The sequence below is a fragment of the Myxococcota bacterium genome, from assembly GCA_041389495.1.
GTDB lineage: Bacteria > Myxococcota_A > UBA9160 > UBA9160 > UBA4427 > JAWKRT01.
The window spans coordinates 1-57,671 of sequence record JAWKRT010000006.1 but is presented as its reverse complement, the minus strand read 5'-3'; the positions used below and the strand labels follow the sequence as shown (position 1 = coordinate 57,671).

General features: G+C 70.3%; 41 protein-coding genes and 1 tRNA gene (1 of these 42 running past the window's edge). 20 read left to right on the top strand and 22 right to left on the bottom strand.

Annotated elements, in window-relative coordinates:
• The 8 genes from hisF to R3E88_21315 form a co-directional block, all read left to right on the top strand.
• Positions 1–211 carry the 3' end of an imidazole glycerol phosphate synthase subunit HisF gene (gene hisF / locus R3E88_21350; GenBank protein ID MEZ4219025.1) on the top strand. It extends 668 nt beyond the left edge of the window, so the window shows 211 of its 879 coding nt (coding positions 669–879); the start codon falls outside the window, past its left edge; it ends in the stop codon at positions 209–211.
• 233 nt (positions 212–444) lie between these two features.
• On the top strand, positions 445–642 hold the full coding sequence (rpsU, locus tag R3E88_21345) for a 30S ribosomal protein S21 (protein MEZ4219024.1): 198 nt from the start codon (positions 445–447) through the stop codon (positions 640–642).
• Between the two features lie 67 nt (positions 643–709).
• Positions 710–2,524, top strand: a complete 1,815-nt coding sequence (gene dnaG / locus R3E88_21340; protein ID MEZ4219023.1) for a DNA primase — start codon at positions 710–712, stop codon at positions 2,522–2,524.
• Positions 2,525–2,773: 249 nt separating this feature from the next.
• Entirely contained in the window at positions 2,774–4,486 is a 1,713-nt protein-coding gene (rpoD, locus tag R3E88_21335) for an RNA polymerase sigma factor RpoD (protein ID MEZ4219022.1), read from the top strand.
• A gap of 15 nt (positions 4,487–4,501) precedes the next feature.
• On the top strand, positions 4,502–5,071 hold the full coding sequence (locus R3E88_21330; protein ID MEZ4219021.1) for a hypothetical protein: 570 nt from the start codon (positions 4,502–4,504) through the stop codon (positions 5,069–5,071).
• Positions 5,072–5,112: 41 nt separating this feature from the next.
• The gene (locus tag R3E88_21325) at positions 5,113–7,122 is read left to right on the top strand and encodes a DUF3604 domain-containing protein (GenBank protein MEZ4219020.1); all 2,010 of its coding nucleotides are present in this window, start codon (positions 5,113–5,115) and stop codon (positions 7,120–7,122) included.
• A gap of 118 nt (positions 7,123–7,240) precedes the next feature.
• Positions 7,241–8,137 (top strand): zf-TFIIB domain-containing protein, encoded by an 897-nt coding sequence (locus tag R3E88_21320; protein ID MEZ4219019.1) that lies wholly within the window; start codon positions 7,241–7,243, stop codon positions 8,135–8,137.
• Positions 8,138–8,180: 43 nt separating this feature from the next.
• Positions 8,181–9,311, top strand: coding sequence for an SPFH domain-containing protein (locus tag R3E88_21315; protein MEZ4219018.1), 1,131 nt, complete (start codon positions 8,181–8,183; stop codon positions 9,309–9,311).
• Positions 9,312–9,372: 61 nt separating this feature from the next.
• On the opposite strand, the gene R3E88_21310 is transcribed toward R3E88_21315, so the two are convergent.
• The 5 genes from R3E88_21310 to R3E88_21290 form a co-directional block, all read right to left on the bottom strand.
• Positions 9,373–11,517, bottom strand: coding sequence for a copper-translocating P-type ATPase (locus R3E88_21310; GenBank protein ID MEZ4219017.1), 2,145 nt, complete (start codon positions 11,515–11,517; stop codon positions 9,373–9,375).
• Positions 11,514–14,648, bottom strand: coding sequence for a CusA/CzcA family heavy metal efflux RND transporter (locus R3E88_21305; protein MEZ4219016.1), 3,135 nt, complete (start codon positions 14,646–14,648; stop codon positions 11,514–11,516). Before R3E88_21305 ends, R3E88_21310 begins: the two co-directional genes overlap by 4 nt.
• 3 nt (positions 14,649–14,651) lie before the next feature.
• Positions 14,652–15,893, bottom strand: coding sequence for an efflux RND transporter periplasmic adaptor subunit (locus R3E88_21300; GenBank protein MEZ4219015.1), 1,242 nt, complete (start codon positions 15,891–15,893; stop codon positions 14,652–14,654).
• Positions 15,894–16,015: 122 nt separating this feature from the next.
• The gene (locus R3E88_21295) at positions 16,016–17,395 is read right to left on the bottom strand and encodes a TolC family protein (GenBank protein MEZ4219014.1); all 1,380 of its coding nucleotides are present in this window, start codon (positions 17,393–17,395) and stop codon (positions 16,016–16,018) included.
• Positions 17,396–17,516: 121 nt separating this feature from the next.
• On the bottom strand, positions 17,517–17,924 hold the full coding sequence (locus R3E88_21290) for a hypothetical protein (protein MEZ4219013.1): 408 nt from the start codon (positions 17,922–17,924) through the stop codon (positions 17,517–17,519).
• A gap of 241 nt (positions 17,925–18,165) precedes the next feature.
• On the opposite strand from R3E88_21290, the gene R3E88_21285 reads away from it, so the two are divergent.
• Positions 18,166–18,453 (top strand): metal-sensitive transcriptional regulator, encoded by a 288-nt coding sequence (locus R3E88_21285; GenBank protein MEZ4219012.1) that lies wholly within the window; start codon positions 18,166–18,168, stop codon positions 18,451–18,453.
• On the opposite strand, the gene R3E88_21280 is transcribed toward R3E88_21285, so the two are convergent.
• A complete protein-coding gene (locus tag R3E88_21280) occupies positions 18,450–18,836 on the bottom strand; it encodes a DUF488 family protein (GenBank protein ID MEZ4219011.1) in 387 nt (128 codons plus the stop codon). The two genes, R3E88_21285 and R3E88_21280, sit on opposite strands and share 4 nt — an antisense overlap.
• Positions 18,833–20,197 (bottom strand): hypothetical protein, encoded by a 1,365-nt coding sequence (locus R3E88_21275; GenBank protein ID MEZ4219010.1) that lies wholly within the window; start codon positions 20,195–20,197, stop codon positions 18,833–18,835. The genes R3E88_21280 and R3E88_21275 overlap by 4 nt, the downstream gene beginning before the upstream one ends.
• A 105-nt stretch (positions 20,198–20,302) precedes the next feature.
• On the opposite strand from R3E88_21275, the gene R3E88_21270 reads away from it, so the two are divergent.
• Together R3E88_21270 and R3E88_21265 are read left to right on the top strand one after the other, a co-directional pair.
• A complete protein-coding gene (locus R3E88_21270) occupies positions 20,303–22,078 on the top strand; it encodes an amidohydrolase (protein ID MEZ4219009.1) in 1,776 nt (591 codons plus the stop codon).
• A 52-nt stretch (positions 22,079–22,130) separates the two neighbouring features.
• A complete protein-coding gene (locus R3E88_21265) occupies positions 22,131–23,270 on the top strand; it encodes a DUF1214 domain-containing protein (GenBank protein ID MEZ4219008.1) in 1,140 nt (379 codons plus the stop codon).
• A gap of 6 nt (positions 23,271–23,276) precedes the next feature.
• Here the strand turns inward: R3E88_21265 and R3E88_21260 are convergent, their stop codons facing one another.
• On the bottom strand, positions 23,277–23,975 hold the full coding sequence (locus tag R3E88_21260) for a hypothetical protein (GenBank protein ID MEZ4219007.1): 699 nt from the start codon (positions 23,973–23,975) through the stop codon (positions 23,277–23,279).
• Positions 23,976–24,267: 292 nt separating this feature from the next.
• Positions 24,268–25,380, bottom strand: coding sequence for an OmpA family protein (locus R3E88_21255; protein MEZ4219006.1), 1,113 nt, complete (start codon positions 25,378–25,380; stop codon positions 24,268–24,270).
• Positions 25,381–25,540: 160 nt separating this feature from the next.
• Between R3E88_21255 and R3E88_21250 the strand changes: the two genes are divergently transcribed.
• Positions 25,541–25,616: transfer RNA gene (locus R3E88_21250), tRNA-Ile, on the top strand.
• A gap of 593 nt (positions 25,617–26,209) precedes the next feature.
• Here the strand turns inward: R3E88_21250 and dbpB (R3E88_21245) are convergent.
• The 10 genes from dbpB (R3E88_21245) to R3E88_21200 form a co-directional block, all read right to left on the bottom strand.
• Complete coding sequence (dbpB, locus tag R3E88_21245; protein MEZ4219005.1) at positions 26,210–27,340, bottom strand: DGQHR domain-containing protein DpdB; 1,131 nt, start codon at positions 27,338–27,340, stop codon at positions 26,210–26,212.
• 21 nt (positions 27,341–27,361) lie between these two features.
• The gene (dpdA, locus tag R3E88_21240) at positions 27,362–28,621 is read right to left on the bottom strand and encodes a tRNA-guanine transglycosylase DpdA (GenBank protein ID MEZ4219004.1); all 1,260 of its coding nucleotides are present in this window, start codon (positions 28,619–28,621) and stop codon (positions 27,362–27,364) included.
• A complete protein-coding gene (dbpB, locus tag R3E88_21235) occupies positions 28,618–29,757 on the bottom strand; it encodes a DGQHR domain-containing protein DpdB (protein MEZ4219003.1) in 1,140 nt (379 codons plus the stop codon). The genes dpdA and dbpB (R3E88_21235) overlap by 4 nt, the downstream gene beginning before the upstream one ends.
• A complete protein-coding gene (locus R3E88_21230; GenBank protein MEZ4219002.1) occupies positions 29,741–30,694 on the bottom strand; it encodes a hypothetical protein in 954 nt (317 codons plus the stop codon). Before R3E88_21230 ends, dbpB (R3E88_21235) begins: the two co-directional genes overlap by 17 nt.
• Positions 30,688–31,479, bottom strand: coding sequence for a GTP cyclohydrolase FolE2 (folE2, locus tag R3E88_21225; protein MEZ4219001.1), 792 nt, complete (start codon positions 31,477–31,479; stop codon positions 30,688–30,690). The genes R3E88_21230 and folE2 overlap by 7 nt, the downstream gene beginning before the upstream one ends.
• On the bottom strand, positions 31,479–31,841 hold the full coding sequence (gene queD, locus R3E88_21220; GenBank protein MEZ4219000.1) for a 6-carboxytetrahydropterin synthase QueD: 363 nt from the start codon (positions 31,839–31,841) through the stop codon (positions 31,479–31,481). Before queD ends, folE2 begins: the two co-directional genes overlap by 1 nt.
• A gap of 9 nt (positions 31,842–31,850) precedes the next feature.
• Entirely contained in the window at positions 31,851–32,489 is a 639-nt protein-coding gene (queE, locus tag R3E88_21215; protein ID MEZ4218999.1) for a 7-carboxy-7-deazaguanine synthase, read from the bottom strand.
• Entirely contained in the window at positions 32,486–33,193 is a 708-nt protein-coding gene (queC, locus tag R3E88_21210) for a 7-cyano-7-deazaguanine synthase QueC (protein ID MEZ4218998.1), read from the bottom strand. The genes queE and queC overlap by 4 nt, the downstream gene beginning before the upstream one ends.
• 1,015 nt (positions 33,194–34,208) lie before the next feature.
• The gene (locus R3E88_21205) at positions 34,209–35,705 is read right to left on the bottom strand and encodes a hypothetical protein (GenBank protein ID MEZ4218997.1); all 1,497 of its coding nucleotides are present in this window, start codon (positions 35,703–35,705) and stop codon (positions 34,209–34,211) included.
• 557 nt (positions 35,706–36,262) lie between these two features.
• Positions 36,263–37,309, bottom strand: coding sequence for a phosphotransferase family protein (locus R3E88_21200; GenBank protein MEZ4218996.1), 1,047 nt, complete (start codon positions 37,307–37,309; stop codon positions 36,263–36,265).
• Between the two features lie 101 nt (positions 37,310–37,410).
• Between R3E88_21200 and R3E88_21195 the strand changes: the two genes are divergently transcribed.
• A complete protein-coding gene (locus R3E88_21195) occupies positions 37,411–41,037 on the top strand; it encodes an indolepyruvate ferredoxin oxidoreductase family protein (protein ID MEZ4218995.1) in 3,627 nt (1,208 codons plus the stop codon).
• Positions 41,038–41,084: 47 nt separating this feature from the next.
• On the opposite strand, the gene R3E88_21190 is transcribed toward R3E88_21195, so the two are convergent.
• From R3E88_21190 to R3E88_21180, 3 genes are all read right to left on the bottom strand, one after another.
• Entirely contained in the window at positions 41,085–42,413 is a 1,329-nt protein-coding gene (locus R3E88_21190; protein ID MEZ4218994.1) for a sulfotransferase, read from the bottom strand.
• Positions 42,410–43,528 (bottom strand): DUF1214 domain-containing protein, encoded by a 1,119-nt coding sequence (locus R3E88_21185; GenBank protein MEZ4218993.1) that lies wholly within the window; start codon positions 43,526–43,528, stop codon positions 42,410–42,412. Before R3E88_21185 ends, R3E88_21190 begins: the two co-directional genes overlap by 4 nt.
• Before the next feature lie 123 nt (positions 43,529–43,651).
• Positions 43,652–46,486, bottom strand: coding sequence for an EAL domain-containing protein (locus R3E88_21180; GenBank protein ID MEZ4218992.1), 2,835 nt, complete (start codon positions 46,484–46,486; stop codon positions 43,652–43,654).
• Between the two features lie 162 nt (positions 46,487–46,648).
• Between R3E88_21180 and R3E88_21175 the strand changes: the two genes are divergently transcribed.
• From R3E88_21175 to R3E88_21145, 7 genes are all read left to right on the top strand, one after another.
• Positions 46,649–47,590 carry an aldo/keto reductase gene (locus R3E88_21175; GenBank protein MEZ4218991.1) on the top strand — a complete coding sequence of 314 codons (942 nt, stop codon included), beginning with the start codon at positions 46,649–46,651 and terminating at the stop codon, positions 47,588–47,590.
• On the top strand, positions 47,587–48,633 hold the full coding sequence (locus R3E88_21170; GenBank protein ID MEZ4218990.1) for an LLM class flavin-dependent oxidoreductase: 1,047 nt from the start codon (positions 47,587–47,589) through the stop codon (positions 48,631–48,633). The genes R3E88_21175 and R3E88_21170 overlap by 4 nt, the downstream gene beginning before the upstream one ends.
• A 71-nt stretch (positions 48,634–48,704) precedes the next feature.
• Positions 48,705–49,412, top strand: coding sequence for a helix-turn-helix domain-containing protein (locus R3E88_21165; GenBank protein MEZ4218989.1), 708 nt, complete (start codon positions 48,705–48,707; stop codon positions 49,410–49,412).
• Positions 49,409–51,466, top strand: coding sequence for a pyrroloquinoline quinone-dependent dehydrogenase (locus R3E88_21160; protein MEZ4218988.1), 2,058 nt, complete (start codon positions 49,409–49,411; stop codon positions 51,464–51,466). The genes R3E88_21165 and R3E88_21160 overlap by 4 nt, the downstream gene beginning before the upstream one ends.
• Positions 51,467–51,517: 51 nt before the next feature.
• Positions 51,518–52,225, top strand: a complete 708-nt coding sequence (locus tag R3E88_21155; protein MEZ4218987.1) for a thermonuclease family protein — start codon at positions 51,518–51,520, stop codon at positions 52,223–52,225.
• A 22-nt stretch (positions 52,226–52,247) separates the two neighbouring features.
• The gene (locus R3E88_21150; protein ID MEZ4218986.1) at positions 52,248–52,907 is read left to right on the top strand and encodes an endonuclease NucS; all 660 of its coding nucleotides are present in this window, start codon (positions 52,248–52,250) and stop codon (positions 52,905–52,907) included.
• 680 nt (positions 52,908–53,587) lie between these two features.
• Positions 53,588–57,671: DEAD/DEAH box helicase (locus R3E88_21145; protein ID MEZ4218985.1), on the top strand; the 4,084-nt coding region annotated here is incomplete at its 3' end.

The following is a 57,671-nucleotide window of genomic DNA, read 5'->3' as shown; positions in this document are numbered from 1 at the left end:
GGCCGAGGCCGTGCGCGTGCCCGTGATCGCCTCGGGCGGCGGCGGCAGCGCGGCCGACATCGCGGCCGCGCTCGACGACGGCCCGGCCGGCGGGCACGCCCAGGCCGCGCTCGCGGCGTCGATCTTCCACTTCAAGGAGACGACGGTCGGCGACGTGAAGCGCGCGCTGCTCGCGCGCGGCATCGCGGTCCGCCCGCCGTCAAACGGTTGACTCGCGGATCCCGTCCGGTCGCCGTGCAACTGCCGATTTCTGCCGGGTCGGGCGCTTGCTGCGCGCTAGTCGCTTCGCTAGCTTGCGAAGCCCGCCGCACGAAACCGTCCGAAGTGCTCGAGTTCCCAAGCTTCGCGAGCAACCGGTGGTCGCGGCGGCAACGAGTCGAACGAACCTGAGGCTTCACCCCCCTGCGAGTCCACTCTCGCAGAGGCCCCAGCGAGTGACCCTGCATGCCCGTCATCAAAGTCAAAGAGAACGAGTCGTTCGAAGGCGCCCTCAAGCGCTTCAAGAAGACGTGTGAGAAAGCGGGCATCCTGACGGAGCTGCGCCGGCGCGAGTTCTACGACAAGCCCAGCGTGAAGAAGAAGAAGAAGGCGGCGGCGTCGCGCAAGCGCGCGATCAAGAAGATGCGCCGGATGGGGAAGTAGTCCCACGAAGGCACAGGGGGTCGGACGAGTCCACGAGGCGAGCTGAGCAAGACGCGGAGTGAGTGACTTGGGTCGAATCCCGGACGCCACGATCAACGAGATCCGCAATCGCGTCGACATCGTCGATCTCGTCGGCCGCTACGTCCAGCTGAAGAAGGCCGGCCGCAACTTCAAGGGTCTCTGTCCCTTCCACGACGAGAAGACCCCTTCCTTCAACGTCTCCTCCGACAAACAGATCTTCCACTGCTTCGGCTGTCAGGTCGGCGGCGACGTCGTCGGCTTCCTGATGCGCCACGAGAACCTCACCTTCCCCGAGGCCGTGCGCACGCTCGCGCGCGAGTGCGGCGTCGAGGTGCCCGAGGAGCACGGCGACGCGGCCGAGCGCGGCATCTCCGAGCAGGTCCACGAAGCGAACGAGATCGCCCAGCGCACCTACGTCGACGCGCTCGCGAGCGCGGAGGGCGAGGCGGCGCGCGCCTATCTCGCGAAGCGCGGCCTCTCGGGCGACGACGTGCGCGAGCTCGGCATCGGCTTCGCGCCCGATCGCTGGGACACGGTCGCGCGCGCGCTCGCGGCGCGGAAGGTGGGCGGCGACCTCGGCGCCAAGGCCGGCCTGCTCGCCGAGCGCCAGGGCGGCAGCGGCCACTACGACCGGCTGCGCGGCCGCGTCACGTTCCCCATCTACGACGTGCGGCGGCGCATCGTCGGCTTCGGCGGCCGCGCGCTCGGCGCGGACCAGGAGCCGAAGTACCTGAACACGCCCGAGAGCCCGGTCTTCCGCAAGCGCGAGTCGTTCTACGGCTTCCCGTGGGCGCTCGAGGCGATCCGGCGCAGCGATCGCGCGATCGTGTGCGAGGGCTACTTCGACCGCATCGCGCTGCACCGCGCGGGGCTCGGCGAGGGGCTCGCGACGTGCGGCACCGCGCTCACGCGCGAGCACGCGCGCAACCTGAAGCGCCGCACGCAGACGGTCGTGATGCTCTTCGACGGCGATGCCGCGGGCACGAAGGCGATGGAGCGCGCGCTCGAGGTGCTGCTGCCGGAGGGGCTGCGCCTGCGCGCGGCCGTGCTGCCCGACGGCATGGACCCCGACGACTTCCTCGCGCGCCACGGCGCGGACGCGCTGCGCGCCGTGATCGACGGCGCGCCCGACGCGCTCGAGCTCGTGATGGGACGCGCGGCCGCGTTCGATCGCGCGTCGCCCGTCGCGAAGGCCGAGGCGGTGGCGCGCGTCGTCCCGCTGCTCGACGCCGTCGCGAGCCCGGTCGAGCGCCGCGCCTACGTGCGGCGCTTCGCGTTGCACATGGGCTGCGGCGAGGACGAGGTGCTGGCCGAGCTGCACGAGCGCCGCCGCCGCGAGCACGCCGTTCCCGAGGACGAGCGCCCCGCCGTCCGCGCGCGCCGGCGCGGCCCGGCCGACCGCCACACGGCCATCCTCTGCGAGGCGCTCCTGCGCAACCCGACGCTCGCGACCGACGACGTGCGCGCGGGCATCGAGCGCGGGCTCGAGCCCGGGCCGTGGCGCGCGCTCGCGCTCGCGCTCGCCGATGCGTCGCGCGCCGGCCACGTCGACGCCGAGGGCGAGATCGACCTGTTCCGCGTCGAGCGCGACCTCGGCGAGGAGGAGTCGCAGCTGCTGCGCGAGCTGACGACGGGCGATGCGCTCGTCGACGCGAACGCGGCGCCCGAGCGCGTCGTCGCCGACGTGCTCGACTGGTTCGCTCGGCAGCGTGCCGCCGCCGAGCGTCGCGAGACGACGCGCCGTCTCGAGCTCGGCGGCGATGCGGCCGCGCAGCTCATCGCCGAGAAGCAGCGTCAGCTGGAAGAGAGGCGAGCCCGCCTCCGCGCGCAGGCCCCCGCCGCGCGAGGAGTCGCCCGATGACGTCGCCCGTCCGGATGCCCCGGTCGGGCGTTTCACCCCGTCAGCTCTGCTGGATGAGGAGACCCCCCAATGGCTTCGCATGCGCCCACCCCGACGACCATTGCCCGACCCAAGCGGACCCGCTCCACCACCCGGAAGGAGCAACCCGCCGCGCGCCCGAGGGCCGCTAGCGCGAAGGGCGCCGACGACGTCGCGAAGGTCGCCAAGGGGGCGAAGGCGAACGGGGTCGTCTCGCCGCCGGCCGAGCCGGTGTCCGGTGCGCTGGCCGAGCTGCAGAGCGTGCAGAGCCTGGCGCGCCGCGGGCGCGAGCGCGGTCACCTGACCGCCGACGAAGTGAAGAAGGGCCTCGCGACGACGCGGCTCACCGCGGACCAGGTCGAGGAGGTCCACGCGATCCTGCGCAGCAAGGGGATCCGCGTGCTGCGCCCGTCGACGCGCGCACCCGACACGCGCTGGGCGACGCGCGGCGCCGACGACGGCACGACGTCGAGCGACCCGGTGCGCGTCTACCTGCGAGAGATGGGACAGGTGTCGCTCCTCACGCGCGAGGGCGAGGTCGAGATCGCGAAGCGCATCGAGGAAGGCGTGCACGCGATGGAGCTCGCCGTGCTCGGCACGCCCTACGGCGTGCGCGCGCTCGACCAGCTCACCGAGCAGCTCAAGCGCGACGAGATCACGCTCAAGTCGCTGCTCGACGGCCTCGACGACGAGGACGGCCCCGCGCCCGAGACGCGCCGGCGCCAGTTCTTCGCCGCGATGCAGAAGGTCCGCCGCATCGACGCCGAGATCGCCAAGAAGCAGGCGTCGATCGCGAACTCGCGCACCACGCCCGAGACGCGCGACCGGCTGCGCGCCGAGGTGGCGGAGCTGTACGAGCGCGTCGTCGAGACGCTGCGCGACTCGAAGGTCGCGAAGTCGCGCATCCTCGAGATGACGAAGGCGTTCGAGGAGATGGGCGAGAAGTTCGAGGTGCTCGACGGCAAGGAGCGCAAGCTCGCGCGCCGCTTCGGCGTGAAGCGCTTCGACCTCCCCGACCTGATCGCGATGTCGAAGCGGCGCAGCAAGCCCGGGCGCGCGGCGCTCGACCGGCTCGGCAGCGACGTCGAGCGCATCGCGGCGGCCGAGGCCGAGGTCGCCGAGATCGCGCGCGAGCGCGCGGTGCTCGAGGTCGAGCTCGGCATGTCGAGCGAGCAGGTGAAGCGCTCGCTCAGCGTGTTCGCGGACGCGAGCGATCGCGCGCAGAAGGCGAAGAGCGAGCTCACGGAGGCGAACCTGCGCCTCGTGGTCTCGATCGCCAAGAAGTACACGAACCGCGGCCTCCTGTTCCTCGACCTGATCCAGGAGGGGAACATCGGGCTCATGAAGGCGGTCGAGAAGTTCGAGTGGCGCCGCGGCTACAAGTTCTCGACCTACGCGACGTGGTGGATCCGCCAGGCCATCACGCGCGCGATCGCCGACCAGGCGCGCACGATCCGCATCCCCGTCCACATGATCGAGACCATCAACAAGCAGGCGCGCGCGACGCGCCACCTCGTGCAGGTGCTCGGCCGCGAGCCTTCGGCCGAGGAGCTCTCCGAGCACATGGACCTTCCGCTCGAGAAGGTGAAGATGGTCCAGAAGATCGCGAAGGAGCCCATCAGCCTCGAGTCGCCCGTCGGCGAGGAGGAGGACAGCGCGCTCGGCGACTTCATCGAGGACAAGAACGCCGTCAACCCGCAGGACGCGGTGATCGAGGGCAACCTCGCGGAGAAGACGCTCGAGGTGCTCTCGACGCTCGCGCCGCGCGAGGCCCGCGTGCTGAAGATGCGCTTCGGCATCGGCGAGCGCAGCAACCACACGCTCGAAGAGGTCGGCCAGGACTTCGACGTCACGCGCGAGCGCATCCGGCAGATCGAGGCGAAGGCGCTGCGCAAGCTGCGCCACCCGAGCCGGAGCAAGATGCTGCGCAACTTCATCGACTGAGTCGGCGGAGCGGTCGTGCGCGCCTCCGCCCGACGCGTCGCGCTCGGCCTGATGCTCGCGCTCGCGGCCGTCGGCGCCGCCGTTCCCGGCGTCGCCGACGGCCAGGCCGACGAGCGTCCCTGGGAGCTCACGAAGGGCCCGCGCCTGCGCCGCATCGCGACGCACGGCTCGAAGGTGTGGGGCCACCTGTTCGGCTTCGTCGCTCGCGATGGCCGCTGCGGCGACGAGATCCTCTGGATCACGTGGAGCGCGAAGGCGAACCTCGACGACCTGCGCGGCGAGCGCGCGCAGGTGCGCATCTCGTCCGGCGCGGTCGAGGGCATCGTCACGCCCGCGATCACGGCGACGACGCGGGTCGGCACGACGCACGTCTTCGTGCTCACGAACTTCGCGGCGAGCGAGGCGCTGACCTCGCTGCTCGCCGCCAACGAGACGGCCGACGTCGCGATCGTCGGGCCGCCGGAGCTCGTCGAGCGGCTCGAGGTGCGCTCGGACGAGTTCGGGCTCGCGGCCTACGCGCACGCGCGGGGCGTGATGCTCGAGGATTGTGAGCCCGGCGACGGCGAGCGCGGCGACGACACATGAGGCGCGAGCGGCGGAACGCCGCTCGCGCGCGGGAGCACGACATGCGAGCAGGACGAGATCGACGGAGCCGAGGCGCGCGCGCGAGCGGCGGACGCCGCGCGCGGCGCGCGAAGGCCGCGGGGACTGCGGCGCTCGCGCTCTGCGCCGTCGTCGTCATCGCCGCCGCGCTCGGCGCGTCGAGCTGCCGCGCGCCGAGCGAGCCGGGCGGGGCGAGCGGCGCGCGCGCGGCCGCGCGCGCGAGCGACGTGCCGCGCCAGGCGTGGTTCGGCGACCTCCACGTGCACACGCGCTGGTCGTTCGACGCGTACTCGATGGGCGTGCGCGTCGGCCCCGAGGACGCGTATCGCTATGCGCGCGGCGAGGAGATCGACCACGTGAGCGGCGGGAAGATCCGCCTCTCCGGGCCGCCGCTCGACTTCATGGCGCTCACCGAGCACGGCGCCTACATGGGCGTGTCGGCGACGGTCGACGAGCCGGGCCATCCGCTGCGGCGCCTGCCGCTCATCCAGGACCTCGTGAGCGACGACACCGCGCGCCGACAGCGCGGCATCCTCGCGTTCCTGCAGTCGCTCGGCTCGGGCGTTCCGATCCCCGAGCTCGCGAGCGACGAGTTCATCAAGCCGACGTGGCGGCGCATCGTCGAGCTCGCGAACGCGCACGACGAGCCGGGCGTGTTCACGGCGTTCGTGGCCTACGAGTACACGCCGATGCCGCAGGGACAGAACCTGCACCGCAACGTGATCTTCCGCGGCGGCGACGTCCCCGACCGGCCGTTCTCGAGCCTCGACTCGCAGAACCCCGAAGACCTCTGGGACTGGCTCGACCGGGTGCGCGCGACCGGCGACGACGTCATCGCCATCCCGCACAACGGCAACGCGAGCAACGGCCTGATGTACGCGAGCGCGATGACGAACGGCGACGCGATCGACGCCGCCTACGCCGCGCAGCGCATGCGCAACGAGCCGGTGAGCGAGGTGTACCAGATCAAGGGCCAGTCCGAGACGCACCCCGAGCTCTCGCCGAACGATCCGTGGGCGGCCTTCGAGATCTTCGATCGCGTGCTCGGGAACCCCGCGGAGCCGAGCGAGCCGCGCGGCAGCTACGTGCGCGCCGCGCTCCGGCTCGGCCTCGAGATGGAGGAGAGCGACGGCATCAACCCGTACGAGATCGGGATGATCGGCGCCTCCGACGGGCACAACGCCGCCGGACCGTTCGCCGAGGACGAGTACTTCGGCAAGCTCGGCGCGATCGATGCGACGCCCGAGGTGCGGCTCGGAACCGCCACCGACGGGCTTCCCGCGGCCCAGATCGACGGGCCCAACATCGTGACGCTCTGGGGCTCGGGCGGCCTCGCGGGCGTCTGGGCGACCGAGAACACGCGCGCCGCGCTCTTCGACGCGCTGCGCCGGCGCGAGACGTTCGCGACCTCGGGGCCGCGCATCCGCGTGCGCTTCTTCGGCGGCTTCGGCCTCGCGGACGACGTGCCGCTCGCCGGCGACGCGGTCGAGCGCGCCTACGCGCAGGGCGTCCCGATGGGCGGCGAGCTCGCCGCCGCGCCCGGGCACGCCGGGCCGCCGCGGTTCGCGGCGCTCGCGCTCCAGGACCCGGGCGAGGCGCCGCTCGAGCGGCTCCAGCTCATCAAGGGCTGGATCGAGGACGGGCGCTCGCACGAGAAGGTCTACGACGTGGCCTGCGCCGACGGCTCGGCGCCGTCGGCGCCGACGTGGCGCTGCGCGAGCGGCGCGGGTGAGCCCGACGCATCGAGCTGCGAGCCCGACGTGCGCGCGGGCGCCGCCGAGCTCGAGGCGCGCTTCGCCGACCCCGAGTTCCAGCCCGGGCAGCGCGCCTTCTACTACCTGCGCGTGCTCCAGGTGCCGACCTGCCGGTGGAGTACGTACGACGCGATGCGCCTCGGCGTCGAGCCGCCCGCCCACGTGCCGACCTCGATCCAGGAGCGCGCCGTGACGTCGCCGATCTGGTACGCGCCGCCGGCCGCGCCCGCGGCGGCGAGCGCGCCGCTCGCCCGCGCCGCGTCCGCCCCATCCTCCTGAGCCGCGCGCGCGACACCCGCCGAGCGCACGGGCGTCAAGCGGCCTGCGGGGGGCGCCGATGACGGCGGGGCCCGCAGCCCCGGGCCCATGCTCGAGCACGAAGGGATCGCCCGCGCGCATGAAGCTCGTCGCCTGCACGTCCTGCCACACGCAGTACGACATCACGGACGTCGCCGCCGAGAGCGTGCGGTGCCGGTGCGGGGCGGACGTCGCGGTCGTCGACCTCGAATCGCGCGACCTCGCCGTCCACCGCTGCAGCAGCTGCGGCGCCCACGTCGATGCGGGCCAGCGCGAGTGCGAGTACTGCGGCGCGGGCATCGTCACCGACCCGCGCCTCCTGTCCCTCATCTGCCCCGAGTGCTGCGCGCGCAATGCCGACGCGGCGCGCTACTGCGGCGCGTGCGGCGTCGTGTTCGACCCGCAGCCGATCGGCGTCGAGAAGCGCGAGCTCCCGTGTCCGGTGTGCACGAGCCTGATGCCCGCGCGCACGGTCGGCGCGATCGCGATCAACGAGTGCCCGACCTGCAACGGCATCTGGTGCCCGGCGCAGGGCTTCGAGGCGCTCGTCAAGGCCGCGCTCGAGAGCAAGAAGAGCAGCGTCACGGGCGAGGTCGAGTTCGTCCCGCGCGCGAAGGGGTCGAACCCGGCCTCGCAGCGCATCGCGTACCGCAAGTGCCCCGAGTGCGACGCGTTCATGCTGCGGCGCAACTTCCGCAAGGCGTCGGGCGTCATCATCGACCGCTGCAACTCGCACGGGACGTGGCTCGACGCCGACGAGCTCGAGCAGATCGCGGGCTACCTGCTCTCGGGCGGGCGCCCGAACGCCGAGCGCTACATGCGCGAGACCGACGCGCAGGCGGACGCCGAGTACCGCGCCGCGCGCAAGGCGCGCATCGCCGCCGAGAGCGGCGCCAACCGCCAGGTCGTCGACGCCGTGCTGCGCAGCAGCACGCGCCGCGGCGAATCGTTCCTCGGAAGCTCGCTCGTCGACTTCCTCACGTCGTTGATCGACTGACGTCCCCGTCCACCGCCACCGCCTCGAGCGCCGGAGAACCGACATGGGCCTGATGAACAAGCTTCGCAACGAGCTGATCGACATCGTCGAATGGGTCGACGACTCGCGACACACGCTCGTCTGGCGCTTCCCGCGCTACCAGAACGAGATCAAGAACGGCGCGCAGCTCGTCGTGCGGCCCGGCCAGCGCGCGATCTTCGTGCACCAGGGCGAGATCGCGGACGTCTTCGAGCCGGGCCAGCACCGCCTCACGACGAAGAACCTCCCCGTCCTGTCGACGCTCGCGGGCTGGAAGTACGGCTTCGACTCGCCGTTCAAGGCCGAGGTCTACTTCGTCAGCACGCGCCAGATCACCGATCTCAAGTGGGGGACGCCGAACCCCGTGATCGTGCGCGACGCGGACTTCGGCACCGTCCGCCTGCGCGCGTTCGGCACCTACGCCGTGAAGGCGAAGGACCCGAAGACGCTGCTCAAGGAGCTCGTCGGCACCGACCAGCACTTCGAGGTCGACGAGATCACGGAGCTCTTGCGCTCGATCGTGAGCTCGGCGTTCGCGGACCTCGTCGCGTCGGCCGAGATCCCGCTCGCCGACCTCGCGACGCAGTACCGCACGCTCTCCGAGCAGCTGCGCCGCAGCGTGCTCGAGCGCGTCGACGACGAGTACGGCCTCGACATCACGCAGATGGTGATCGTCAACATCTCGCTCCCCGCCGAGGTCGAGAAGGCGCTCGACACGCGCTCGAGCATGGAGATGGTGGGCGACATGGCGCGCTTCCAGGCCTTCCAGCTCGGGCAGGCGCTGCCGGCGCTCGCCGCCAACGAGGGCGCGGGCGGCATGGCCGGCGCCGGCATGGGCGTGGGTCTCGGCATGGCGGTCGCGTCGGGCGTGCCCAGCATGGTCGGCCGCGGAAGTGGCCCGCTCGCACCCGCCGGCGCGCCGTCGGGCGCGACGCCGCCGCCCGTTCCCGCGCCGCCGAGCTGGCACATCGTCGAGAACGGCGCGCCGGTCGGGCCGTTCGCCGCGCCGCAGCTCGTCGAGCTCGCGAGCGCGGGGCGTCTGCGCCCGGACACGTTCGTGTGGATGGCCGGCATGGCGGACTGGATGCCCGCCGGGCAGCTCCCGCAGCTCGCCGGCCTCTTCATGCCGGCGCCGCCGCCCGTCCCGGGACGTTAGGCACGCACCCCCGCGGCGTCGCTCGGGGGCCGGCGCGCCGTCTCGCGCGTGCGCGCGCGGGTCAGGTCTTCGCGGCGCGAAGGCGCAGCGCGTTCCCGATCACCGATACCGAGCTCAGGCTCATCGCGGCGGCCGCGATCATCGGGCTCAGCAGCAGCCCGAAGGCCGGGTAGAGCGCGCCCGCCGCGAGCGGCACGCCGAGCGCGTTGTAGCCGAACGCGAAGCCCAGGTTCTGGTGGATGTTGCGCATCGTCGCGCGCGAGAGCAGCCGCGCGCGGGCGACGCCGCGCAGGTCGCCCTTCACGAGCGTGACGCCCGCGCTCTCCATCGCCACGTCCGTCCCCGTGCCCATCGCGATGCCGACGTCGGCCTGCGCGAGGGCCGGCGCATCGTTGACGCCGTCGCCCGCCATCGCGACGACGCGCCCCTGCTGCTGCAGCTCCTGCACGGCCTTCGCCTTGTCCTCGGGCAGCATGTCGGCCCTCACGTCGTCGATGCCGAGCTGTCTGGCCACCGCGCGCGCGGTCGTCTCGCTGTCGCCGGTCAGCATCACGAGCCGCACGCCGTCCTCGTGGAGCATCGCGACGGCGTCGGCGCTCGTCGCCTTGATCGGGTCGGCGACACCGAGCAGTCCCGCGGCGCGCTCGCCCACGACGACGAACATCGCGGTCTGCCCGTCGCCGCGCAGCTCCTCGGCGCGCTCGGCGAGCGCGCCCGCATCGATGCCGAGCGCGCGCAGGAGCGCCGCGTTGCCGAGCGCGACGCGCCGGCCGTCCACCGTGCCCGAGACGCCCTTGCCCGTGTGCGCCTCGAACTGCGAGGCCTGCGCGAGCGCGAGGCCGCGCTCCTCCGCACCGGCGACGATCGCCGCCGCGAGCGCGTGCTCGCTGCCGCGCTCGAGCGTCGCGGCGAGGCGCAGGAGCTCGTCCTCGTCGATGTCGTCGCTGCTCGCGACCACCGACGCGAGCTTCGGTCGGCCCTCGGTCAGCGTTCCCGTCTTGTCCACGACGAGCGTGTCGACGCTGCGCAGCCGTTCGATCGCCTCGGCGTTGCGGAAGAGCACGCCCATCGTCGCGCCGCGCCCGGTCGCCACCATGATCGACATCGGCGTCGCGAGTCCGAGCGCGCACGGGCAGGCGATGATGAGCACCGACACGGCGACGACGAGCGCGTGCGCGAGGCGCGGCTCGGGCCCCGCCCACGCCCACACGGCGAAGGCGACCGCGGCCGCCGCGATCACGGCCGGCACGAACCAGGCGGCGACGACATCCACGGTGCGCTGCACGGGCGCGCGGCTTCGCTGGGCCTCGGACACCATCTCGACGATCCGCGCGAGCAGCGTCTCGGCGCCGACGCGTTCGGCGGTCATCACGAGCGAGCCGGTGCCGTTCACCGTCCCGCCGACGAGTGCCGAGCCCTCGGTCTTCTCCACGGGGATCGGCTCGCCCGTGATCATCGACTCGTCGACCGAAGAGCGGCCCTCCTCGACGCGGCCGTCCACGGGCACCTTCTCGCCGGGGCGGATGCGCAGCCGATCGCCGGGGACGACCTCTTCGAGCGGCACGTCCCGCTCGTGGCCGCAGTCGGTGAGGCGGCGTGCGGTCGGCGGTGCGAGGTCGAGCAGCGCGCGGAGCGCCGCCCCCGTGCGGCTGCGCGCGCGCAGCTCGAGCACCTGCCCGAGCAGCACGAGCGTCACGATCACGGCCGCCGCTTCGAAGTAGACGGCGACCTCGCCGCCGTGGCCGCGGAAGCTCGACGGGAAGAGGCCCGGCGCGAGCACGGCCGCGACGCTGTAGGAGAACGCTGCCCCCGTGCCGACCGCGATCAGCGTGAACATGTTGAGGTGCAGCGTGCGCAGCGAGCGCGCGCCGCGCGCGAAGAACGGCCAGCCTCCCCACAGCACGACCGGCGACGCCAGCGCGAGCTGCAGCCACGGCACGACGCGCGGTGGAACGAGTGCGCCGACGGGATTTCCCGGGATCATCTCTCCCATCGCGAGCGCGAACACGGGGATGGTGAGCGCGAGGCTGCCCCAGAAGCGGCGCGTCATGTCGCGCAGCTCCGGGTCGTCGTCCTCCGCCTCGTCCGCGTGCGCGCGCGCCGGCGTGCGGCGTTCGAGGGCCATGCCGCAGACGTCGCACGGGCCCGGCTCGTCGGACTCGACCTCGGGATGCATCGGACACACGTACGGCTTGCGCTCACTCATGCGGCGCCTCCTTGCGGCTTCGGTGCGGGCGGCAGTGCGCGACCGCGCACCCAGGCGAACACGACCGGGATCACGACGAGCGTCAGCACGGTGGCGGACGCCATGCCGCCGATCATCGGAGCGGCGATGCGGCGCATCGTCTCCGATCCTGCGCCCGATCCCCACATGATGGGAAGCAGCCCGGCGAAGATCGTCGTCACGGTCATCATCTTCGGCCGCAGGCGCAGGACCGCGCCTTCGAAGATCGCCTCGGCGAGGTCGTCGCGCGTGCGCAGCCGCCCCTCGTCGCGGGCCTGCGCGACCGCGTTCTCGAGGAAGAGCAGCATCACGACGCCCGTCTCCGCGGCCACGCCCGAGAGTGCGAGGAAGCCGACGCCGACGGCGACGCTCGTGTCGTAGTCGAGCGCCCAGAGCAGCCACACGCCGCCCACGAGCGCGAAGGGCAGCGTCAGCAGCACGATCGCGCTGTCGGCGAGGTTGCGGAAGTTCAGGTAGAGGAGGACGAAGATCAGCGCGATCGTGAGGGGCACGACGATGCGCAGCCGTTCCGCGGCGCGCTCCATGTACTCGTACTGTCCGCTCCACGCGACCGAGTAGCCGACGGGAAGCTCGAGCCCGTTCGCGAGCGCGCGCTTCGCCTCGGCGACGTAGCCGCCGACGTCGCTGCCCTCGAGATCGACGTAGATCCAGCCGTTGGGGCGCGCGTTCTCGGTCTTGATCATGGGCGGCCCCCTGCGGAGCTCGAGCGACGCGAGCTGCTCGAGCGGCACCTGCGCGCCCGACGGCGTCGGCACGAGCACACGCCGCAGGGCGCCGAGGCTGTCGCGCAGCTCGCGCGGGTAGCGCAGGTTCACGGGGTAGCGCTCGAGCCCTTCGATCGTGGACGTGACGTTCGTGCCGCCGATCGCGCTCTGGATCACGTCCTGCACGTCGCCCACGACGAGGCCGTGGCGCGCGATGGCGCGGCGATCGATGTCGAAGTCGAGGTAGTTGCCGCCCGTGACGCGCTCGGAGTAGACGCTCAGGGTTCCCGGTACGCCGCGAAGGATCGCCTCGATGCGCTCGCCGATCGCCTCGATGGTGGCGAGCTCGGGCCCCGCCACCTTGATGCCGACCGGCGTCTTGATGCCGGTCGAGAGCATGTCGATGCGCGTCTTGATGGGCATCGTCCAGGCGTTCGTGATGCCGGGGAGGCGCACACGCGCGTCGAGCTCGGCGACGAGCTTCTGCGGGGTCATCCCGGGTCGCCACTCGTCGCGCGGGCGCAGCGCGATCGTCGTCTCGATCATCGACAGCGGAGCCGGGTCGGTCGCGGACTCGGCGCGCCCGACCTTTCCGAACACGCGCGCGACTTCGGGCACCCCGCGGATCATGCGGTCCGTCTGCTGCAGGATCTCGCGTGCCTTCGTGACGGAGACGCCGGGCAGCGTCGTCGGCATGTAGAGCAGGTCGCCCTCGTCGAGCGGCGGCATGAACTCGCTGCCGAGGCGCGAGGCCGGGAAGATCGACGCGAGGAGCAGCGCGAGCACCGTGACCACGACCGCCCTCGGGTGACGCAGCGCAAAGCGCAGCACCGGGCCGTACGCGCGGTGGAGCGCGCGGTTGAGCGGGTTCGCGCTCTCGGGGCGGACGCGCCCGCGCACCAGCCACAGCATGAACAGCGGCACGACCGTGATCGACAGCAGCGCGGCGCCGAGCATCGCGTACGTCTTCGTGAACGCGAGGGGACGGAAGAGCCGGCCCTCCTGCGCCTCGAGCGCGAACACGGGCAGGAACGAGACGGTGATGACGAGCAGGGAGAAGAACAGCGAGGGGCCCACCTCGACGGCCGCGTCGAGCAGGATGCGCGCGCGCGGCTTCGCCCCGTCGTGGCGTTCGAGGTGCTTGTGCGCGTTCTCGATCATCACGATCGAGGCGTCCACCATGGCGCCGATCGCGATCGCCACGCCGCCGAGCGACATGATGTTCGCGTCGATGCCCTGCGCGTACATCACGATGAACGAGAACAACACGCCGAGCGGAAGCGTGAGCACCGCGACGAGCGCGCTGCGCACGTGGAACAGGAAGACGGCGCACACGAGCGCGACGACCAGGCTCTCCTCGACGAGCTTGTGGCGCAGGTTGGTGACGGCGCGCTCGATCAGCGACGAGCGGTCGTAGACGGGGACGATCTCGACGCCGTCCGGCAGGCCGGCGGCCAGCTCCGCGAGCCGCGTCTTCACGCGACCGATCACCGCGAGCGCGTTCTCGCCGGAGCGCATGACGACGATGCCGGCCGCCACCTCGCCCTCGCCGTCGAGGTCGGCGAGCCCGCGCCGGAGCTCCGGGCCGATCTGTACGGTGGCCACGTCGCGCAACAGGATCGGAGTGCCCCGTCCGTCGGCGCCGATCGCCACCCGACGCAGGTCGTCGATGCCGCGGAGGTAGCCGCGCCCGCGCACCATGAACTCGCTCTCGGCGATCTCGACGAGGCGACCGCCGACGTCGCTGTTGCTGCGCTCGATCGCGCGCCGCACCTGCGCGAGCGGGATGCCCAGTGACGCGAGCGCGTTCGGATCGACCTCCACCTGGTACTGCCGGACGAACCCGCCGAGGCTCGCGACCTCCGCGACGCCGGGCAGCGCCTGCAGCTCGTAGCGCAGGTACCAGTCCTGGAGGGAGCGAAGCTCGGAGAGGTCGTGCCCGCCCGTGCGATCGAGGAGCGCGTATTCGTACACCCAGCCGACGCCCGTCGCATCGGGGCCGAGCGCGGGCGTCACGCCCTCCGGCAGCCGCCCGGACACGAAGCTCAGCACCTCGAGCACGCGGCTGCGCGCCCAGTACAGGTCGGTGCCGTCCTCGAACAGCACGTACACGAACGACTGGCCGAACATCGACGTTCCGCGCACGGTCTTCGCGAAGGGCACGGCGAGCAGTGCGGTGGTGAGCGGGTAGGTCACCTGGTCCTCGACGACCTGCGGCGCCTGCCCGGGCAGCTCCGTCGTCACGATGACCTGCACGTCGGACAGGTCCGGGATCGCGTCGACCGGCGTGCGCAGCAGAGCGGCGACGCCGAAGCCCGCCACGGCGAGCGCCAGCACACTCGTGAGGAGCGCGTGGGTGGCGGACGCTTCGATGACCCTGCGGAGCATCGCCTACTCCTCGCGCGCGAGCAGCTTCTGCAGCGACTCGCGCAGACGGCTCTCGCTGTCGATCAGGAACTGGCCGGACGTGACGACGCGGTCGCCCGCTTCGATGCCGTGCGCGATCTCGACCCAGCCGTCGCCGCCGTCGACGCCCACCTCGACCGCGCGCGGATCGAACCTCCCTTCGCCGAGCGCGCGGACCACGACCGCGCGTTCGCCGGTGCGGATCACCGCCTCGCTCGGCACCGCGACGACGGCGGCGCGCGGCGTCGTCTCGATCACGACGTTCGCGAACATGTCGGGCTTGAGGGCGAGGTCGGAGTTCGCGAGCTCGACGCGCACACGCGCCGTGCGCGTGCGCGGATCGAGGAACGGGTACACCTGCGCGACGGTTCCGCGAAACGACCGCCCCGGGATCGAGCGGACGTCGAGCGTCGCCGACTGGCCCTCCTCGATCCACGGGAGCTCGTACTCGTAGACGTCTGCCAGCACCCACACGCGCGAGAGATCGGCGATCGTGTAGAGCACCTCGTTGGCGTTGACCTCCATGCCCATGCGCGCCCCGAGGTGCGTGACGACGCCCGACGAGTGGGCGTGCAGCGTGAGGGTCTTGCGCGCGACTCCGGTGGCGAGCAGGTGCTCGATGTCGCGCTCGGGCACGTCCCACAGGTCGAGTCGGCGCCGAGTCGCTTCGAACAACGAGGCTCCCGCCCTGCGGACGTCGTCGAACGGGCTCTTCGCCGTCTCGTCGCGATAGCGCGCCGCGACGATCAGCTCCTCCTGCGTCGCGAGCAGCTCGGGCGAGTAGAGCTCGATCATCGGATCGCCCTTGCGGACGAGCTGCCCCTCGTACTCGACGTAGAGCGCCTCGATCCAGCCCTGCACCTTGGTGTGGACGTGCGAGACGCGACGCTCGTCCCAGGCGACGCGCCCGACTGCGCGCACGGCGCGCGCCAGATCGCGGCGCTGCGCGATCGCAGTGCGCACACCCATGTTCTGCACGACGACCGGATCGATCGCGACGCCGTCGGTCGCACCGGTCGCGGGCGTGCGCGCGCATTCGGGCACGAGGTCCATGCCCATCGGCGATTTGCCCGGCGCGTCGCGGACATAGGTCGGGTCCATCGGCGCCTTCCAGTAGAGCGGCGCGGCTCCGTCCGGGCACGGCGACGCGCCGCGCGCCGGGCTCGCGGCACTCTCGGGCTCGTGCGGTGCGTGTGCGCCGAGCCGATCGTTCGCGAGCCAGCCCACGGCGGCGGCCAGCGCCAGCGCAGCCGCCAGCGAAGCCGTCCGCGCAGCCGTCCGCGCAGCCGTCCGCGCAGCCGTCCGCGCAGCCGTCCGCGCAGCCGTCAGGAAGATCGTTCGCTTCGCGGTCATCGCAGATCCGCCCCGACGACGGCCTCGAGGCCCGCCCAACCTGCATGCCTGTCCGCGCGTGCGCGCTCGGCCCGCACCTCCACGTCGAGCAGGCGCATCTGGCTCTCGAGCACGTCGGTGAAATCGAGTCGGCCGACCTCGTAGGCCGAGCGGCTCGCCTCGAACGACTGCGCCGCCTGCGGGACGAGCCCCGTGCGCAGCAGCGCGAGTGCGGCGTCGGCGCGCGCGAGCGCGGCGTGCGCGTCGCGCGCGCGCGCGCTCGCCGCGGCCGTCTGCGAACGCAGGCGCGCCTCCGCGGCGCGGAGGAGCGCGCGCTGCTCGGCCGCGTGTGCACGCCAGCGCGCGCGGTTCACGGGAAGCCGGACGGTGACGCCCGCGGAGAGGAAGTCGTCGCCGCGCACGGGGTCGCCGGGCACCGAGCTGCGGACGCGGTAGCCGATGCCGACGTCGACGTCGGGAAGACCTTCGAGCTCCGCGGCGTCGACCGCGTGTCGCTGCTGCTCCACCTGCGCGGCGAGCCCCTCGAGCAGCGGGCTGCTCGAGGCGAGCCGCGCGAGAAGCGGGGCGAGCGCGGGAGCGGGCGGCGGCTCGTCGCCGCTCGCCGTCGGCGGCAGCGCGGTCGCTGGCGGAAGGTCGAGCAGAGCGACGAGTCGCGCGTTGGCGGCCTCGACCCGCGCCTCGTGCGCGAGCCGCATCTCCAGCAGCGAGGTCAGCTCGACCTGTGCGCGCAGCACGTCGGCCTGCATGCCCGACCCGACCGCGTACTTCGCCTCGGCTGCGCTCGCGAGCTGGCGCAGCAGCTCGAGGTTGCGATCGGTGATGGCGAGCGCGCGTTGCGCGTAGCCGAGCTCGGCCCACGCGACCTCGACCGCGCTCGCGACGGTGCGCTCGCGGTTCGCGACGGCGAAGGCGGCCGCGTCGCGCCCGCGCTCGGCCGCGCGCTCGCGGCTCGCGAGCAGGCCTGGGAAGGGCAGCTGCTGGCGCAGCCCGAGCTGGTGCCCCGACATCATGGTCGAGTCGAAGTCGAAGGTGCCGGTCGGCACGTTGCTCGCCTCGTAGGCGAAGCGAACGTCCTCGAGCGCGCCCGCCTGCGCGATGCGCTCGCCCGCCGCGTCGAGCAGCGCCGCGAGCTCGGCGATGTCGGGGTTGGCGACGGCGGCGCGCTCGAGGCACCACGCGAGAGGGAGCGGGCGCGGCGGCGAGAGGGGCGCGCCTTCCGCGCCCTGAGGTGACGGCGTTGCGGCCGCAGTCGGCGTCGCAGCGCGCGCGGGGAGCGTCGCGACGACGAGTGCGGCGCACGCGGCGACGACGGCCGTACAGGCGGAGCGCGCGCGCGCGGCGCGCACCGCGCTCGGGAATCCGTATCCGGCGTGCATGTCCGAGGCTCCTGGCATCCGAACGAACCGGTGGTGCGCGCTCCGCTCGCGGCGAACGAGCGAGCGCGCGTCGCGAAGGGCGGGAAGGCGCGACGAGCGCGACTTCCCGGGCCGGTCCGGATCAGAGGAGGAGCGTCGACTTCCGCAGCAGGACGCTGCGCGCGTCGGGTGGAGCGACACCGGGCACCCCGCGCGCGCTCGGAAGCTCCGCGCGCGCGACGAGCGCGACGTGCCGCGGAGCAACGAAGACGAGCGCGGTGCCGCCCGGCCGCTCGAGTCCGAGGTCGACTCCGCTCGCGACCGTGCGCGCGTCGCAGTGCGCGCCGCAGCCGGCGGAATCGTCGGGGGGCGGGGTGGGCCGCGCGTCGCTCGCGGGCATCGCGTCGTGGCACGCGGCTCCCGCGCCTTCCGCGACGTCGTGGTGGGCGCTTTGCGTCGCTGCGTGCGCGGAGCAGGCGAGGGCGCACAGCGGCGCGCCGCCCCCGACGAGGGCGACGACGACCGCGATGATCCACCTGCGGAGCTGCATCCGGAAGCGTTCCCGCCCTGCGACCGACTCGATGCGGTCGGATTGCTTGATACCCCACCCAGGTATACGTACCCTACGGCCGTGCGCCCTGGATGGCAAGCCCGACCCGGGCATCGGCCGCGCGGCCACCGGGGTGGAGGCCCGCGCTCCGCCCGGCGGCGGTTGGAGTGACCTCGCACGCAACCCCGAAGCAGACCCCGAGCCGCGCAGGAGCCGGACAGGGGTGGGAGGCCTCGCGGCCATGCTCGACGCGGAGACGAAGCGGAAGGTGGAGGCGGCGCTCAAGCGCATCGGGGGGCAGGTGGCCGGCATCCAGCGGATGGTGGACGAGGAGCGCTACTGCGTGGACGTCCTGCATCAGATCGCGGCGGCCGAGGGCGCGCTCGAGCGCGTCGGCAGGCTGATCCTGTCCGCGCACATCGACACCTGCGTCGCGAGCGCGCTCGAGAGCGGGAGCCCGCGCGCGGGTCGCAAGAAGGCGCAGGAGCTGAAGGACGTGCTCGCGCGCTTCGGCTGGAGGAGCGGCTAGGCGCGGCGCTTCGCGCGCGCGAGGTACTCGACGAGCGCGGTCGCGTTGTTCCAGCGCTCCTCCTTGGACGAGAAGACGATGGTCGCCGGGCCCGCGCCGAGGGCGCGGCGGAGCGCCGCCACGCCGTCCGGGTTCGCGTCGAGCTCGGCGAAGTAGCGCTCGCGGAAGGCGCTCCACTTGTCGGGATCGTGCTCGTACCAGCGGCGCAGCTCGGTCGAGGGGGCGACGTCGCGCGCCCAGTAGTCGATGCGCGCGGCGGCCTTCGCGATGCCGCGGGGCCAGAGGCGATCGATCAGGACGCGAACGCCGTCCGCGTCGTCGGCGGGCTCGTAGACGCGCTTCGTGCGCAGGCGCGTCGAGCGCGCGCCGCGCCTCGCGCTCACGCGGGCGCGACCTTCGCGATCCAGGCGTCGAAGCCTTCGTAGCCGATCTCGCGCTGGCGCTTCGCGACGCGCTCGAGAATGGCGGCGATCGTCTCCGGGCTCGCGGGCGGCTGCGCGCTGATCTTCTCGGCGATCGTCTCCGCCTGCGCGGCGATGCCGGCGCGAAGCTCCTCGAGCGCGAGCTCCTCGCCGCTGTGGCGGTCGTCCTGATCGCCCGCGATGCCGAGGAAGCGCTCGATCGCGCGCTCCGAGACGTGCGCCGCGTGCTTGCGCGAGGCGACGATGTTGCCCTTGCCCGTCACGACGTTGCCGACGCTGAAGAGCGTCGGGTAGCCCTCGATGCGGCCGAGATCCCAGTCGAGGAAGTCGAACAGCTCGCCGCGCATCGGGATGCCCTCGATCGGCTCGGGGATCGAGCCGATCGAGCTGATCACGACCGGCCCGCGGCGCTCGAACGTCTCGTCCGTCGGCGTCGGGCGCCCGTTCTTCATCTCGTTGCGCACGAACCGCAGCCCGACGAGGCGGCCGCCCTCGACGATCGCCTCGGTCGGCGAGCACAGCGGCTCCATCTGGAACAGGTACTTCTCCTGCGCCTTCGCGAGCATGCGCGCGCGCCCGGCCTCGACCTTGACGACGCGCGCCTCGTCCGCGCCGTCGGGCAGCTCCATGAGCGGCATGTCCTCGACGCGGCGGCGGTAGAAGAGCGTCGGCCCCTCGAGTCCGAGGTCCTCGACGCGCAGCCCGTGCTTCTCGAGCGTCTTCGGGATGCCCTTCACTTCCAGCTCGACGAGGTCGACGTCGATGCCGCGCGCGGCGAGCGCGGCGACGACGTTGCGCAGCATGATCACCTTCACGACGTCGATCGACGCGAGGCCGCCGCCGACGACGAGCGCGCCGTCGGGTGTCTCGAACGTCTCGCCCTGGTAGCCCGGCTCGTGGCTGTGGTTGAACCAGATGATGAACGGGTTCTGGTAGACGAGCCCCTTGCCGACGTAGGCGTCGATGCCGTCGATCGGGAGCGGGCGGTCGCGCCACGCGCCGTTCGCGAGCACCACCGACGTGAAGCCCCACTCGGCGACGAGCGCTTTCAGGTCGACGTCGCGGCCGATCTTCGTGTTGGGCACGAAGTGGACGGTCGGCTGCGACAGCTTGTGCCGGACGTTCTCGTACTCCTTGTTGCGGAGCGCCACGTGCCAGCGCGGCAGGCCGTCCTCGATCTTCCCGTACGGGCGCGCGTTCATCTCGAAGACGACGACGACGGCGCCGCGATCGGCGAGGCGGCCGGCCACCTCGGCGCCGGCGGTGGCACCCCCGATCACGGCGACGCACGGAGTGGGATGGTCGGGCGCGGCGTGCTGCATGCGGCGATTCTCGCAGCTCCGCCGACCCCGGACAATCGCGTTCGCACCCGCGGTGCGCGACGTGGTAGAGGTTTCCGGTTCTCGCAAACGAAGGGGAGACGATCCGTGGGCCCGATCGCGCGCACCGTCCTCGCCGCCGCATTCCTGTGCGGCGCGTGCACCGCTCCGCCGCCGGCGGAGGACGCATCCGGTGAGGCGTCGGCTCCCGTCGCCGAGGCGCCTGCGCCCGCGACGACGATCTACCGCGGCGGCGCGATCCTCACCGTCGACGGCGCCGGCACCGTGGCGCAGGCGCTCGCCGTGCGCGGGGACGAGATCGCGGCGGTCGGCGACGAGGGCGACGTGCTCGCGCTCGCCGGCCCCGACACGCGCGTGGTCGACCTCGCGGGCCGCGCGCTCGCGCCGGGCTTCGTCGACGCGCACGGCCACCTCACGCTCGTCGCGCGCTTCGCGCAGACGGTGAACGTCGCGTCGCCGCCCGTCGGCCCGGTGCGCAGCATCAAGGAGCTGCAGGATCTCCTGCGCCGCCACATCGACGAGCAGCACATTCCGGTCGGGCAGGTCATCGTCGGCACGGGCTACGACGACGCGCTGCTCGCCGAGCATCGCCACCCCGACAAGTTCGATCTCGACGCCGTCTCGACGTCGCATCCCATCCTTCTCGTCCACGTGTCGAGCCACCTCGTCACCGCCAACCAGGCGATGCTCGACGCCGCGCACGTCGACGAGACGACGCCCGACCCGCCGGGCGGCGTGTTCCGCCGCGTCGAGGGATCGCGCGAGCCGAACGGCGTGATGGAGGAGCACGCGATGTACGCGGGCTTCCGCGCGATGCCGCAGCCGACGCCCGCGCAGCTGCTCGGCGCGCTCGGCGACGCGCAGCGCGAGTACGCGCGCTACGGCTTCACGACCGTGCAGGACGGCGCGACGGACGCCGCGAGCTTCCGCCTGCTGCGCGCCGCGAACGCGAACGGCGCGCTCTTCCTCGACGTGACGGCGTACCCGACGTGGGCCGACTTCGACGGCGTCGTCGCCGAGCTCGAAGCCGAGGGCGGTGCGGTGGGGCGCTACGACGGCCACCTCGTCCTGCGCGGCGGAAAGCTCGTGCTCGACGGCTCGCCGCAGGGGCGCACGGCCTGGCTCACGAAGCCCTACCACCGCGTGCCCGCCGGGAAGCCCGCCGACTACGCGGGCTACCCGGCGCTCGACGACGAGGTCGTGTACGCGTTCGCGAGCAAGCTGCGCGCGCGCGGCATTCCCGTGCTCGCGCACGCGAACGGCGATGCGGCGGCCGAGCAGTGGATCCGCACGGTCGAGCGCATCGAGCGCGAGCAGGGCCCGGCCGACTGGCGGCCGGTGATGATCCACGCACAGGCGCTCCGCCGCGATCAGCTCCCGCGCATGGCGGCGCTCGGCATGATCCCGAGCTTCTTCGTCGCGCACACCTTCTACTGGGGCGACTGGCACCGCGACGTCGTCTTCGGGCCCGAACGCGCCGCCGCCATCAGCCCCGCTGCGAGCGCGCTCGAGGCGGGGCTGCGCGTGACGATCCACAACGATGCGCCCGTCGTGCCGCCGAAGGGCGCGTTCCTGCTCTGGACCGCGGTGAACCGCGTGACGCGCAGCGGGAAGGTGCTCGGCCCCGACGAGCGGCTCACGCCGCTCGAGGCGCTGCGCGCGATCACGATCGACGCCGCCTATCAAGCGTTCGAGGAGCGTCGCAAGGGCTCGCTCGAGCCGGGCAAGCTCGCCGATCTCGTCGTGCTCTCGGCGAGCCCGCTCGACGTCGAGCCCGACGCGATCCGCGACATCGAGGTCGTCGAGACGATCAAGGCCGGCCGCACCGTGTGGAGCGCGGACGCACCGAACGCGAGCCGCTGAGCGCGCGGCGCGGAGCGGCGCCGCGCCGCCGCGAACGAAGGAGGAGCGAGACATGCCCGCCCAGCCCCCGACCGAGAGCCAGAAGAAGCTGTTCGAGCTGCTCGACGTGCTGCGCGAGGCGAGCGAGCGGCGCTACGGCCCCGAGTGGGGCATCGAGCAGCCGGGCGACGTCGCCGAGGGTCAGCGCAACCTGCTCCACTTCCTGCAGGGCGGGCTCTACTCGCACATGGAGGCCGACCCTGCGCGCCCGGTCTTCCGGCGCATCGTCACGAACACGCGCAAGTTCCGCGGCGACAACCCCGACGCCATCTACTTCGACGCCCACGTGCGCGGCGACCTCGAGTACCTCGTGCGCGGCCACATGGCGGGAGCCGTCTACTTCTCGGTGACGATCGAGGAGGGCCCGGGCGAGGCGCACTACGCGACGGGCACGGCGGCCGGGCTCAACGACTCCGAGATGGACATCGCGCCCGACGGCTCGTTCGAGATCTTCGTGTCGGCGAACGATCCGGGCGACGGGCGCAACTGGCTGCGGCTCTCGCCGACGGCGCAGTCGATCACGACGCGCCACTACTTCGAGGACGAGGTGTGCGCGTCCGCCGACCCGTCGCGCCCCGTGCCGCTCTCGATCGAGGTGCTCGGCGACCCGGGCCCGCCGCGCGTCTGGAACGATGCGACGATCGCGGCCGCGATCGCGCGCGTCATCCACTTCGTGCGCGACGACACGCTCGGCCAGGCGCCGCGCAAGCCCGAGGACCAGCCGACCTGGGTGTCGACGACGCCCAACGTCTTCCACCCGCCCGAGAAGCCCGGCTCGATGGCCTTCAGCGCGATGGACATCGCGTACGCGATGTGCCCCTACGTCTGCGGCCCCGATCAGGCGCTCGTGATGACGGGCCGCTTCCCGGAGTGCCGCTTCTCGAACGTGAACCTGTGGAACCGCTACATGCAGACCTACGACTTCGACAACCGCCGCGTCTCGCTCAACCGCAAGCAGACGACGCTCGAGGCCGACGGCAGCTTCCGCATGATCATCAGCCACACGGATCCGGGCGACGCGGTGACGAAGGGCAACTGGCTCGACACCGAGGGGCGGCCGTTCGGCATCGTCTACTGGCGCTTCCTGCTGCCCGAGGGCCCGATCGAGACGCCGAGGATCGAGGCCGTCCCGCTCGCGAGCCTGAAACGCTAGGCGTGGCTACAGCCCGCAGGGGTCGTTGATCGAGCCGAACACGTTCGACTGCCAGGCGGTCGCGCCGCACACGGAGAAGTCGAACGCGTCGCTCGAGACGTGGCCCGTCGACGTGCTCGACTGGACATGCGTGTGCGTCGCGTCGTTGAAGACCACGATGCCGCTCCCGACGCTTCCGCCGACGAACGCCTTCTTCAGCGAGTTGCCGTCGCCGCGCAGGTAGATGCCGTGCGAGCCGTTCGCGTGGGACCGGACGTCGACGAGCTCGTTGCGATCGCCGTGCACGAAGAGCCCGTGGAACATCGAGCCTTCGACGTGGATCTGCTGGAGCGAGCAGTCGTTCGCGTCGAGGAGGATGCCGTAGCTCATGGCGTTGCCGACGGCGACGTCCTTCAGGCGATGTCCGTCGCCGGTCCGCCACACGCCGTGGTTGGCGGTCGCACTCGCCTTCGCGCGCTCGAGTCGCACGCCGCTGCCCGAGAGACGGAAGCCGACCGCGTTCGGGTCCTGCGTCCCGACGGCCGAGACGTCGCGCAGCTGGTGCGCGTCGGAGCCGAGGTCGAAGCCGCTCAACGTCGTGCGCAGCGTCGAGCAGCGCTCGAAGCGCTGTCCGTCGCTCGCGGAAGTGGCGACGACGAAGCCCTGTCCGCCCGCGTCGCGCACGGCGACGTTCGCGAAGCGGTTCCCCGGGCTCGAGATCGACACGCCCGGTTCGTCGTGAGCTCGAACTCGCCGCCGGGGCCGAGCACGTCGCCGCACGCGATCTGCGCTGCGGCGGTCGGTGCGTGCGCGAAGGCGAAGGCGAGCGAGCACAGGAGCGGGGCGAGCGTCGAGAGCGAGCGGGGCATCGCGGACGGACTCCTCGCGAGACCGCGCCTCGCGAGGACACCGTCGTATGGATGGCGCGCGGAGGGAAGGGGCCGTTCGGCCCGGCGCGGGAGACGAAGAAGGGCCGGCGCGCGGAGCGCGCCGGCCCTCGTACCTTCGGAGCCGCGAACTAACGAACGCGCAGCTCGACGCGCCGGTTGCGCTGGCGGCCCTCCGCCGTGTCGTTCGTCGCGATCGGGCGCTCCTCGCCGACGCCCACCGACGTGAGCCGCGACGCCTCGACGCCGGCCCCGACGAGGAAGCTGCGCACCGAGGCCGCGCGGCGCTCCGAGAGACCCTGGTTGTACTCGGCCGCGCCCTGCGAATCCGTGTGGCCCTCGACGACGAGCCGCACGTCCGGGCAGGCCGCGAGCTGCTGCGCGGCCGCGTCGAGGATCGCCGGGCTGCGGCCGACGAGGTCGGCGCGGTTCGTCGCGAACTCGACGCCCTCGAGCACCATGCCCTCGCAGGCGTTCGGGCCGGCCGCGCGCGGTGCGGGCGCGGCCGGGGCCGCGCCCACCATCACGCCGTGCACGAAGCTCGCGAGCGCGTTCGGGCTCGCGACGTCGGCCGCCGCGCGGTAGCTGCCGCAGCTCGAGCCCGCGGCCACGACGTCGCGCAGCACCTGCTCGCCGCCGTCGCGCGCGCCGATGCGCACCGCGTGGATGCACACCGCATCGGAGCGCGACGCCGCGAGCGCGCGCGCCGCGTCGACCGTCTGCTTCGCGCAGTGCACGTCGCCGTCGGTGTAGAGGATGACGGCGGCCGGGCCGCTCTTCCCCGCGAGCTGCTCGCCGACCTCGCCGAGCACGGCGTGGAGCGGCGTGTCGCCGCCGCCGCCGTCGACGCGGCCCATCACGTGCGTCGCGTCGACGCCCGCGCGCAGCGCCGCGCGGTCGAAGGGCGCGAGCGCCCGGCCGACGCGCGCGTCGCCGCCGAAGCCGATGTTGCCCGCGTTGTACGTCGTCGACTTCGCGCGCGCGCCCTTCTCGGGCAGCGCCGACGCCGTCGCCTGCGAGAGCGCCTTCCCGGTCGGGAAGCTCTCGTCCGCATACGTCGTGCCCGACCCGTCGGTCACGATCACGACGTTGTCCATCGTGCGCCACTCGCCGCGCTCGATCGCCACGGGGCCCACGTTCATCGGCGCCTTCTCGGCGAGCGGCGGCATCGCGCACGCCGCCGCGAGCCATCCCGTCGCCACCATCGTCACCGCGGCCGAAGCCGCTCCGAAGCTCTGTCGCATCGCCGTTCCTTCTCCTGCGTCCTGGGCTGATCCCGGTTCGCGCCGCACCGCGCGCGGGCCGCGTCCCCAACCACAGGGAAGGCCTGCGAGCGGCCGGATCCTCGCGCAGATGCCCCAATGCCGCGCGCGTGCCGAACGACACAGGTAGACTGCGCCGCCCGGGCCCTTAGCTCAGCGGTCAGAGCAACCGGCTCATACCCGGACGGTCCCAGGTTCGAATCCTGGAGGGCCCACCACGAACACCGCGATATCGCTCGATTTTGCCTTCCGAGTCCTTGTCGCCGGCTTGTAGCCAGGCCTCGTCGGCAGGGTCGGAGCGCACGTCCAGCATCGCGTTGTCTGCAAGGCGCGCGTAGCGCTGCTTGGACGCCTGCGATCTGTTCCCAGGAACGCGTTGACGATGTCACTCCGGCACACGCCGCGCCGGAGCGCATCCGTTGCGAACGCGTGCTTTGTGCCCTCATAGAGCCAGACCCGGCAATCTCCTTGCGAGTGAGGACGCCCCGCCTCGTCTTGGCCCGGCCCTCTTTGGCGCGAATGCGCGTCTAGTACTCGGATCGCCGATCCCGGCCAGTCGGTGCGGCGAGAACGATGTCTGCAGGACTGAATAGACGGAGCACTGCGTGAGCGCCCTCGGCGGCGGCGGGACTTCTTGAAGTCTTGCGGAAGGCCATCTGTGCAGCCCGAGTTCTCTTCGCTGAGCCGCAATCCCGAGAATGCCGAGCTCTTCCGCGGCCTTCACCGCGCGGAGAATGCGATCCGTCTCGCGTCGCACGTAGATCGAGTGTGCCAACCGATCGAGTTCAGACACTCGGTGTAGCGCGTCCGGCTATTCGCGATCCCAGACCCTCGCCCTGTACTGAACGAGCAGGTAGTTCGCGAGGAGCTGGATGTCCTTGTGCGTGTTCTGTAACTCGTTCCACTTGCGCTGTGCGCCGGGACCAAAGTCCCAGTAGCCATCGGTCCAGCGGCAGACATCGGCGAGAGGCTGGATGTCTGCTTCAAAAGCCGTGGCGTCAGGAATACCGGTCTCGCAGTGGCGGTCTGCGATCGCATCCATGACGAAGCCCATGCTTACGATTCCGGCGCCATGCATGAGCCGCGAGCGTCGCGGCGAAATCCCCCAGGCGGTCTTGAAGACAGACGCGACGGCGGCCCAAAAGCTGTTCAACACGCGCAACATGGACTCGAGATCGTCCTCGTCGGCCGGACTCGCTCGGAAGCGATAGAGGGCACCGTCCGTGAGGCTGTTCTCGATCATGCGTAGGATGGAGTTGTCCTTGATGATGCCAGTCGGAATGGTTGGGGTGCGGATCATCCCGTGTAGCGGCGAATCGGCGTCGGTGTTGAGCCGCTCGAGAAGTAGAGCGGGAAGTCGACGACGCTGAAGAAGCGATGGGAGTTGTGCTGCGGTCGATGGCAGCAATTCGTAGATGAGTCCCTTCGGAAGGGGCTTCGTCGAGTTCACGAGAATGAACTGCTCCGCCTGGTCGCGAAGGTCATCTGCGATGAAAGACACTGCACAGATCGGAAATCGATCGATTCGCGCATCTCGGATCGCCGCGAGTCGCTGTTGGCCGTCGACGACCCAGCCCGGCTTCTCGAAGTCGGCGAGCTCGCTATCGATGGGAATCGAGAGTGTTCCAGGAATCGCGAACCCACTGGCGCGCTCGTCGGGTCTGAACGTTACGCGCGCATCGAAAGCGACTACGACCGCGTTGGGAACCATCGGTTCCTCAGATTCTAGATAGGCTCGAATCTCGGCGATGTGCGAGAGAATCTCCGGTCGCTGGTAGCCGGCAACTTCGCCGCTCGCCGTGCGCTTGATTCTCGACACGGTCGCGAACTTCGGAACGATCTTGCCATCGACCGCAAACGTGTAGAGGAAGCGGTTCTTGCCCTGTTCGACGCGAATCGCCGGGATGGAGAGTTCTGTCGTCGTTTGGCTCTTGGTCGGCATAGCAACATTGCCCCTCGGCGTTCAGCACGACTTGGCGCGTTCGCGCTTAAGTCGTTCATACAGCGCATAGATGTTGTGAAATCCGCGACGCCGATTTCTCTCCGCGCCCCTGAAGATCGCGACATGAATGCCGAGGTCCTTGCACACTCGGCACTTGCAGTTCTTCCACGGACGATCCTCGAGAGTCCGCCGATAGGACGACTCCCGGAACTCCTTATCGAGTCCGACTAGGTTCGAGTACTCCCGCAAGTCGTTGAGGCAATCCTCGACGGTTGCAGCGCGACGATCAAACTCGATGAGCGTCTGGAGCGCTCGTTGCTCGAGTTTCCGCGCTTGTTCGAACTCGAGGCGGCCCGCCGCGATCGCTCGCTGGACCTTGGGGTTACCCTCAACCTGCGGAACGCGAATCGCGGTGTACGTTCGGCGCCTTACATGATGTGTGTGGTAGTTGTCCGTGTTGTCTTTGAAGGCTTGCCGAAGAGGAGAGGTGCTGTCGAAGCTTGTCGCACCGAACCGCGATAGCTCCACGAGCCTCTCACATCGCGAAACGCCCAGAAGGTGAAATTGAGTTGCGTCGCGTCGTACACCGGCGACCGCCTCCATCACCTCCATGAGTTCATGCGTTTTGAGAGGCACGATGCCTCCGATCGCGATACGTCGGTAGCCTTGCTTCTGGAGCGCGACCACGGCCTCGGCGTAAGACTTCGGGCTCCAGCCCTGAGCGACGCCGATCGCGACGAAGCGATCCCTACGAGCTCGGTGCTCCTTGAGGAACGACGAGGCGAGCTCGATCGTGAGTTGCTGTCGCTCGGTCCAGTCACGAGGTGGCGCATTGACACCGGGAAGTCCGCAATCGAGATCCGCCTGATACGGCAGGATCACGTGATCCACCGAAAGCCCAGAATCGAATCCACACAAGGAATAGAAATCGAGGACTTCCTCGACGGTGTACGGCGGTTTTCGTTCGTTGACGTACGAAAACGCGCCGCAGTCTCCCATGGCTTCGATTCGGATACCGCGCTTCCCCTCGTCGAGGCGAAAGAACTCGCGCACGCCGACTCGGAGCAATCGCTGGCGCTGCGCCATCGTGTACCGACTCGAACTCGCAATTCCGTCGACGATTCCCTTGGACACGAGCACGCCGTCGAGCGGTGGGGAATCGAAGACCTCGTGTGCGTAGAGGTCGTCTCGATGCCGCACTCGATGCAGCGATCGACTCTCCGATTCAAAGTCAAACGTAGGGTCGACCAGGTCGGAGCTATCCGGGAGAAAGAATTTCACGACCTCGTCCCGCGGCTCTGCACATAGGTACGGATGAGAAAGTTGCTGAGAACGCGCACGTGCCGCGGAGTGTTCTCGATCGCGTCCCACGGCGTATCGTTGAGATCTTCCCAAGTGCCGCTTGTCCAGCGGCACACGGGGGCGATGACCGCGAGCTCCTTCTCGACCTTCTTCATCGCACGCGGATCCGCCGGATCGATACCCGCCATCACCTTATCCATGAGGCGTCCCATCGATCGGATGCCTGTACCGTGCATCAATCGGCTTTCGCCCGGCGACTTCCCCCACGCGTCATGGAAGACGTTGGCTACGGCGCTCCAGTAGGTGAACAGTAGATTGCGAATTCCGTCAAAGTCCGTCTCGCCGGTCGCGATATTTCGATACGGAAAGAGACAGCCGGAGGCAGAGCCCAGGCTCTCCTCGAGCATGTTGATGACAGATGTATCGGTGACGACGGCTCCCTTCTTCTTGTCGGAGGACGTCGAGGCGCGACGGATCATCCCGTAGAACGGAGACTCCTCGTCCGCTGCGAGGAGATCGCAAAGCGCCGAGGGAATCTTCCGCGCCGCGAGGCGAGCGGGCAGCGGGGTCGTCACTTCCGGGAGGAGTTCGGTGATGAGTCCCCTCGGAAGTGGGCGCGTGTTGTTGACGCGGAGAAACTGATCGCGCTGAAGGTCGATCGCATCGGCAACGAATGCATTGACTGGTACAGCCAAGTCCTTTCGCTCCGACTTCGAGATGGCAAGCGCGCGCTGCTGTCCATCCACGATCCAGGCCGGCTTCTCCTCATCCTCGTTGGGAAGCGGAATCTCAAGAGTCCCGGCTTCTACGAGATCGTCACCTACGTTGGGACCACGGCTTTTCGTGAACTTGACCTTGGAGTCGAGCGCGAGGATGAGGCTGTTCGGGAAGAGAACATCGTCGCTGTTGAGATACTCGACGATGTCCTTGACGTGCCGTCGTACCTCAGGCCGTTGGTACCCGAGAAGCTTTCCTGCTTCCGATCTCGACACACGCGAGATATCCGCGATACGAAGTAGTTCGTCGCCACGCAGGCTGAACATATAGAGGGGGTGGCCGCCAGGTTGCCTGAGCCGTAAGGCACGGCGGCGTAGCTTGCTAGCGGGTCTGGGCATGGACGCGCTTCCTTACCTCGTTGAATAGGTTGCCGAACCGCTTCTGCTCGCAAGCGTGCCCGCTGTCGCGGAGCTGTCGAAGCAGCCTCGATCGGCTCAACTGGCCATCGCTCGCCAACCGCTTCGCGATGTACTGACGGACGTCGTCGTCATCCATCGAGATGCGGTCGTAGTGGGGAACCGCGGCCGCCCTCGTGAGCTTGCGCTTGAATGCGACGCGAATCCTTTCGAAGGACGCCACCTCGTTCGGGTCAAGGTGCGCGATGACGTCGCGCGCCAGACGCGCGTTGAGAGCCTGGCGAACACCCCCAACCTGTGCCTGCAGGCGAGCGTCGGCAGGCAGGAGAAACCGACCGAGAGGGCCGCTGTTCTTGGCTCCGGAAGAGATGACGAGCAATCGTTCCGGGTTCCCGCTGGCCGCTGCCAGCACGTCGGCTTCGATTGCAGACAGGTATTTGGCCGACGCGATCACGATGATCCGCTGTCCGGTGCATCGAGATGCAATGCCACTCCCGCCAGTGATTTGCTCCCACCAAAGCTGCGCAGCGAGAGCTTTTTCGCCCGAGGCGCATGCGCCTCCGACGAAGTCGGGGCTCGGACTGAAAGTTGCCGAGTACGGTGCGATCGGCTCGTCGGGTGTGATCAAGCCGTAGCCCGCGGAACAAACGTGAAGCCGCGCCTGCCAACCTTGGTGCTCCGCCAGCTTTGGGAGCTCGAGTGCCGTGGTCCAGTGGTCGCCGGCGTACATGGCGCTCGCTGGCGCGCGGAGATGTGCGCGTGCGAGCAACAGATTCTTCCAAGCTCGTACGCGCTCATCCGCCGATGCACCGTCGACGTCGCGCATACGAGCCCACTCGGCCTCCGGCACCCCGCGTCCGGCGCTCCGCGCACGCTTGCGATACGTGCACGAGACGACGATGTCGAGTTCGGCTACCACGCCCCTTCCGTCCATGACGTCTCGGCGAACGCGGAGTGGTTGTGGATGCTCTCGGCGTTCTCCGCGCGCACTCGAAACCACGTCACTCGCGGGTCATCACGAAGTTCGAGTGCGGCGTTGCGCACCATGTCCTCGACGAAGACGGGGTTGTCGTAGGCCTTCATCGTTACGTGACGTTCGTCTGCGCGCTTCAGCAAGGGATAGACGGGGCAAGACGCGGACCGCTCGGCGACCTCGATCAACTCCTCAATCCAGACGATCTCTCCGGAGTCGCGCCCGGTTCTAACCGCAAGTTCGATCAGGCCTCGCTGGTTGTGCGCTCCGTAGTCGCTGATTTCCTTGCTGCACGGGCACAGGCTCGTCACCGGCACGGTGACGCCGACCGAAAACTCCACACCTCGTTCGTTCGTGAGGGCGTCAAAACTGCACCTGTAGTCCATCAGTCCGAGCGAACCGCTCACTGGAGCTGCGCGCTCGAGGAAGTAGTCGAACTCGATTCGCAACTGCGCCTCATGGCTGCCAAGGCGCGTCTGAATCTGATCCAGGATGTGGGGGATGGTGTGAATCGTTACTTCGCCGCGATTGTCATTCAGCACCTCGACGAACCGACTCATGTGCGTGCCCTTCACGCATTCAGGTAGGGCGACGGAGAGAGAGAACTCGCCTGTCGTTTGCTGCTTGGCATTCGCACGATCGAGGACAACGATCGGGTAACGGAGCCCGGAGACGCCCACTCGCGAGAGCGGAACCCCCCGACCATCTGCCCACTGCTGCACGTCCTCCACTACTCATCTTCTCCGGAGTAGACGCACCCACTGGTGCAGGTCTCTCGTACGACGACCTTCGAGAGGCCTGGAAGCGCGAGCGACAGATTCGTCCAGATCCAGCGCGCGAGATGTTCGCTCGTGGGGTTCTCGAGTCCACGAATCTCGTTCAAGAAGTTGTGATCGAGTTGCTTCATCAGGGGCTCAAACGCGTGCTTGATCTCCGCGAAATCGATGATCCAACCAGTGTCTTGATCGATCGGCCCCGCGACGTGGATCTCGGCCTTAAATGAGTGGCCATGCAATCGCGCGCACTTGTGGTCGGGCGGGACGTTGGGAAGCCGATGTGCGGCTTCGAAGCTGAATTCCTTGAAGATCTCCACATACCCCCCTTACGGAATTCCCAAGAACTTGTGCGTCTGCAGGCTGAGCCTCCATTGCGGATGCGCCAGGCAGTACTCAACTGCGAGGCGTGTATTCTTCTCGATCTCAGGCCCGTCCATTGGCTGCAGGAGGAGGGCGTCGAACTGAAGACGTTCGAATCGCTGTGGATCCACTCCGTATTGAGGAAAGACGAGCTTCAGCTCATTCCCGCGAGTCTGGCGGAGTGGCGCTGTGCCCTTTGGACTAACGCAGACCCAGTCGATGCAGTCGGGCGCCTCGATCGTTCCATTGGACTCGATCGCGACGTCGAATCCAACGCGTTGAAACGCTTCGACCAGCGCGACATCGAGTTGGAGAAGTGGTTCTCCACCCGTGCAGACAATGAGCGGATTCGATCCGGCATGACCGTGCGCCCAAAAGCCGGCCGCAGTTCTCGCAAGGTCCTCGGGATGTTCAAACCTTCCGCCGCCGGGACCGTCCGTCCCAACGAAGTCGGTGTCGCAGAAGCTACAGGCAGCGGTCGGACGATCCTGCTCGCGGCCGGTCCAAAGGTTGCATCCTGAGAATCTGCAGAACACGGCGGGACGTCCAGCCTGAAGGCCCTCGCCCTGAATCGTGTAGAACAGTTCCTTGACGAAGTAGGTCACACGGGGGCCCCGGCTTGATACGGTACGGGATCAGACAATCCGTTCTCGGCGAAGCCCTTCAGGCGAAGAAGGCAAGCGTCGCACTCGCCACAGGCCTCGCCCGCGTCACTGGGCTCATAGCATGTACACGTTATGCTGTAGTCGACGCCGAGCTCGAGGCCGCGCGCGATGATCTGCGCCTTCGTAAGATTTATCAGCGGGGTGTGGATTCGGGTGTGTTGGTGCCCTTCGACACCTGACTTGGTGGCGAGATTCGCCATCGCCTCATAGGCCTTGATGTATTCGGGTCGGCAGTCCGGATATCCGCTGTAGTCGAGTGCGTTCACGCCAATGAATATGTCCGATGCCTTAAGCACCTCGGCCCATGCCAATGCGAACGACAGGAAGATCGTATTTCGGGCGGGTACGTAGGTAATGGGGATCCCGTCGCCGACCTCGTCCAAGGACCGCCCCTTAGGCACATCGATGTCATCTGTTAGCGCCGATCCACCAAACAACCGGAGATCGATGTCGGCGACAATGTGCGCTTCGACGCCGAAGGCTTCCGCTACCCGTTGAGCCGCCGAGATCTCGGCGTTGTGGCGCTGCCCATATCGAAACGTGAGTGCATGAGCGTCGAACTCCGATTCTCGCGCGATCGCGAGCGTGGTCGTGGAGTCCAATCCGCCACTTAACAACACGACTGCAGGCCGACGAAAGGTCATGACTCCCCCCTTCGCCGGAAAACTACAACACTTCGTCGATCACTCGAAGTGCAGTTATGAATGCGGGACGGGCAACGGTTCCCGGCATGGGGTCGTTTTCACTCAGGGTGATACTACGGCTTCCCCTGCGCGCGAGATTTCTCGCTGGAGTGCCATTCGACCTCGAGGAATCGGAGAGGGCCTCGACGGGCGCATTCGCTACAGGCCGCGCCGCAGTTCGAGGGGATCGCGAGGCCCGTTGGCACGCGCGTGTACGGGAAGATCTCGATCTCCTGAATGCTGCGCTTGCAGCGATCGCACGCGCCCTTCCGCGCTAGGACACACCACCGCTGAGGGGGCGACATCCGCGTTACAGCCATGAAGTCGCGGCGCGTCATGAAGTCATGCGCACTTTTTCGCGCAGCCCAGGCGAGCGTATCGCCCTTCCCGTGATTGCACGTGCTGCACGCTAACCCCCAGTTGCTTCCATCGGGCAAGTCATCACCAAGATGCTTCGGCGCCACGTGTTCGAGTGTTTCGACGACTCCCAATCCGTCGAGTGGAACACCGCACCACATACAGCGCCCCGACTGCCGAGTGCGAATCTCTGAGTACATGGTTTCCCTTGCCCTCAGGTGAGCAAGGGACATGGATCGGCTGCGTGCAGTCCTACTGTCCATTTCGCGCATCTTCTGCGCGTTTAGACACACATCTCGAAGTGTTCTGCGGGCTTGGCTACTGAGATTCAGTCCGAGTTGATCAAGGTGATCCTTGACGGCCCGATCGACACTTCCTCCCGATGTGAACGCAGTCGCTGGAAGCAGACACATGAGGATGCTTTGACGAATGCACGGCTCGATCGATGCAACCGTTTCATCAAGGGTCCGATTGATTCGGTTTCCCCACTCGACCACCGCTGTCATGAGTTCTGCGGGATTGTTTGTTGACCGCGCAAGGCCGCGTAGGAAGCCGCCGCTTGGGTCCAGGATGTCTTCGATCAGTCGCTCAAGCGCGTCTCCCGACGCCATTGCTCTGGCTACTCCTCGGATCGCTTGAACCACTCGTCATTTCTCCACCCCTTCCACGGGCTCCCCTTCTTTCCGGAGTCGATAAAACGAGTGAAGAGCTTTACCAACTCATCCCTTCCTTGAGTCGTGTCTTGACTAGCCTTATTCCAAGGGTGCGTCCAAACTTGTTCCGGTACGTAGCTGAGCATCGTAGTCACAACCTCCAGCAGCCGCTCCTTAAGGAACGCGGAGCGCTCCTCGAACCCCCACTCGTCGTCCGGCACCTTCCAATGTGATGCCATCTGCCCATCTGCTGCAGACAGCACCGCCTCCTGCAGGGCCCATAGGTTCGCACCGACAAAAAGTTTGTTGGCTTCGCTCTTCTGCCACAAGGATTCGGAATAGTGGTCACGCACAGCGGTCCAGAATGCAACGAAGAAATCGAACCAGACACGCTGATCGCGCCATTCCTTTCGAGCGTTCGAGGAGTTGTTTGAGGCGAAGAGTTGTCGCGCAATCTGCGTGAGCGACGTTCGCGTTGCGCGGTACCACGCGTTGGCGATTCGCTTAGCTGCTCCGTAGCCAAGCAATTCTCTTTCCTGCTTCGGGTCACTAACCGCCATTGCGATCATTCCGGAGAACGGGCTTGCATCGTCATAGGCAACCAGACTCATCACTGACACCTCGCGCATACCTATCCCGGCGTTCTCGAGTCGCGTCTCGACCTCTCGGTGTTCTTCCCGTGTCAGGCTAAGGGCGGCGATGGAAGTGATGAGTGACGGCTTGATTCGAACAGGCTTAAGGTTCACAACGGTGAATTGGAAGACTTGCTCTGGCCATGATGCATCGTAGAGGCCACACACCATGAAGGGGAGACCGTGTTCGCCAAGCCGCGCGGCCGCGGTTGCACGATGCTGGCCGTCGATAAGGAACGCTGGTTTGACAAAATCAACGACTGACGAGCGAAAATCGTCATTGCTCCAGTTGCTCTTGTCCTCAAGCAGCTCACGCATCTTTGCCAGCGTCTCTGTCCCCAAGTGAACGATCTCGTCAGTATCGTCGTCCTCGTCGTCTAACAGTCCCTCCGTCTCGTCGGCATCCTCAGCGTCTTCTCCAGAGCCCGGAAGCGCGGGGTTCCGATCGCGAACGAACTGAAGTGCTTCCTCGAAGACCCGGGTGGTCGAGAACGCAGCTGTATCAACTTCGATCGTAAGTCTTGCCTGCTTCACCTCGCCAACCTCAACCGCATCATCGCTAAGGCTGCATCGACCGAGTCCAGCTTCCTTCCGAAGCGCCACGATCAGAGCGGTAGGGCTGCAATTCTTGTCATCCTGGAAGAACGGAACGATCTCCTCATCCACACGCTTCTTGTCACGAAAGCGCTGAAAGCCGGTCAGCAACTCGTCCGATTTCCGAGGTATGCCGGCCCACGTTAGTAGGTCGTCAGCCGGCGCGACGAAAGCGAGCTGGAGAGGAGACTTCTCCTGCTGACGGAATAGAAGAACGTCGTACTCGAATTTCGTCACTCGGGTCTCCTTCAGGCTGAAGCGCAGTGCGCTCAACCCATCTTGGAAGCCAGGACCAAGATCGCCTACTGATTCACGCGGTCGTGCTGCGCTAGCCGCGGGGTCCGAAGGTGGCAGATTGGCGAGCACCCCGAGCGCGGTCCAATGAAGTCAGTATCCGGTTCAACCTACGCATCCTGCAAAGAACAGCGCCTTGGCGCTCGCGTGATTTGCGAGAACTTCGCAAGTACCTGAATCGTCGAGTAGCAGCGTGCGGTAGCAACGATCTGCCTCACGTCACGGACGATCGGGTGTACGCGTTAGCTGCCGCCTGTTGCTTGAGGCGCGGCGAAACTACGCAATTGAAACCTGCGCTTGAGCCGCATGGTCCACGGGAGTGAGGTGATATCACACGCGCCGCGGCCGAGCGCCTTTCGATCCAGACATGCCGCCCACTTGTAGCCAAGCCCTTCTACAGGCGCCTAAACACCTGATTTCACGCCTTGTTTCGACCCCGCTTCGAGGTTCGAATCCTGGAGGGCCCACCACGACGGTGACGCCGCGTCAGCGCGGGCGCGTCAGCCGAGACGCGCGGCGAGGCTCGCCGCCTTCGCGATCAGCTCCGGCACGATCGGGCCGAACGCCTCGACCTTGGGGTCGACGGCGTGGCCGGAGAGGAAGCGGCTGTAGCCCTGCTCGAGCACGATGCCGAGCTTGAAGCGCGCGAGCACGACGTAGTAGTCGATGCCGTCGGTCGAGCGGCCGGAGACCTTCTCGTAGTGCTCGCACATCTCGTCGCGCGTCGGCATGCCCGCCATGTCGGCGTAGCGCGCGGCCGTCATGTCGTCGCCGTCGTCGCCCCAGGCGACGAACACCCAGCCGAGGTCGAGCAGCGGGTCGCCGATGGTCGTCATCTCCCAGTCGATGATGGCGGCGAGCTCGGCGGGTGCGCCGTGCCGGTACATCACGTTCGCGAACTGGTAGTCGCCGTGCATGATGCCGGGCTCGTAGTGGCGCGGGCGGTGCGCGCGCAGCCAGGCCGCGGCCTCGTCGAGGCCCTCGAGCTCGCGGCACTTGATGCGCGCGTGGAAGGCGAGCCAGCGATCGACCTGACGTTCGTGGAAGCCGTCCGGCCGGCCGAAGCCCTCGAGGCCGCGCGCCTTCCAGTCGACCTTCGAGAGCAGCGCGGCGCCGCGGGCGAGCTCGAACGCGAGCCCGCGGCGCGCCTCGGCGTCGGTGTCGAAGGGCGGCGCCCAGCCGCCGACGTCGGTCGGGCACCAGCCGTCGACCGCCTCCATGAGGTAGAACGGCATGCCTAACAACGAGGGGTCGTCGGTGCCGGCGACGTAGCGGGCGTGCGGCACATCGGCCCCGCGCAGCGCCTTCACGAGCCGGTGCTCGCGGCGGATGCCGTCGAGGCGGTCGGCGACGGCGCTCGCGGGCGGCTTGCGCATCACCATGCGCTCGCCGCCGCGCTCGACGAGCACGAGCTCGTTCTGCGACCCTCCGCCGAGCTCGCGCAGCGTCGGCACCTCGCCCGCGCCCGGCGCGCCGTTCTCGTCCATCCAGCGCGCGAGCGCCTCGGCGTCGATCGGCTTCGTCGTTCGGCTCTGCGCTTCGGGCATGGCGTGCGCCTCCGCGTCGAAGGGTGGGAAACGGCGCGCAGTGTTGCCGGAGCGTCGCGCGGTTGGCAAGGTCTCCGTCGCCTGCCACGGAGGGGCCGCGCATGGAGCCTCCCACGTCCTCGCCGTCCCCGGGCGCCGCGCGCGCCGGCTACCGGCTCGAGGACCGCTACGTGGCCGAGCGCGGACGCGTCGTGCTCACGGGCATCCAGGCGCTCGCGCGGCTCCCGTTCGAGCAGCTGCGCGCCGACCGCCGCGCCGGCCTAACGACGGCGTCGTTCCTCTCGGGCTATCCGGGCTCGCCGCTCGGCGGCTTCGACCTCGAGCTCGGCCGCGCGCTGCGCCTCGTCTCCGACCTCCCCGTCGTGCACCGGCCCGGCCTGAACGAGGAGTACGCGGCGACGGCGGTGATGGGCTCGCAGCTCGCGGCCTCGCGCCCGGATGCGCGCTACGACGGCGTCGTCGGCTTCTGGTACGGCAAGGCGCCGGGCGTCGATCGCGCGGCCGACGCGCTGCGGCACGCGGTGTACGTCGGAACGACGCGCACGAGCGGCGCGGTCGCGTTCGTCGGCGACGACCCGGCGGCGAAGAGCTCGACGGTGCCGTCGTCGTCCGCCGGCCTGCTGGCCGACCTCCACATCCCCTTCCTCTACCCCGCCGACCCGGGCGAGGTGCTCGACCTCGGGCGCCACGCCGTCGCGCTCTCGCGCTCGACGGGTCTGTGGGCGGCGCTCAAGATCGTGGCCGACGTCGCGGATGCGACGGCCACGGTCGACCTCGATCCCGATCGCGTCGTTCCCTTCCTCGTCGGCGACCGCCGCGCGCTGCGCGTGCCGCTGCCCGAGGCGAACCTGCTGACGCCGCTCACGCTCGAGATGGAGCGCGACATCTTCGAGGTCCGCTATGCGCTCGCGACCGAGTACGCGGCGACGAACGACCTGAACACCGTCACGGTCGACGCGCCCGGCGCGTGGATCGGGCTCCTCTCGTCGGGCATCACGTACCGCGAGGTGCGCGAGGCGCTCTCGCGGCTCGGCCTGCGCAGCGATGCCGACGTCGCGCGCGCGGGCATCCGCCTGTACCGCATGAGCATGCCGATGCCGTTCGATCCGGCGGGCGTGCGCGCGTTCGCCGAAGGCCTCGAGGAGGTCTTCGTGATCGAGGAGAAGCAGCCGAACCTCGAGTCGCTCGTGAAGGACGCGCTCTACGGCACGGCCGGCGCGCCGCGCATCGTCGGCAAGCACGACGAGCAGGGCCGCGTGCTCGTGCCGGGCTACGGGAGCCTCGACGCCGACCACGTCGTGCGCGCGCTGCGCGCGCGCCTCGCGCCCCGCCTCGCCGAACGCCTCGCGCCCGAGCCGCCCGCGCGCGAGCCCGCGCTCCGCATCGCCGCGCAGCGCACGCCCTTCTACTGCTCCGGGTGCCCGCACAACCGCTCGACCGAGGTGCCGCCCGGCGCGCTCGTCGCCGCGGGCATCGGCTGCTCGACGATGGCCATCCTGATGGACCCGAAGCGCGTCGGCGCCATCTCGGGCGTCACGTGCATGGGCAACGAGGGGACGCAGTGGATCGGCATGGCACCCTTCGTCGAGGCGCCGCACCTCTTCCAGAACCTGGGCGACGGCACCTACTTCCACTCGGGGCAGCTCGCCGTCACGGCCGCCGTCGCCGCGGGCGTGAACATCACGTACAAGCTCCTCTACAACGGCGTGATCGCGATGACGGGCGGGCAGCGCTCGCCCGGCCACCTCGGCGTCTCCGAGATCGCCGCGAACCTGCTGAACCAGGGCGTCGCGCGCGTGCTCGTGACGACCGACGACCCTTCGCGCTACCGCGACGTGCTGCTGCCGCCGAAGGTCGAGGTGTGGGGGCGCGAGCGGCTGCTCGAGGCGCAGCGCTTGCTAGGCGAGACGCCGGGCGTCACCGTGCTGATCCACGACCAGGCGTGCGCCGCCGAGGCGCGGCGCCTGCGGCGGCGCGGGAAGATCCCGACCCCGCCGCGCCGCGTCGTCATCAACCACCGCGTGTGCGAGGGCTGCGGCGACTGCGGGCGCGTCAGCAACTGCCTGTCGCTCCAGCCCGTCGACACGCCGTTCGGCCGCAAGACGCAGGTCGACCCGACGACCTGCAACCTCGACTACTCGTGCCTCGAGGGCGACTGCCCGTCGTTCGCCGTCGTCGACCTGCGGCCGCGCTTCTTCGAGCGACGCTACTGGCAGGCGCGGCGCGGCCGCGCGCGCGGCATGCCGAGCCGCGCGGGTGCGCGCGCGATCGCGCCCGCCGTCGCCGACGTCGCGAGCGAGCCCCTTCCCGCGCCCGTTCCCATCGTGCGCAGCGAGGCGCTCAACGTGCGCCTGACCGGCATCGGCGGCACGGGCGTCGTCACCGTGTCGCAGGTGGTCGCGACGGCCGCGATGCTCGCGGGCTACCACGTGCGCGGCCTCGACCAGATCGGCCTCTCGCAGAAGGCCGGCCCCGTCGTGAGCGACCTCTGCCTGCGCCGCGCGGAGCCCGCCTACTCGAGCCGCGTCGGCGCGCGGCAGGCCGACGTGCTCGTCGCGCTCGACGGCCTCGTCGCCGCGTCCGACAAGGGTCTCTCCGTGATCGCGCGCGATCGCACCGTCGTCGTCGGCTCGACGTCGTGCGAGCCGACGGGCGCGATGGTCGGCGACCCGCTCGCCGCGATGCCGTCGCCGGGCGACATCGCGCGCGCGATCGCCGCCGAGGCCGGGAGCGCTCCCGCGTTCTGGGCCGACGCCGAACGCCGCACGACCGCCGCCTTCGGCGAGGCGCAGACGGCGAACGTCTTCGTCGTCGGCATGGCCGTGCAGGCGGGTGCGCTCCCGATCGCCGTCGAGTTCGTCGAGGAGGCGCTGCGGCTCAACGGCGTCGCCGTCGAGGAGAACCTCGCCGCGTTCCGGCTCGGCCGCGCCTGCGTGGCGAGCGGCGCGGCGAGCGCGGATGCGGGATCGGAGGTCGGAGCGGAGGTCGGATCGGATGCCGGAGGGAACGCGGACGCGCGCGCGCCGCACGCCACTGCGAGCGCGCCCGCGTCGACGGGCGACGCCGCGCTCGACGCGGCACTCGCCGCGCTCGCGCTCGCGCCCGCGCTCGCCTCCGACGTCGCGCGCTTCGCCGCCGACCTCGTCGCCTATCAAGGGCGCGCGCTCGCGCGCGGCTACCTCGCGACGCTGGCCGAGGTCGCCGCCGCCGAGCGCCGCATCGGTCGCGAGCCCGAGCGCCTCACGCACGCCGTCGCCCGCAACCTCCACAAGCTCGTCGCCTACAAGGACGAGTACGAGGTCGCCCGGCTCCTCACGACCGACGACGGCGCCCGCGCGGTGCGCGAACGCGCGCGCGCGCTCGGCGGCCGCGCGAAGCTCCTCCTCCACCCGCCGCTCCTGCGCGCGCTCGGCCTCCGCCACAAGCTCGCCATCCCGGGCTGGGCGACGCCCGCCCTCCGCCTGCTCGCGAAGGGCCGGCGACTGCGCGGCACGCCGCTCGACCCGTTCGGCTGGGCTCGCGTCCGCCGCGAGGAGCGCGCACTCCCCGCCGAGTACCGCGCCGCACTCGCGACCGCCCTCCGCGCCCTCGACCCCGCGCGCTACGACGACGCCGTCGCCCTCGCCGAACTCCCCGACCTCGTCCGCGGCTACGAAGACCTCAAGCTGCGAAGGATCGCCGAGCTGCGCGAGCGGCTGCCCGAAGCAGTTGCCAGAGCATCACGTTAGTCACGCGACGGCGGCGCGTCGGTCCGCACCGCCGCCACTCCGCGCGCCTACTCCGCCGGAATCCCGAAGCGCTCGCGGTACGCCTTGAAGCGGGCGTCGAGCTCGGCTTCGTCGAGGCCGAAGTCGCGGGCGCGGTAGTGGTGGGCGCCGTTCTTGCCTTGCGGGTTGTCGCGGAGCCAGGCGCGCATGCGGCCCTCGACGTCGGGTGTGAGGGCGAGGCCGAGGAAGGCGTAGACGCGGTGCATCTCGGCGAAGGGGTCGCGCTGGAGCGAGGCGTAGTGGATGTCGAGCACGGTCGCGGTGTCGCGCGGGCCGAGGGCGTCGCGGACGGACAGGGCGCGGTCGATCGAGCGGGCGGCCTGGGCGGCGACGCGGCGGCCGGTGCGGTGGGGGTCGACGGAGGACGAGAGCATGGCGCCGGCGTGCACCATCATGCTGGCGAACGAGGGGACGACCTTGCGCGGGTCGCGGTGGGTGTGCAGGACCTTGGCGTCGGGAAAGGCGGCGAGCAGGGCGTCGAGGTTCTCGAGGTGGTGCGGCGTCTTCCCGACATAACGTCCGGGCCGCTGCCAGAGCAGGAGCTGCACGAGGCGGCGGAAGTAGGCGTAGGCGTCGTGCTGCGGCGACTCGCGGAGCTTCTGCGAGTAGGTCGGGACGTCGAGCGAGGCGTCGATCGCGCCGCTCACGAACGCGACGTCGAGCAGGAACACGTCCTCCTCGGGCGCGTCGGCCTCGATCGGGTGGATCGCGAACAGCGCCGGCGACATGTATCGCATGCCGCGCTCGGCGGTGCGCGCCTGCGCCATGCGGCGAGCGCGCTCGCCGGGCTCGTCGCGCACCGGGCGGCCGAGCGGCGCGGGGTTCAGGCCTTCGGCCGAGATGAGCGGGCGCAGGCGCGGGTCGCACGCGAGCAGGCGGTGGAGCTTCGTCGTGCCGGTGCGCTGGAGGCCGGCGATGAAGACGGGCGCCTCGACGGGGAGCGCGCCGATCTCGGGGTGGAGGTCGCACAGGTTCTCGAGCCGCAGCCGGCACGCGAGCGCGCGCACGATGCTCGCGCGCACGACGGCGCGGCCGAGCAGGTGGAGGCCCGCCTCCTCCTCGAGCGAGAACAGCAGCTGGCGCATGCGCACGCGGAAGCGCTCGTCGACGAAGGAGTGGAGGCCGGTCGCGCGGCGCGCCGCGGCGACGATCGACGCCTCGTCGAGCGCGGGCCGCGCGAGCCCCGTGCGCGCGACGGCGCGCCAGGCGGCGAGCCCCGCGCGCACGGGCCACGGGAACGGCGGGATCGCGAACGGCGCCGCGCCGCGCGCCGAGCCGGCGTTCGCCGAGCCGGCGTTCGCGGCGCCGCGCGGCGCCGGGCCCGCGGCGCTGCTCACTGCCCGGCGCCCGCGATCTCGGAGAGCTTCACGACGCGCGTCCTCGGCTGCGGGTGCGCGTCGGCGCGGATCCAGCGGAAGCACATCGTGCCCTGTGCGTGGCTCGCGGTGTCGACCCAGTTCGGGACGCCCGGGTCGCGGTGCGCGACGACGATGCGCACCGAGCCGTCGGGCTCGTACACCGCCGTGTGCTTGTTCACGTGGATGCGGTGGTAGCGGTAGTCGAGCGACTCCATCCAGTGGTTGTCGAGCTGGAAGTTCCACGACTCGCAGGCGGGCGGCGTCGCCTCGATGACGAGCGCCTCCTCGGGCCCGAGCGCCCAGTAGCTGTGGTAGTAGGCGATGTTCGGGTCGCCGCCCGCGCCCATCGACACGCTGTCGTCGAAGCGCGGCAGCTCGTTCACGTGCTCGCGGAACCCGGCCGCCCAGGTCGAGAAGAGCGCCGTGCAGCCCGCGACGAGCCCGGCCGCGCGCGCGAGCCCCGCGTCCATCGCCTCCGGCGTGAGCGGCGCGGGCGTCGCATCGCCGCCGACGCGCTCGATCACGAGGTCGGCGGGCCGCTCGGTGTCGCGGTCGAGGAACGTCTGGCGGACGATCAGCTGCGCGGTGTCGGGCCTCATGCGCAGCCAGTTGCGCGTGCCGCTCGCCGGCGGCTCGCACGAGAGCACGACCTCGAAGCGGCCGTCGGCGTCGATGTCGAGGTCGGCGGCGTCGAGGTGGCCCGCCTGCTTCGAGTCGCCCGTCGACGCGACGCCCGGCGACTGCGTGCCGAAGTCGAGGTAGTGGACGGTGTTGCGCACGCCGCGGATGCGGTACTCGAACGCGCCGCTGATCGTCGCGTGCTGATAGTAGTTGTCGGGGTTGTCGGCGCCGATCTTCGCCGTCTCGTGGACGGGCCGCGTCAGCACGGGCGCCATCGGGTCCGCGTACTCGATGAAGGATTCGAGCGACGTGCGGACGAGCCGCGTCAGGTAGCGGAAGCCCTCCGCGCGATCGAGCGGCGAATCGGGCTGGTTCTCGGCGAGGATCGTCTTCCCCGCGGCCTTGATCTGGTCGCAGAACGCGTCCCACGAGGCTCCGCTCATGAGCCGCTCGCGCGGTGTGGCTTCGGACATGGCGCCTCCCTCCGTCGTGGGCGACGAAGGTAGGAGGCGCGGCGCGCAACGTCGGGCGCGAGTGTTCGACTCGCGGCCGCGCGGAGTCCAACGCCGCGCCGGCGGCGCCGCCCGAGTCGGTGGCTAGGCCGTCTCGTCCTTCTCGCGGCCGAGCGCGCTCTCGAGCATGCGCTCGGTGTCGGCGGCGGGGAGCGGACGGCCGAGCAGGTAGCCCTGCACGAAGTCGCAGCCCTCGTCGCGCAGGAAGGCGAGCTGCGTCTCCGTCTCGACGCCCTCGGCGACCGTCTCGATGCCGAGGCGCTGGCCGAGCGCGATGACGGCGCGCGTCAGCTCCTCGTCGCCCGCCACGCGCCCGATGCCCGCGACGAAGGTGCGATCGATCTTGAGCCGGTCGAACTCGAAGCGGCGCAGATGCGAGAGCGACGAGTAGCCGGTGCCGAAGTCGTCGAGCGCGAACGTGCAGCCCTGCGAGCGGAGCGCCGCGATCGTCTCGCCGACGACCGGGTTGCGCGTCAGGATGCTGCCCTCCGTCAGCTCGAACTCGATCGCGCTGCCGTCGAGCCCCGCGGCGGTGAAGATGCGGCCGAGCTCCTCGGCCGTCGCGCGGTCGACGAGCTGACGCGCGGAGAGGTTGATCGCGAAGCGCGGCAGGCGCAGGCCGCGCGCGCGCCAGCCGGCGGCGTGCGCGCACACCGTCTCGACCACGTAGCGCCCGAGCGGCACGACGAGCCCCGACTCCTCGGCGACGGGAATGAACTCCTCGGGCGCGACCGCGCCGAGCTCGGCGCTCGTCATGCGCACGAGCGCCTCGACGCTCGTGAGCGCGGCGGTGCGCGCGTGGCGGATCGGCTGGTAGTGCACCTCGAGCTCGCCGCGGCGCTCGAGCGCGCGCCGCAGCGCGCGCTCGATCTCGTGGCGCCGCTCCTCGGCCTCGCCGATCGCGGCGCTGAAGAACTCGAACTTGCCGCGCCCCGAGCGCTTCGCGTTGCCGAGCGCCTGGTCGCAGTGGCGAAGCAGCGTCTCCGGGTCGGCGCCGTCCTCGGGGAAGATCGCGACGCCGACGCTCGCGCCGAGCTGCAGGCGCTCGTCGCCCGTCGCGATCGGCCGCGCGAGCGCGGCGAGGATGCGCCGCGCGACGTGCGCCGCGCCCGCCGGCCCCGTCACCTCGGGCAGCAGCACGATGAACTCGTCGCCGCCGAGCCGCGAGACGGTCGTCTCGCTCCCCGCGTCGTCGCCCGTGTCGCGGCCGGCGACGAGCACCTGGTCGGTGAAGCGCACGCTGTCCTGGATGCGCGACGCGACCTCGCGCAGCACCTCGTCGCCGACGAGGTGGCCGTAGACGTCGTTCACCATCTTGAAGCGATCGAGGTCGATGAACAGGAGCCCCGCGCGGTGGGCCTTGTGGCGCGCCGTCGACAGCGCGTGCTCGAGCACCTCGTGGAAGTGGCGGCGGTTCGCGAGGTCGGTCAGCGAATCGGTCGACGCGAGCCGCTCGAGCAGCCGCTCGCGCTCCTTCTCGCGCGTGACGTTGATCGCGACGCCGAGCACGGCGGGAAGCTCGTCCTCGCTGCGCAGGAACGGAACGCGCGTCGTGCGGAAGACGTGCGAGCGCCCGCGGTCGTCCTCGAAGTGCTCCTCGATCGTCGACGCCGCACCCGATTCCATGACGCGTCGGTCGTGCGCGAGCATGCGCGCGACGTCCTCGGCGCCGTCGTGCAGCGCGTACTGCGACCGCCCGAGCAGGTTCTCGGGGCGCATGCCGTAGATGCGCGCGCAGCTCTCGTTGACGAGGAGGAAGTGGCCCTGGCCGTCGCGCGCGAAGACGGCGTGCGGCATGAGGTCGAGGATCTGGCGCAGCTGCTCGCGGTGGAGCCGGTGCTCGCGCTCCGCGGCGCGCTGCTCCGTCACCTCGCGCAGCACGACGACCCTTCCGCCGACGGCCGCGCGGCCCGAGAGGCGCGCGTCCTCGATCGGCACCGCGCGCGCGTCGAAGACGCGCCGCTCGGTCGCGGCCTCGCCCCCGTCGGCCGCGCGCGCCGTGCGGATCTCGATGTCGAAGCCGCCCTCGGCGGCGGACGCCGCGCCCGAGCGCACCCACGCGAGCAGCGCGTCGAAGGGCGCGAGCGCGCGCGCGGCCGGCGCCGGCAGCGGTGGCAGCGCGAGCAGCGCGCGCGCGGCGCGATTCGCCGAGAGCAGGCGCTCGTCGCGATCGAAGACGAGGATCGCGTCGGCGATGTGCTCGAGCACGTCGCGGTGCGCGAGCTTGAGCGTCGAGAAGACGTTGCCGAGGCCGTGGAACGAGACGGTGAACGCGACGCCCGTGACGACGAGGCCGAGCGGCGTGAGGTCGAGCTCGGGCCACGGGCCGACGCGCAGCTGGTAGAGGACGTTCGTCGCCCACGGCGCCGCGAACCCGAGGTGGACGAGGCACGCTTCGGGCTCGAAGCCGCGCCCCGAGTACGCGACGTAGAGCCAGAGCGCCGCGAGCAGCTGCACGTGGCAGCCGAGCGCGATCACCGCGTAGGCGGGGCCGTAGTCGAGCGCGAGGATCGGAAAGCCCGGGCCGGGCGCGAGCGCGACGCGCTCCCACACGAGCCCGTGCCAGTCGTTCGTCGCCGCGAGGCCGATGCCGCACGCGGCGAACCCGAGCAGGAACGGGAGCGAGCGCTCGAGCCAGCGCGCGCGCCCGACGGCGACGAGCACGGTCGCGAGCGCGGCGGGCGGGATCGCGAGCACGCCGACGTACTGCACCTTCGAGGCGAGGAGCTTGCCCGCGACGCCGGGCGCGAGGTGCTCGGCCGCCGCGCCGAGCACCCACACGGCCGCGCCCGCGAGCATGGCGGCGAGCGAGCGGCCGGAGGTCGCGGAGCGCCGCTGCCAGGTGAGCGCCGCGAGGCCGAGCAGGATGCCGCCACCCGCGAAGAGGAGCCCGACGAAGGTCATCAGGAGATGGGGCACGCAGATCCTCGTCGGTCGTCGATCGTCGTCGGCGCGGACTCCGCGCCTTCCAGCCTTCTCTGGCGCGGACTCCGCGCCTCATCGGCCCGCGCGCGCGCGCGGCTTACCCGCAACTCGGGGCAGCGGAGCCGTTCCGCGGGTGCCCTGGGATAGGATGCGGCGATGCCCGAACCCGCCGGCTCGCCGGGCGCGCCCGACGCCCCCGCCTCGCTCGTCCGCACCGCGCCGCGCCCGATCGGGAGCGGGCTTCGCGTCGCGCCGCTCGCCTTCGGGTGCTGGCGGCTCGTCGCGATGACGCCGGCCGAGGCGCGCGCGCGCCTCGAGGCCGCGCTCGACGCCGGCATGAACCTCGTGGACACGGCCGACGTGTACGGGCTCGACTGGGGCGGCGCGGGCTTCGGCGCGGCCGAGGAGCTGCTCGGCCGCGTGCTCGCGGACGCGCCCGGGCTGCGCGCGCGCATGGTGCTCGCGACGAAGGGCGGCATCCGCCCGCCCATTCCTTATGACGCGAGCGCGCGCGCGCTGCGCGAGGCGTGCGAGGCGTCGCTCCGGCGGCTCGGCGTCGAGCAGGTCGACCTCTACCAGGTGCACCGGCCCGACCTGTTCACGCACCCGGCCGAGGTGGCCGAGGCGCTCGCCGCGCTGCGCGACGCCGGCAAGATCGCGCTCGCCGGCGTCTCGAACCACACGCCCGCGCAGACGGAGGCGCTGCGCGCGCACCTCCCGTTCCCGCTCTCGACGTCGCAGCCCGAGCTCTCGGCCGTGCAGCTCGGGCCGCTCCGCGACGGGACGCTCGACGCGTGCATGCAGCACGGAACCGTTCCGCTCGCATGGAGCCCGCTCGCGGGCGGGCGGCTCGCGACGGGCGAGGGCGTGCGCCCCGAGCTGCTCGCCGTGCTCGACCGGCTGGCCGCGCGCGAGGGCGTCGACCGCGCGGCCATCGCGACGGCCTTCGTGCTCGCGCACCCCGCGGCGCCGGTCGCGATCGTCGGCACGACGAACGTCGAGCGCCTGCGCGCGGCGCCGCGCGCGCTCGGCGTCGCGCTCGCGCGCGAGGACGTCTACGCGATCGTGCAGGCGTCGGAAGGAGTGCCGCTGCCGTGAGCCTCGAGGTGAGCTGGTTCTCGGCGCTCTGCGACGACGACTACGAGTTCCTGGGCGTCGCCGACCCGCAGCTGCGCTCGTCGTTCGAGCACTGCCGCAACCTCGTGCTCGCGGCCGAGCGGCACGGCTACGACAACGTGCTCCTGCCCTCGGGCTATGCGCTCGGCATCGACTCGGTCGCGTTCGCGGGCGGCGTCGCGCCGCTGCTGCGGCGCCTCAAGCTCCTCGTCGCCGTGCGCTGCGGCGAGCTCTGGGTGCCGCAGCTCGCGCGCCAGCTCGCGACGCTCGACCAGATGCTCGGCGGCCGGCTCACCGTCAACATCATCTCGTCGGATCTCCCCGGGCAGGAGCTCGCGAGCGAGCCTCGTTATGCGCGCACGCTCGAGACGATGCAGGTGCTGCGCGCGCTGCTCGACGGCGAGCGCGTCGACTTCCGCGGCGAGCACCTCGCGCTCGCGCTCGACCCGCCGGCCGCGCGCACCGTCTCGGGGCGCTGCCCGCCGCTCTACTTCGGCGGGCTCTCCGAGCCCGCGCGCGAGGTCGCGGCCGCGGCCGCCGACGTCTACCTCATGTGGCCCGACACGATCGACGGCGTCGCCGCGACGCTCGCCGACATGCGCGCGCGCGCCGCGCGCCACGGCCGCGCGCTGCGCTTCGGCTACCGCGTGCACGTCGTCGTGCGCGAGACGGAGGGCGAGGCGCGCGCGGCCGCGGCGCGCCTCGTGTCGCGCCTCGACGACGCGACGGGCGACGCCATCCGCCGCCGCTCGCTCGACTCGCAGAGCGCGGGCGTGCGCCGGCAGGCCGAGCTGCGCGAGGCGGCGGAGGGCGACGGCTTCGTCGAGCCGCACCTGTGGACGGGCATCGGCCGCGCGCGCTCGGGCTGCGGCGCCGCCATCGTCGGCGACCCCGGCCAGGTGCTCGCCAAGCTGCGCGCCTACCAGGAGATGGGGATCGAGGCCTTCATCCTCTCGGGCTACCCGCACATGGCCGAGTGCGACCTCTTCGCGCGCTACGTGCTGCCGGAGCTGCGGAAGGGGTAGGCGCGCCGCCGCTCCGGCCGGGCCCGTTCCGTGTGATTGACTGACCCAGACGGTCAGTCTAGGGTCGGCGCGTGGCCCGCCCCGTCCCGCCCGAGCGCTTCGACGCCATCCTGCGCGCGGCGACCGCCGTGTTCCTGCGCAGCGGCTATCGCCGCACGCAGATGGCCGACGTCGCGGCCGAGCTCGGCGTCGCCAAGGGCACGCTCTACCTCTACGTCGAGAGCAAGGAGGCGCTGCTCGAGCAGGTGCTCCTGCACGCCGACCGCGCCGAGCCCGTCGCCCTCCCGCGCGCGCTGCCCGTTCCGACTCCGAGGCCCGGCGCCATCCTGCGCAAGGTGCGCGCGCGCATCCGCAAGGAGGCGTCGCTGCCGCTGCTCGCCGCCGCGTCGCGACGGCGCCGCGCGGCCGACGCGCCGGCCGAGCTGCGCGGCATCGTCGCCGAGCTGCTGCGCCTGCTCGCGTCGCACCGCGACGCCATCAAGCTCCTCGACCGCTGCGCGCCCGACTATCCCGAGCTCGCCGCCGTGTGGCTCGACGAAGGGCGCACCGGCGTGCTCGCGCTGCTCGAGGCGTGGCTGCGCAAGCGCATCGCCGCCGGCCAGCTCGCGCCCGTCGCCGACGTGCGCGCGACGGCGCGCATCGTCGTCGAGCTGGCCGCGTTCTGGGCCGTGCACCGCCACTGGGACCCGACTCCCCAGACCCCCGGCTGGAGCGACGCCGCCGTCGAGGCGGCGCTCGTCGAGTTCGTCGAACGCGCCCTGCGAGGAGACCTGCCATGAGTCGCATCGCCGGATTCGCTCTCGTCGTCGCGAGCACGCTCGCCATCGTCACACCCGGCGCGCGCGCGCGCGCCGAGGGCGCCGCCGCCGGCGCGCCGTCGCTCGCGACCGAGTGGCGCTACACCGAAGGCGCGCCCGGCGGCGGGCGCTACTCGCCGCTCGCCGACATCGCGCGCGACGACGCCGGGAAGCTCGAGCTCGTCTGGAGCTACCGCCACGGCGACTACTTCGAGGGCAGCTGGCCGCTCGCCGAGAACCGCGGAAGCGCGTTCGAGGCGACGCCGCTCGTCGTCGGCGGGCGGCTCTACGTCACGACGCCGACGAACCGCGTCGTCGCGCTCGACGCCGCGACCGGCCGCGAGCTCTGGACGTTCGACCCCGAGCTCGAGCGCGGCCGCGCCTACGCCAACAAGTGGATCAACCGCGGTGTGGCGTACTGGAGCGAGGCCGCCGAGGCGAGCACCGGCGGCACGGCCGCACCCAGCTCCGGCGGCGCGGCTGCGCCGTGCCGCGAGCGCCTCTTCCTCGCGACGCTCGACGCGCGGCTCATCGCGCTCGACGCCGCGTCCGGTGAGCGCTGCCAAGGCTTCGGGACGCTAGGCGAGGTCGACCTCACGGTCGGCATCGCGCCGCTCCACGACCCCTGGGAGTACAACGTCACGTCGCCCGGCACCGTCGTCGGCGACGTCGTCGTCGTCGGCTCGGCGATCGCCGACACGCTGCGGCCCGACGAGCCGCCCGGCGACGTGCGCGCGTTCGACGTGCGCACCGGCGCGCTCCGCTGGACGTTCCACACCATTCCGCACGAGGGCGAGCCCGGCCACGAGACGTGGAAGTCCGGGACCGCGCTCACCGGCGCCGCGAACGTGTGGTCGACGATGGTGGCCGACCTCGAGCGCAACCTCGTCTTCCTGCCCGTGACGAGCGCGAGCCCCGACTTCTGGGGCGGCGACCGCCCCGGCGACAACCTCTACAGCGACTCCGTCGTCGCGCTCGATGCCGCCACCGGCGCCGTGCGCTGGCACTTCCAGACCGTGCACCACGACCTCTGGGACTACGACCTCGCCGCCCCGCCCGTGCTCGCCCGACTAACGTCCGGGCCCGCCACGCGCGACGGCGCCCCTCGCGACGTCGTCATCCAGGCCACCAAGCACGGCTTCGTCTTCGTGCTCGACCGCGACACCGGCCTCCCCGTCTTTCCCGTCGAGGAGCGCCCCGTTCCCGCGAGCGACATGCCGGGCGAGCACGCCTCGCCCACGCAGCCCTTCCCGACCGCGCCGCCGCCGCTCGTGCCCCAGCGCGTCGACCCGAGCGACCTCTACGCGCCCACGCCCGCGCACCTCGAGGCCTGCCGCGCCAAGCTCGCCCCCCTGCGCAACGAAGGCCTCTTCACACCCCCGAGCCCGCGCGGCTCCATCACCTATCCCTATACCGCCGGCGGCGCCAACTGGTCGGGCGCCGCCTTCGACCCCGTGCGCCAGCTCCTCGTCGTGCCCGCGAACAACGTCGCGCACGTCATCCACCTCGAAGAGGTCGGCGAGCGCGCCACCGGCGGCGGCGCGAACGTCTGGCCCCTGCGCGGCGTGACCCTCCGCAACCTCCGCTGGCTCCTCACCGGCAAGGGCACCGGCCAGCGCTTCCGCCTCCACCCCATGAGCGGCCGCACCCTCTTCGCCATCGACGGCACGCCCTGCACCCCACCGCCGTGGGGCATGCTAGTCGGCGTCGACCTGACCACGGGCGATGTCGCCTGGCGCGCATCCTCGAGCACGCGCGACGGCGACCCCGGCTCGGCCGTGTTCGGCCCGGCCCTCGCCACCGCCTCCGGGCTCGTCTTCCACGGCGGTACGCGCGAGGCAGTGCTGCGAGTGCACGACGCAGAGACCGGCGAGCGCCTCGCCACCTACGACCTCCCCGCCGGCCTCCACGCCGGCCCCATCACCTACCGCACGGCAGCCGGCCGTCAGCTCCTGGTCGTCGCACCCGGCGGCCACGTCGGGCTGGGGTCGAAGCTCGGGGACTGGGTGATGGCGTTCGGGGTGGGGGAGGAGTAGGAGAGGGGGGCGGCCGAGCGAACGCGGCCGCACGCGCGCGGAGGCCCCGCGATGAGCCGCATCTGGCAGCGAGCCGCGCGCGTCTGCGCGCGCACCCTCTCGAGCGCGATCGCCGCCACCGCGCTCCTGCCTTCACCGCCCGCCCGCGCCGGCGAGTTCGACGCCTGCACGGCGACGCACGTCGTCGACGGCGACACCCTCTACGTCGACTGCGCCGGGCGCGAGCACAACGTGCGCCTCCTCCGCGTCGACACGCCCGAGCGCAACGAGCCCGGCTACGAAGCCGCGCGCGACGCGCTCTCGCGCGCCGTCGAGCACCGACGGCTGCGCCTCGAGTTCGAAGAGCCCGGCACGCCGAGCTACGGCACCTACGGGCGCCTCCTCGCCTACGTATTTGCGCAGCTCGACGCGCGCGACGCCGACGAGCTCTTCGTCAACGCCGAGCTCGTGCGCGGCGGCTACTCGCGCTTCTGGACGAAGTACGGCCGCGGACGCTATGCGAGCGTGCTCGAGGCTGCGGAAGCCGAGGCCCCCGAGCCCGACCCACGAGCGACCGAGCGCCGCAGCTTCCACGGCGGCACCTCGGCTCCCGACCCCCGGCCCGACGCCGAGCAACCGCGCGCCGAACGCACGCCGCGAGAGCGCGCGCCGAGCTGCTGCCGCGTCTGCCGCACCGGCCAACCCTGCGGCGACTCCTGCATCTCGTGGAGCAAGACGTGCCGACGGGGCCGCGGCTGCGCATGCGCGGCCGGCGAGTGAGGGAGGGTGTGAGGCGAGCGGCGTGTGGCGGGGCAAGTCGCGCGGCTGCGAGGCGCTCGCAGCGGCTGCGTTCGATGACGAGGCGGCACTGCATGCGCTCGTGGAGGATGCGCCGCAGCTCCTGCCGCTCGCCGGCGCGGATGGGCTCGCGATCCTCGGACGCGAGGTCGCCGTCGGCTCGGGCTACGTGGACCTGCGGGGCGTCGAGTCTTCGGGCCGGCTCGTAGTCATCGAGATCAAGGTCGCACACAACGCCGAGGCGCGGCGCAAGGTCGTCTCGCAGGTGCTCGACTACGCCGCGAGCCTTCGCGGCACCAGCCTCGATTCGCTCGAGCGCACGCTCGCGCCCTCGCTGCGCGCGCAAGGCTTCACTGCGATCGAGGATGTCGTGCGCGCACAAAGCCAGTCCGGGGCCTTCGACGTTGCGACACTTCGTGAAGGGCTGGCTGCGAGCGTCACCTCCGGGCGATTCCGGCTCGCGCTCGTGCTCGACACCGTGCCTCTCCAGCTCGCGGGCCTCCCGGCTACCTCGCCACCGTCGCCGGGGGCCTCGACATCGACCTCGTCGAGATGCGCCAGTGCGAGCTCGCGGGCGAGCGGTTGCTCGTTCCCCGCCGCGTGGACTTCGACGGGTCGAGTTCGCCCGCTCGTCTCGGGACGCGCGCGCCGAAGGGCGAGCTGAGCGACGGAGCCGACGTCTTCGAAGTCTCGAGGGCGTACTCGCCCAAGGCCGAGCGCCCCGCACTCCGACAGCTCGTCGCCTTCGCACGAAGCCTCGAGGCCGAGGGCCTGGTCTATCTCCACAGCCACGCGGGCATCGCGAGTTGCTGGACGCTCCTGCCGCACTTCGGCGACACCGACGCCAGCCTCGTCACTATCTGGAGCGACCGATGCGCCTCCCTCACCGGCTGGTGCTCCGTCTTCGACAGAATGGCCCCCGCCTTGACTCCGCGTGCTTGATGCCATGAGTCCGGGACTCTCGATCGGCCGGGGCGAGACGATCGCCACATGGGACGAGGAGATGCTCGCGATCATGAGGGAGGCGTACCGGGAGGGGGCGGGGCAGTGACTACCCGGATCGAGCAGGTGCGAGCGGCAATTGCCGCCGAGGCCGAACCCGGCGTGCGGGCCGCGCTCGTTGGCTAGGGTGTCGCGTGACAGTGCCGTGCGTGAGCCTAGCGTTGATGACTTTCGGTCCCACGCAATCGGCCATGATGCGACCCATCATGCGTCGCGATCCGTATAGAATGCGCTCCGTCCGTAGATGAAAGGACGGCTCGGCATCGTGAGTCTCTACGTTGCCACGGACTCCGATTCGGTGGTGAGCCTACGCTCGCTCATCGACCGAGATGCGAGTATCTGATGGATGTATTCTCGCTCCGCGATCGGATCGTCGGCGAATTCGGGCAGTATGTTCGAAGCTTCATCGAGATCGCGGACGACCGAATCCGGTCCGTCGTCGACGGGGCGTTGGACGCGGGTCTCCTCTGGCCCGACCCGCTGATCCAGATCAACCCTGCGTTCGCGCCGGGTGGCACGGTCGAAGAGCTCGTGGATGAGGGCGTACTTCACGAGGAGTGCAGCCGCGTCTTTCGGATCGGCAAGGAGCAGGCTGGCGATGTCGGCAGAGAGTTGCGGCTCCATCGGCATCAGGCCGACGCGATCCGCATCGCGCGCAAGGGGGCGAACTACGTCCTCACGACCGGTACCGGCTCGGGCAAGAGCCTCTCCTACATCATTCCCGTCGTTGACCACGTCCTCCGCAACGGTTCCGGCAAGGGGATTCAAGCGATCGTCGTGTATCCGATGAATGCGCTCGCGAACAGCCAGGAGGGCGAGCTGCGGAAGTTCCTTTCGCACGGCTATCCGGATGGGCGCGGCCCGGTCACGTTCCGTCGTTACACGGGCCAGGAGAGCGATCAGGAAAAGGAAGCGATTCGCCAGTCGCCTCCCGACATCCTGCTGACCAACTACGTGATGCTCGAGCTCCTCCTGACCCGCCCCGACGAAATTTCACTCGTTCGCGGCGCGCGCGGGCTGCGGTTCCTCGTGCTCGACGAGCTGCATACGTACCGAGGGCGGCAGGGTGCGGACGTGGCAATGCTGGTGCGCCGTGCGCGCGAGGCGTTCGAGGCACCTGGTCTTCAGTGTGTAGGAACCTCGGCGACTCTGGCGAGTGAGGGCACGGTCGACGAACAGAGGGCGGAGATCGCAAGAGTCGCGACTCGCTTGTTCGGCGCGGATGTCGCCCCCGAGCACGTGATCGGAGAAACGCTTCAGCGCATCACGCCCGATAGAGCGCTCGAGGATTCGACCTTCCAGGCCGAGCTTCGCGCACGAGTCGTGGATGGCGAGCGCAAGCCGCCGAAGGCATTCGATGAGTTCATTTCTGATCCGTTGTCCATCTTCATCGAAAGCACCTGCGGTCTCCGGGTGGACGAGGAGTCGAGTCGTCTCGTTCGCGTAGCGCCGAGCTCGATCTCAGGGTCCGGTGGTGCGGGCAATCGTCTCGGCCGACTCACCGGAGTCGATGAACCCCGCTGCGTGCAAGCCATCACCGATCAGCTGCTCGCGAGCTACGGCTCCGATCCCAATCCGCGAACCGGATTCCCCGTATTCGCGTTCCGCCTCCATCAGTTCATCGGGCGCGGCGACACCGTCTACGCGTCGATCGACTCGGAGGCGGAGCGGCACCTCACCGTTCATGGCCAGCGCTTCGTACCGGGTCACCGGGACAGGGCTCTCTTCCCACTCGTGTTCTGTCGCGAGTGCGGGCAGGAGTACTACTGCGTCCGCGATGTGCTCGATTCCAGTACCGATCGGCGCTGCTACGCGCCTCGTGAGCTCTCGGATCGCGGCGGCGAGGAAGACACCGAGGCCGGGTTTCTCTACGTCAATACGAAGAAGCCTTGGTCGGACGACACGGAGGATCTGCTCGAGCTCGTCCCTGAAGATTGGATCGAAGAATCGCGGAAGGGCCTCCGCATCAAACGTGCGCACCGAGATAAGATTCCGCGGCCAATACGAGTTGACGGCGCTGGTGCGCTCTCGACGTCGGGCTTTCCGTGCCACTTCATCCGCGCGCCATTCCCCTTCTGCCTCGCGTGTGGTGTGACCTACAGCGGCCGCCAGCGTTCCGACTTCGGGAAGCTCACGTCGTTAGGTACAGAAGGCAGGAGCACTGCGACGACGATCCTGACGCTCGCGGGAATCCGTGAGCTGCGTGCGGACGAGTTCCTGTCTCCGCAGGCGAAGAAGATCCTCAGCTTCACCGACAACCGGCAGGACGCTTCGCTGCAAGCCGGGCACTTCAACGATTTCGTTGAGGTAGGCCTCCTGAGATCAGCGCTCTATCGGGCCGCCGAGGCGGCCGGGATGCAAGGGCTCCGCCACGATGAGCTCGAGCAGGAGGTATTCAAGGCGCTCAATCTCGACCTCGCACTCTACGCGAGTGACCCGGAGGTCAGGTTCGCGGCGTTGGCGGACACCAACCGGGCGCTTCGATCAGTGCTCGGCTACCGGCTCTACCGCGACTTGCAGCGGGGCTGGAGAATCACATCACCAAATCTCGAGCAGTGCGGGATGCTCGAGATCGAGTACGAGTCTCTCCGAGACCTTTGCGCAGCTGAGCGGTACTGGCAGGCGCGACACCCCGCTCTCGCCGAAGCGTCGCCCGACGACCGTTTCAAAGTCGCGAAGGTTCTACTCGATCTCATGCGGCGCGAACTCGCGATCAAGGTGGATGCGCTCCAGTCGGATGCGCAGGAGAAGATCGTCGCGCGCAGTCGTCAGCGGCTGATCAGTCCGTGGGCAATCGACGAAGCGGAGGAAAATGCCCTCGAGCATTCGAAGATTCTGCTTCCGCGGTCACGATCCAAGAGCGACTCCCGAGAGCACTTCTTCCTATCCCCGCGAAGTGGCTTTGGGCAGTACCTGGCGCGCGGAAGCACGTTTCCAGACTACGGCGAGTACCTCGATCTCGAGAACCGCGGCCGGATTGCGTGCGATCTGCTCGCAGCGTTGAAAGTCGCCGGCATCGTGGAAGCGGTCGAGGAGCCGCGCGACGCAGACGATGTGCCCGGCTACCAGATCGTTGCGTCATCAATGGTGTGGAAGGCGGGTGACGGGTCCCGCCCGTTTCGCGACGCGATTCGCGTTCCGCGGCCCTCGCAGACGGGTGGCCACTCGAACTCGTTCTTCGTCGAGTTCTATCGGGGCATTGCGGACGACGGGAAGGGTCTAACAGCGCGCGAGCACACCGCGCAGGTACCGGCGGCGGAACGCGAGGAACGTGAGCACGCGTTCCGATCGGCGCGCCTTCCGATCCTCTATTGCTCGCCGACGATGGAGCTCGGCGTAGACATCGCCGAGCTCAACGCTGTGAATCTGCGCAATATGCCACCTACGCCGGCGAACTACGCACAGCGATCCGGTCGCGCGGGGCGAAGCGGCCAGCCGGCGATCGTGTTCTCGTACTGCACCAACTACAGCCCTCACGACCAGTACTTCTTCCGGCGTCCGCACGAGATGGTCTCGGGTGCCGTGACCCCGCCGCGCATCGATCTCGCCAACGAAGACTTGATCCGAGCCCACGTTCACGCGGTCTGGCTCGCCGAGACGCGAGTTCCGCTCGAGAAGTCCGTTGCGCAGCTGCTCGATCTCTCGGGCGAGGAACCCAGCCTCGAGCTACTCGGCGAGAAGCGCGATGGGCTCGGAAAGCTCGATGCGCTCGATCGCGCGCGCGACCGCGCGTCGCGAATCCTCACCGCGCTCTCGCTGGATCTCGCCGATGCGCGTTGGTACGACGACGAGTGGCTAGACCGCACATTGAACGGTGCGCTCCTCAACTTCGATGCGGCGTGCGAGCGCTGGCGCGATCTCTACCGCGCTGCTTCTCGCCAGCAAGCGGTGCAGCACAGCGTCATGACCGACGCTTCGCGAAGCTCGGACGAACGCGCCAAGGCAAAGCGACTCCGCGCCGAAGCCGAGTCGCAGCTCGAGCTACTCCGCGACCCGGAGAACGTTGTCCAGTCCGACTTCTACTCGTACCGGTACTTCGCGAGCGAGGGTTTCCTACCCGGTTACAACTTCCCGCGCCTTCCGCTCTCGGCCTTCATTCCGGCGCGCCGAGGCAAGAAGCGGAACGACGAGTTCGTCTCGCGCCCTCGCTTCCTTGCGATCTCGGAGTTTGGTCCGCGAGCGGTCGTGTATCACGAAGGCGCTCGCTACCTCGTGAATCGCGTGATCCTCACGTCCGAACGCCAGGGCGACACGGACGACGTAGTCACCTCTCGCGCGAAGATGTGCGAAGCATGCGGCTACCTGCACGATGGCTTCGCGCCCAATACGGACGGCCCCGACATGTGCGAGCGATGCGGTGCCGCGCTCGGGCCTCCGACTTCGCGTCTCTTCCGGCTCCAGAACGTCTCGACCAAGCGCCGGGACC

Coding starts and splice junctions, on each gene's coding strand:
- rpsU (MEZ4219024.1), top strand. CDS start 445: ATGCCCGTCATCAAAGTCAAAGAGAACGAGTCGTTCGAAGGCGCCCTC.
- R3E88_21325 (MEZ4219020.1), top strand. CDS start 5,113: ATGCGAGCAGGACGAGATCGACGGAGCCGAGGCGCGCGCGCGAGCGGC.
- R3E88_21320 (MEZ4219019.1), top strand. CDS start 7,241: ATGAAGCTCGTCGCCTGCACGTCCTGCCACACGCAGTACGACATCACG.
- R3E88_21315 (MEZ4219018.1), top strand. CDS start 8,181: ATGGGCCTGATGAACAAGCTTCGCAACGAGCTGATCGACATCGTCGAA.
- R3E88_21310 (MEZ4219017.1), bottom strand. CDS start 11,517: ATGAGTGAGCGCAAGCCGTACGTGTGTCCGATGCATCCCGAGGTCGAG.
- R3E88_21305 (MEZ4219016.1), bottom strand. CDS start 14,648: ATGCTCCGCAGGGTCATCGAAGCGTCCGCCACCCACGCGCTCCTCACG.
- R3E88_21295 (MEZ4219014.1), bottom strand. CDS start 17,395: ATGCACGCCGGATACGGATTCCCGAGCGCGGTGCGCGCCGCGCGCGCG.
- R3E88_21290 (MEZ4219013.1), bottom strand. CDS start 17,924: ATGCAGCTCCGCAGGTGGATCATCGCGGTCGTCGTCGCCCTCGTCGGG.
- R3E88_21285 (MEZ4219012.1), top strand. CDS start 18,166: ATGCTCGACGCGGAGACGAAGCGGAAGGTGGAGGCGGCGCTCAAGCGC.
- R3E88_21275 (MEZ4219010.1), bottom strand. CDS start 20,197: ATGCAGCACGCCGCGCCCGACCATCCCACTCCGTGCGTCGCCGTGATC.
- R3E88_21265 (MEZ4219008.1), top strand. CDS start 22,131: ATGCCCGCCCAGCCCCCGACCGAGAGCCAGAAGAAGCTGTTCGAGCTG.
- R3E88_21255 (MEZ4219006.1), bottom strand. CDS start 25,380: ATGCGACAGAGCTTCGGAGCGGCTTCGGCCGCGGTGACGATGGTGGCG.
- dbpB (MEZ4219005.1), bottom strand. CDS start 27,340: ATGCCGACCAAGAGCCAAACGACGACAGAACTCTCCATCCCGGCGATT.
- dbpB (MEZ4219003.1), bottom strand. CDS start 29,757: ATGCCCAGACCCGCTAGCAAGCTACGCCGCCGTGCCTTACGGCTCAGG.
- queC (MEZ4218998.1), bottom strand. CDS start 33,193: ATGACCTTTCGTCGGCCTGCAGTCGTGTTGTTAAGTGGCGGATTGGAC.
- R3E88_21200 (MEZ4218996.1), bottom strand. CDS start 37,309: ATGCCCGAAGCGCAGAGCCGAACGACGAAGCCGATCGACGCCGAGGCG.
- R3E88_21195 (MEZ4218995.1), top strand. CDS start 37,411: ATGGAGCCTCCCACGTCCTCGCCGTCCCCGGGCGCCGCGCGCGCCGGC.
- R3E88_21185 (MEZ4218993.1), bottom strand. CDS start 43,528: ATGTCCGAAGCCACACCGCGCGAGCGGCTCATGAGCGGAGCCTCGTGG.
- R3E88_21175 (MEZ4218991.1), top strand. CDS start 46,649: ATGCCCGAACCCGCCGGCTCGCCGGGCGCGCCCGACGCCCCCGCCTCG.
- R3E88_21160 (MEZ4218988.1), top strand. CDS start 49,409: ATGAGTCGCATCGCCGGATTCGCTCTCGTCGTCGCGAGCACGCTCGCC.
- R3E88_21155 (MEZ4218987.1), top strand. CDS start 51,518: ATGAGCCGCATCTGGCAGCGAGCCGCGCGCGTCTGCGCGCGCACCCTC.